At 51.3% G+C, this 50,220-nt stretch carries 46 protein-coding genes and 1 pseudogene (1 of these 47 cut by a window edge); 20 read left to right on the top strand and 27 right to left on the bottom strand.

What is annotated here, in order from left to right:
• From gltX to feoB, 6 genes are all read left to right on the top strand, one after another.
• Positions 1–909: the 3' portion of a glutamate--tRNA ligase gene (gene gltX, locus BUF15_RS17265; RefSeq protein ID WP_073614957.1), read on the top strand. 579 nt of this gene lie to the left of the window's left edge; only the last 909 of its 1,488 coding nucleotides appear in the window; its start codon lies off the left edge, out of view; its stop codon occupies positions 907–909.
• Between the two features lie 39 nt (positions 910–948).
• Complete coding sequence (locus BUF15_RS17270; RefSeq protein ID WP_073614958.1) at positions 949–2,652, top strand: glutamine--tRNA ligase/YqeY domain fusion protein; 1,704 nt, start codon at positions 949–951, stop codon at positions 2,650–2,652.
• A gap of 260 nt (positions 2,653–2,912) precedes the next feature.
• Positions 2,913–3,218: a FeoA family protein gene (locus BUF15_RS17275; protein ID WP_073614959.1), complete on the top strand. Its 306-nt coding sequence runs from the start codon at positions 2,913–2,915 to the stop codon at positions 3,216–3,218.
• 166 nt (positions 3,219–3,384) lie between these two features.
• Complete coding sequence (locus tag BUF15_RS17280; RefSeq protein ID WP_084554132.1) at positions 3,385–3,558, top strand: FeoB-associated Cys-rich membrane protein; 174 nt, start codon at positions 3,385–3,387, stop codon at positions 3,556–3,558.
• 98 nt (positions 3,559–3,656) lie between these two features.
• On the top strand, positions 3,657–3,890 hold the full coding sequence (locus tag BUF15_RS17285; protein WP_073614960.1) for a FeoA family protein: 234 nt from the start codon (positions 3,657–3,659) through the stop codon (positions 3,888–3,890).
• 57 nt (positions 3,891–3,947) lie between these two features.
• Entirely contained in the window at positions 3,948–6,164 is a 2,217-nt protein-coding gene (feoB, locus tag BUF15_RS17290) for a ferrous iron transport protein B (RefSeq protein ID WP_073614961.1), read from the top strand.
• Positions 6,165–7,311: 1,147 nt separating this feature from the next.
• On the opposite strand, the gene BUF15_RS17295 is transcribed toward feoB, so the two are convergent.
• The 14 genes from BUF15_RS17295 to argJ form a co-directional block, all read right to left on the bottom strand.
• The gene (locus tag BUF15_RS17295) at positions 7,312–8,025 is read right to left on the bottom strand and encodes an ABC transporter ATP-binding protein (RefSeq protein ID WP_073614962.1); all 714 of its coding nucleotides are present in this window, start codon (positions 8,023–8,025) and stop codon (positions 7,312–7,314) included.
• The gene (locus BUF15_RS17300; protein WP_073614963.1) at positions 8,022–8,819 is read right to left on the bottom strand and encodes an ABC transporter ATP-binding protein; all 798 of its coding nucleotides are present in this window, start codon (positions 8,817–8,819) and stop codon (positions 8,022–8,024) included. The genes BUF15_RS17295 and BUF15_RS17300 overlap by 4 nt, the downstream gene beginning before the upstream one ends.
• A 12-nt stretch (positions 8,820–8,831) precedes the next feature.
• Positions 8,832–10,172 carry an ABC transporter permease subunit gene (locus tag BUF15_RS17305; RefSeq protein ID WP_073614964.1) on the bottom strand — a complete coding sequence of 447 codons (1,341 nt, stop codon included), beginning with the start codon at positions 10,170–10,172 and terminating at the stop codon, positions 8,832–8,834.
• Positions 10,173–10,181: 9 nt separating this feature from the next.
• The gene (locus BUF15_RS17310) at positions 10,182–11,357 is read right to left on the bottom strand and encodes a branched-chain amino acid ABC transporter permease (RefSeq protein ID WP_084554134.1); all 1,176 of its coding nucleotides are present in this window, start codon (positions 11,355–11,357) and stop codon (positions 10,182–10,184) included.
• Between the two features lie 72 nt (positions 11,358–11,429).
• On the bottom strand, positions 11,430–12,623 hold the full coding sequence (locus BUF15_RS17315; protein WP_073614965.1) for a branched-chain amino acid ABC transporter substrate-binding protein: 1,194 nt from the start codon (positions 12,621–12,623) through the stop codon (positions 11,430–11,432).
• A gap of 726 nt (positions 12,624–13,349) precedes the next feature.
• Positions 13,350–13,808 carry a DUF4177 domain-containing protein gene (locus BUF15_RS17320; protein WP_073614966.1) on the bottom strand — a complete coding sequence of 153 codons (459 nt, stop codon included), beginning with the start codon at positions 13,806–13,808 and terminating at the stop codon, positions 13,350–13,352.
• 50 nt (positions 13,809–13,858) lie between these two features.
• Positions 13,859–15,571 (bottom strand): MORN repeat-containing protein, encoded by a 1,713-nt coding sequence (locus BUF15_RS17325; protein ID WP_159441323.1) that lies wholly within the window; start codon positions 15,569–15,571, stop codon positions 13,859–13,861.
• Positions 15,572–15,765: 194 nt separating this feature from the next.
• Positions 15,766–17,028, bottom strand: coding sequence for a valine--pyruvate transaminase (locus tag BUF15_RS17330; RefSeq protein ID WP_073615004.1), 1,263 nt, complete (start codon positions 17,026–17,028; stop codon positions 15,766–15,768).
• 239 nt (positions 17,029–17,267) lie between these two features.
• A complete protein-coding gene (locus tag BUF15_RS17335) occupies positions 17,268–18,218 on the bottom strand; it encodes a nucleoside recognition domain-containing protein (RefSeq protein WP_143170759.1) in 951 nt (316 codons plus the stop codon).
• A 29-nt stretch (positions 18,219–18,247) separates the two neighbouring features.
• A complete protein-coding gene (locus tag BUF15_RS17340) occupies positions 18,248–18,460 on the bottom strand; it encodes a hypothetical protein (RefSeq protein WP_084554140.1) in 213 nt (70 codons plus the stop codon).
• Positions 18,461–18,490: 30 nt separating this feature from the next.
• Entirely contained in the window at positions 18,491–19,000 is a 510-nt protein-coding gene (locus BUF15_RS17345) for a SixA phosphatase family protein (protein ID WP_073614968.1), read from the bottom strand.
• Positions 18,997–19,743: a ParA family protein gene (locus BUF15_RS17350; RefSeq protein WP_073614969.1), complete on the bottom strand. Its 747-nt coding sequence runs from the start codon at positions 19,741–19,743 to the stop codon at positions 18,997–18,999. Before BUF15_RS17350 ends, BUF15_RS17345 begins: the two co-directional genes overlap by 4 nt.
• 4 nt (positions 19,744–19,747) lie before the next feature.
• Positions 19,748–21,316, bottom strand: coding sequence for a CYTH and CHAD domain-containing protein (locus BUF15_RS17355; protein WP_073614970.1), 1,569 nt, complete (start codon positions 21,314–21,316; stop codon positions 19,748–19,750).
• Positions 21,317–21,326: 10 nt separating this feature from the next.
• Positions 21,327–22,514: a bifunctional glutamate N-acetyltransferase/amino-acid acetyltransferase ArgJ gene (gene argJ, locus BUF15_RS17360; protein WP_073614971.1), complete on the bottom strand. Its 1,188-nt coding sequence runs from the start codon at positions 22,512–22,514 to the stop codon at positions 21,327–21,329.
• A gap of 582 nt (positions 22,515–23,096) precedes the next feature.
• Here argJ and BUF15_RS17365 point away from each other — a divergent pair.
• On the top strand, positions 23,097–23,843 hold the full coding sequence (locus tag BUF15_RS17365) for a metallophosphoesterase family protein (protein WP_073614972.1): 747 nt from the start codon (positions 23,097–23,099) through the stop codon (positions 23,841–23,843).
• Positions 23,844–24,049: 206 nt separating this feature from the next.
• Positions 24,050–24,973, top strand: coding sequence for a polyphosphate kinase 2 (ppk2, locus tag BUF15_RS17370; RefSeq protein ID WP_073614973.1), 924 nt, complete (start codon positions 24,050–24,052; stop codon positions 24,971–24,973).
• Between the two features lie 69 nt (positions 24,974–25,042).
• Here ppk2 and secA read toward each other — a convergent pair whose 3' ends face one another.
• From secA to BUF15_RS17395, 5 genes are all read right to left on the bottom strand, one after another.
• A complete protein-coding gene (gene secA, locus BUF15_RS17375) occupies positions 25,043–27,598 on the bottom strand; it encodes a preprotein translocase subunit SecA (RefSeq protein ID WP_073614974.1) in 2,556 nt (851 codons plus the stop codon).
• A gap of 352 nt (positions 27,599–27,950) precedes the next feature.
• On the bottom strand, positions 27,951–28,211 hold the full coding sequence (locus tag BUF15_RS17380; RefSeq protein WP_073614975.1) for a hypothetical protein: 261 nt from the start codon (positions 28,209–28,211) through the stop codon (positions 27,951–27,953).
• A gap of 12 nt (positions 28,212–28,223) precedes the next feature.
• Entirely contained in the window at positions 28,224–29,882 is a 1,659-nt protein-coding gene (argS, locus tag BUF15_RS17385) for an arginine--tRNA ligase (protein WP_073614976.1), read from the bottom strand.
• A 193-nt stretch (positions 29,883–30,075) separates the two neighbouring features.
• Complete coding sequence (locus BUF15_RS17390; RefSeq protein ID WP_073614977.1) at positions 30,076–30,504, bottom strand: hypothetical protein; 429 nt, start codon at positions 30,502–30,504, stop codon at positions 30,076–30,078.
• A gap of 112 nt (positions 30,505–30,616) precedes the next feature.
• Positions 30,617–30,802, bottom strand: coding sequence for an indolepyruvate ferredoxin oxidoreductase subunit alpha (locus BUF15_RS17395; RefSeq protein ID WP_073614978.1), 186 nt, complete (start codon positions 30,800–30,802; stop codon positions 30,617–30,619).
• 503 nt (positions 30,803–31,305) lie between these two features.
• On the opposite strand from BUF15_RS17395, the gene BUF15_RS17400 reads away from it, so the two are divergent.
• Positions 31,306–31,650, top strand: a complete 345-nt coding sequence (locus tag BUF15_RS17400; protein ID WP_073614979.1) for a hypothetical protein — start codon at positions 31,306–31,308, stop codon at positions 31,648–31,650.
• Positions 31,651–31,680: 30 nt separating this feature from the next.
• On the opposite strand, the gene BUF15_RS17405 is transcribed toward BUF15_RS17400, so the two are convergent.
• From BUF15_RS17405 to BUF15_RS17425, 6 genes and pseudogenes are all read right to left on the bottom strand, one after another.
• Entirely contained in the window at positions 31,681–33,060 is a 1,380-nt protein-coding gene (locus BUF15_RS17405; RefSeq protein WP_073614980.1) for a cobyrinic acid a,c-diamide synthase CobB, read from the bottom strand.
• A gap of 268 nt (positions 33,061–33,328) precedes the next feature.
• Positions 33,329–34,000: a lysophospholipid acyltransferase family protein gene (locus BUF15_RS17410; RefSeq protein WP_073614981.1), complete on the bottom strand. Its 672-nt coding sequence runs from the start codon at positions 33,998–34,000 to the stop codon at positions 33,329–33,331.
• Positions 33,997–36,018 carry an excinuclease ABC subunit UvrB gene (gene uvrB, locus BUF15_RS17415; protein WP_073614982.1) on the bottom strand — a complete coding sequence of 674 codons (2,022 nt, stop codon included), beginning with the start codon at positions 36,016–36,018 and terminating at the stop codon, positions 33,997–33,999. Before uvrB ends, BUF15_RS17410 begins: the two co-directional genes overlap by 4 nt.
• Positions 36,019–36,119: 101 nt before the next feature.
• The gene (locus tag BUF15_RS28390; RefSeq protein WP_407642626.1) at positions 36,120–36,578 is read right to left on the bottom strand and encodes an RNase H family protein; all 459 of its coding nucleotides are present in this window, start codon (positions 36,576–36,578) and stop codon (positions 36,120–36,122) included.
• 6 nt (positions 36,579–36,584) lie between these two features.
• Positions 36,585–37,013 (bottom strand): annotated as a pseudogene (rnhA, locus tag BUF15_RS28395) (ribonuclease HI); the annotation flags it as partial.
• Positions 37,014–37,151: 138 nt separating this feature from the next.
• A complete protein-coding gene (locus tag BUF15_RS17425; protein ID WP_073614984.1) occupies positions 37,152–37,352 on the bottom strand; it encodes a ferredoxin in 201 nt (66 codons plus the stop codon).
• Between the two features lie 412 nt (positions 37,353–37,764).
• Between BUF15_RS17425 and BUF15_RS17430 the strand changes: the two genes are divergently transcribed.
• The 4 genes from BUF15_RS17430 to BUF15_RS17445 all read left to right on the top strand — a co-directional run bounded on the left by BUF15_RS17430 (position 37,765) and on the right by BUF15_RS17445 (position 41,687).
• Positions 37,765–38,964 carry an FprA family A-type flavoprotein gene (locus BUF15_RS17430; protein ID WP_073614985.1) on the top strand — a complete coding sequence of 400 codons (1,200 nt, stop codon included), beginning with the start codon at positions 37,765–37,767 and terminating at the stop codon, positions 38,962–38,964.
• A gap of 29 nt (positions 38,965–38,993) precedes the next feature.
• Complete coding sequence (locus BUF15_RS17435; protein ID WP_073614986.1) at positions 38,994–39,476, top strand: hypothetical protein; 483 nt, start codon at positions 38,994–38,996, stop codon at positions 39,474–39,476.
• Positions 39,477–39,527: 51 nt separating this feature from the next.
• Positions 39,528–40,337 carry a rhodanese-like domain-containing protein gene (locus BUF15_RS17440; RefSeq protein WP_073614987.1) on the top strand — a complete coding sequence of 270 codons (810 nt, stop codon included), beginning with the start codon at positions 39,528–39,530 and terminating at the stop codon, positions 40,335–40,337.
• Between the two features lie 198 nt (positions 40,338–40,535).
• Positions 40,536–41,687, top strand: coding sequence for an MBL fold metallo-hydrolase (locus BUF15_RS17445; RefSeq protein WP_073614988.1), 1,152 nt, complete (start codon positions 40,536–40,538; stop codon positions 41,685–41,687).
• A gap of 282 nt (positions 41,688–41,969) precedes the next feature.
• Here BUF15_RS17445 and BUF15_RS17450 read toward each other — a convergent pair whose 3' ends face one another.
• The gene (locus BUF15_RS17450) at positions 41,970–42,512 is read right to left on the bottom strand and encodes a ferritin family protein (protein ID WP_073614989.1); all 543 of its coding nucleotides are present in this window, start codon (positions 42,510–42,512) and stop codon (positions 41,970–41,972) included.
• 220 nt (positions 42,513–42,732) lie between these two features.
• Here BUF15_RS17450 and BUF15_RS17455 point away from each other — a divergent pair, with 220 nt between their 5' ends.
• The 4 genes from BUF15_RS17455 (at position 42,733) to BUF15_RS17470 (ending at position 47,197) form a co-directional block, all read left to right on the top strand.
• Positions 42,733–43,521 (top strand): class I SAM-dependent methyltransferase, encoded by a 789-nt coding sequence (locus tag BUF15_RS17455; protein ID WP_073614990.1) that lies wholly within the window; start codon positions 42,733–42,735, stop codon positions 43,519–43,521.
• Positions 43,522–43,716: 195 nt separating this feature from the next.
• Positions 43,717–45,351, top strand: coding sequence for a hydroxylamine reductase (gene hcp, locus BUF15_RS17460; RefSeq protein WP_073614991.1), 1,635 nt, complete (start codon positions 43,717–43,719; stop codon positions 45,349–45,351).
• A 90-nt stretch (positions 45,352–45,441) separates the two neighbouring features.
• Entirely contained in the window at positions 45,442–46,089 is a 648-nt protein-coding gene (locus BUF15_RS17465; RefSeq protein ID WP_073614992.1) for a nitrite/sulfite reductase domain-containing protein, read from the top strand.
• Positions 46,090–46,438: 349 nt separating this feature from the next.
• Positions 46,439–47,197, top strand: coding sequence for an ATP-binding protein (locus tag BUF15_RS17470; RefSeq protein ID WP_073614993.1), 759 nt, complete (start codon positions 46,439–46,441; stop codon positions 47,195–47,197).
• Positions 47,198–47,322: 125 nt separating this feature from the next.
• On the opposite strand, the gene BUF15_RS17475 is transcribed toward BUF15_RS17470, so the two are convergent.
• Positions 47,323–47,787 carry a CreA family protein gene (locus BUF15_RS17475; RefSeq protein ID WP_143170763.1) on the bottom strand — a complete coding sequence of 155 codons (465 nt, stop codon included), beginning with the start codon at positions 47,785–47,787 and terminating at the stop codon, positions 47,323–47,325.
• A 143-nt stretch (positions 47,788–47,930) separates the two neighbouring features.
• On the opposite strand from BUF15_RS17475, the gene BUF15_RS17480 reads away from it, so the two are divergent.
• From BUF15_RS17480 to BUF15_RS17490, 3 genes are all read left to right on the top strand, one after another.
• The gene (locus BUF15_RS17480) at positions 47,931–48,191 is read left to right on the top strand and encodes a glutaredoxin family protein (protein ID WP_073614994.1); all 261 of its coding nucleotides are present in this window, start codon (positions 47,931–47,933) and stop codon (positions 48,189–48,191) included.
• A 7-nt stretch (positions 48,192–48,198) separates the two neighbouring features.
• Complete coding sequence (locus BUF15_RS17485) at positions 48,199–49,041, top strand: sodium:proton exchanger (RefSeq protein ID WP_073614995.1); 843 nt, start codon at positions 48,199–48,201, stop codon at positions 49,039–49,041.
• Positions 49,042–49,254: 213 nt separating this feature from the next.
• Complete coding sequence (locus BUF15_RS17490; protein WP_073614996.1) at positions 49,255–49,860, top strand: methyl-accepting chemotaxis protein; 606 nt, start codon at positions 49,255–49,257, stop codon at positions 49,858–49,860.
• Positions 49,861–50,220 lie beyond the last annotated feature (360 nt).

Below are 50,220 nucleotides of genomic sequence, written 5' to 3' on the forward strand. Positions count from 1 at the left end.
GTGGATGATATCCGCGACCGGATTACCCACATCATCCGCGGCCAGGATCACATGACCAACACCATTCGCCAGGTGTTGCTCTACGAAGCCCTTGGAGCCCCGATTCCCGTTTTTGCCCATATGCCACTCACGCTGGACACCAAGAAAGCAAAAATATCGAAACGCAGCCATGGCGAGGTCGTTACGGTCCAATTCTACAAGGAGCACGGATTTCTGCCATGGGCTCTCAGCAACTTTCTGGTTCTGCTAGGCTGGTCTCCCGGCAATGATCAGGAGATCTTTTCACGAGAAGAACTTATCGAAGCCTTCACCCTGGAGCGCATCAATAAATCAAGCTCGATTTTCAACTTTACGAAGGGTGATGAAAAGTTTTTCACCGACCCAAAAGCCATCGCCATCAACGAGCATTACCTGCGCACCATGGATATTGTTGAGCTTGGTGAACTGGTGAAGGTTGAGCTGCAGCAAGATGGCCTCTGGGATGACGCCTATGAAGGAGAACGTCAAAAGTGGTATCACCATACCCTGAGCCTCATCCGGGACCGGTTCCATACTCTGAAGGATTTTACCACTCTTGGCCGTGCCTATTTCGCCGATGATTTTGCAGTGGAAGAAAAGCCCCTGAATAAAAATGTATTGAAGCATGAAGGATTGAAAGAGTGGTTCCCGATGTTAGCGGACCGTTATGCTGCACTTACCGATTTCTCGCTTGAGGAAACTGAGCGCGTTGCCCGAGAACTTGCTGAAGAACTCGACATCAAACCGGGTATTCTCATCAACGGAATGCGAACGGTCGTCACCGGTCAGTTGGCCGGCCCCTCGATGTTCGATATCCTGGTGACCATTGGCCGGGATAAAGTTGTCGAGCGGCTTCGTGATATCGACAAATTCTTTCCGGCGGCAGCATAAACCATCTTCATCAGAACAACCATAGGCACTATATAGATTATGGAACCTCAAGAACATCTCGAAGAAAAGCCCCTCGACTTTATCCGGCAGATTGTGGCTGAAGACCTGCAGAGCGGTAAACACAAGACCACCATCACCCGCTTCCCGCCCGAGCCGAACGGCTTTCTCCACATCGGTCACGCCAAGTCCATATGTCTCAATTTCGGCATCGCCGAAGAGAACAAGGCACGTAACGCTCGGTGCCATCTCCGCTTTGACGACACCAACCCTTCAAAAGAAGAGACGGTTTACGTTCAGTCAATCCAGAACGACGTCAAATGGCTTGGATATGACTGGGGGGAAAACCTCTTTTTCGCCTCCGATTATTTTGATCAGCTCCATGAGTTTGCCATCCAGCTGATCAAGATGGGCAAGGCCTACGTCTGCGACCTCTCTGCCGACGAGATCCGTAATTATCGTGGTACCCTGACCGAGCCCGGCAAAGAGAGTCCCTATCGCAACCGGAGCATCGAGGAGAACCTCGATCTCTTTCTCCGAATGACCAACGGTGAGTTCGCCGACGGATCCCGGGTCTTGCGGGCCAAGATCGACATGGCTTCGCCAAACCTCAACATGCGCGATCCGGTCATCTACCGGATCATGAAAACCGATCATCACCGCACCGGCGACAAGTGGTGCATCTATCCGATGTATGATTACACGCACTGCCTCTCGGATATGCTCGAAGGCATCACTCACTCGCTCTGCACCCTGGAGTTCGAAGACCACCGGCCGCTTTACGACTGGGTACTCGATGAACTCGAAACGCCCTGCCATCCGCGCCAGATTGAATTTGCCCGCCTCAACCTCACGTATACAGTGATGAGCAAACGGAAACTTCTGCAGCTGGTCAACGAAAAATACGTCGACGGCTGGGACGACCCACGCATGCTCACGATTTCCGGACTCAGGCGTCGAGGCTACACACCTGAGTCGATCCGCGATTTCTGTCAAACTATCGGGATGGGGAAAAAATCGAGCTGGATCGATATGGGTGTTCTGGAAAAAGCGATTCGTGACGACTTGGATCCCAAAGCGCCCCGCATGATGTGCGTGCTCAATCCGGTGAAGCTCATTATCGACAACTATCCTGAGGGTACTATTGAGATGATGGAGGCCCAGAACCATCCGAAAAACCCGGAAATGGGGTCCAGGCAACTGCCTTTTGGGAGAGAACTCTATATAGAACGGGATGACTTTATGGAGGATCCGCCCAAAAAATTCCATCGGCTCGGACCCGGTCGTGAGGTTCGTCTACGCTACGGCTATCTCGTCACCTGCGTTTCATATGACAAAGATGAAACAACCGGTGAAATCACTACTATTCACTGCACCTACGATCCGGCAACCAAAGGCGGCTCCGCCCCTGATGGACGGAAAGTCAAAGGTACTATCCACTGGGTGTCAGCTGAAAAGGGCATCGACTGCCCGGTTCGCCTCTACGATCGGCTCTTCACTGCCGAATTTCCAGATGCCGAAAAAGGCGTCGACTTCAAAGAATATCTCAACCCACAATCAAAAGTCGTTCTGGAACACGCCAAAGCCGAACCGGCCCTTGCCGAACTGGAGCCAGGCAAACAGGTCCAGTTTGAACGCACCGGCTATTTCTGCGCAGATTACGTGGAGTCTGAAACCGGCAAGCCGGTATTCAACCGTATCGTTACCCTGAGAGACTCCTGGGCAAAGGAGCAGGGAAAAAGCTGATACACTCCCTTCACACATCAACATTGCCCGCAGACTAACCCCCTAAGAGGTAAGTCTGCGGGCTTTTTTGTCCCGCCCCACCCCTATTCGTTATTCCAAATCTATTTGGTTCCTCGTTTTTATTCAAAACAACCACGCTCGACTGTTGGCCTGCGAGCTTTTAGGAATTCCTAATTATTTTTAGCTATCTTGATATATATGTTGATCTCCCTTAATGTTTGGTGTATCTAAACACGAACACAAAAAGAGGGGAGGAAATCATGAAAGACATGAGTATTACATTTCAGCACGTGACGAGAAAAATCCGTGACTATTTCCGCTCACAATACTCCCCACAGACACTGGTGCCGCTTTCCCGACTATGCAGGAGCGGCCGATTTACCATCTGCAAAGTGGCTGGAGACAGAAAACTCTGCGCACGCATCGGGGCACTCGGTATTTACCCAGGCGCCCAGGCAGAACTCATCTGCCCGCACAACGGCAGTCAGTGCATATTGCAATTGCATGGCAGCAGACTTTGCCTTGACCGGACAATTTCGGAAAATATTCTCGTGAGCGAATACTGATATTCAAACACACAATATTGTATTTTGAACCACATGGATTTTTAGAAAACTTCGAACTTCGCCTGTAGAGTACTTCAACTAACCAGAACCGAATCTGCCTTGAGCGGATTTTTTTTAGATTATCAAAGTTAGGGTCACATAAAACTATACAAAGGAATTAACAATTATGCTGGAAACACTCTTCATCTGGACAATCATCGGTGGTTGTGCCTTCTATGTCGGCCGCAAGTTTTATAAGCAATGGCGAAGGGCACTTGACCCGAAAGCTGGAGTATCCTGTGACTGTGGGTGCTCAGGCTGCAGTACAACATCCTGCGACAGCAGGAAAGAAGCATGTTGAATCCTGCCCATTACCACCTCAATATTTTCTAATACATTTTCATACAATTACCGCTATATAAACAAAGAATTCCAACTCAATCATCCAGGATTAATGCTATGGAAATCATTCCACTACGACAAATGAAAAAGGGACAAAGCGGCTCCATCTTCCAGGTAAAAGCCACAGGTGAGCTCGGCAGACGCATCAGAGAAATGGGTCTCATCCCCGGCGCCAGAGTAACCATATACGGCAGGGCTCCCCTCAAGGACCCCGTAGCAATCCGGGTGCTCAACACCACACTGACCCTCAGGAACAATGAAGCCGAATATATCCAGATAGAAATAGACTGATTTTTTTATCTTCCGGTAACACCTCACAATATCTCATCTTTCTCGTACAATATTATCATGACACCACCACTTACCATGGCCCTCGCGGGCAATCCGAATGCAGGCAAGACCACGCTTTTCAATCACATAACCGGTGCCCGACAGCATGTCGGCAACTATCCCGGCATCACTGTCGATCACAAAGAGGGGCGCCTTGTTCACCGATCTCAGCCGATTACCCTGACAGACCTTCCTGGGACCTATTCAATGACCGCCTATTCGGCGGAGGAACTCGTTGCCCGCGATTATCTCGTAAATGAACGACCACGAGTGGTCATCAATATCGTTGACGCTTCCAACCTTGAGCGGAATCTGTATCTGACCTGCCAGCTACTGGAACTCGGCGCACCACTGGTGATTGCACTGAACATGATGGATGTAGCCAAGGACAGGGGTATTGAAATACATGCGGATAAACTGGAAGAACTTCTCCAGGTGCCGGTCGTTCCAATTATCGCCCGCTCCGGCAAAGGAACTGAGAAACTGCTCGATACAGCCCTTCAGGTTGCTAACCAAGAGCATAAATGGCAATCACGCCACATTACTTACAGCGACGATATTGATGAAGCTATCGATGAAATGGTCTCCCTCATCGAGCAAGAAAATTTTCTGACCGACCTGTATCCCCCGAGATACACCGCCATCAAGTATCTCGAAAGCGACGAGCAGCTTCTGACCAAAGGCGGCAACAATGATCCAGCGAGTTCATCTCTGCTTACTGCCATTGTTGACAATATCTCCAACCACACACTGAAGACTCTGGAAGTATATCCCGAGTCGATCATTGCAGATCACCGATACGGCTATATCCGGTCCATCGTCCGCCAGGGGGTGATGAGCCAGAATCATGATAGCGACCGCCTCTACACCTCTGACAAGATCGACAAGGTCCTTACCCACAGGCTTATGGGGCCCCTGTTCATGTTCGCCATCATCTTCATCCTCTACCAGTTCACGTTCTCATGGAGTGAGCTGCCGGTTGGTTGGCTGGAAAATTTCTTTGGTTGGCTGGCCGAGGTTGCCGAGGCGACCTTACCCGATGGACTCATGAAATCTATGGTGATATCCGGTGTTATTGATGGGGTTGGTGGAGTCCTTGGCTTTGTTCCACTGATCATGTTCATGTTTTTCGGTATCGCCATCCTGGAAGACTCAGGCTATTTGGCCAGGGTCGCCTTCATGATGGATCGCATTTTCAGGATTTTTGGCCTGCATGGCTCTTCGGTCATGCCCTTTATCGTCTCCGGAGGCATTGCCGGCGGCTGCGCTGTGCCCGGGGTTATGGCCACTCGAACCCTTCGATCTCCCAAAGAGCGAATGGCAACCCTTTTAACCGTTCCATTCATGAACTGCGGGGCCAAGCTTCCGGTGCTCGCCTTACTCACCGGTGCCTTCTTCAGCGAACATCAGGCCCGCTATATGTTCTTTTTTACCATGCTGGCCTGGGTGGTGGCCATGCTGGCGGCAAAACTGCTTCGTTCTACTGTCTTACGTGGTGCACCGACCCCTTTTATCATGGAATTGCCCCCTTACCGTTTTCCAACCCTCCGCGGTTTACTTATCCACACATGGGAACGTACCTGGCAATACATCAAAAAAGCGGGCACTGTCATTCTCGCTATTTCCATCCTCCTGTGGGCCATGATGACCTTCCCGGAACTGCCGAAGGAACAATCTGCTGTTTTCAGCTCCGAGCGTGATACTGTTATAGCTGCCTATGGGGAAACAGTAGCTGCAGAAGTCCTTAATGCAGAAAAGGACAATCTCACCGGCAACGCAGAACAGCTTGCAGAAGAACTTGCAGAAATTGACAGTCGTGAAGCTGAAGCATCGCTAAAGAACTCTGTAGCCGGTCGTATCGGCACTGGACTTGTCGGAATTTCATGGCTAGCCGGCTTTGACTGGCGGACCAATATCGCCCTGGTTGGGGGGTTTGCCGCCAAGGAAGTTATCGTCTCTACCCTCGGTACAGCGTATTCCATGGGTGAAGTGGCTGTGGAAGAGTCAGAGTCGTTGGGAAAACGCCTCCAGAGCGATCCAAAATGGAACAAGGTCAGTGCTGTTGCAGCGTTGCTCTTTATTATGTTCTACGCGCCTTGCTTTGTGACAGTGGTCTGTATAGCCAAGGAAGCTTCTTGGGGATGGGCCGCTTTTTCCGTCACCTTTAACACCGTCTTTGCCTTTGGCCTAGCCACACTGGTCTACCAGATAGGGACCCTATTGCAGCTTGGTTGAACTCATTATTTCCGGTAAAAGGGCTAGCAACACAAAGGGCCAGGTCCCGAAGGATCCTGGCCCTTTGCATAGGGGGGGAAGGAGAAAATTAATTCTCACACCTCATCTATTACACATTTAATGCCAACCAAGATCAATTAAGACCTTCCTCTGAATATTTAGCTATTTACGCTAGATTAAAAAGAACATACCCAACGCTGTGAATGTTTTTCATGGGCACATTCTTCCCAACACCGGCAAAAAGTTGGAAATATTTGCCCACGCTTCCCGTTTGCTGTTCATATCCCTGCCTTGGCTTTACTACAAATTAAAATCAGATTACTTCACGTTCATGATTTTTTTGCACATTTTGAGCAAAATCCCAAACGCTGCTCTTCAAAAGGATGTTCAGCGTCTCAGATGGTGCGACAACAGTATGAGCAGAATAGGGAGATGGCCAGAACCCGATGGCCCAAAACACAAAGGGCCAGGTCCCGAAGGATCCTGGCCCTTTGCATAGGGGGGAAGGAGAAAATTAATTCTCACACCTCATCTATTACACATTTAATGCCAACCAAGATCAGATAATACCTTCCTTTGAATATTTAGCTAGTTACGCTAGATTAAAAAGAACATACCCAACGCTGTGAATGTTTTTTATGGGCACATTATTCCCAACACCGGCAAGAAGTTGGAAATATTTGCCCACGCTTCCCGTTTGCTGTTCATATCCCTGCCTTGGCTTTACTACACATTAAAACCAGATTACTTCACGTTCATGATGTTTTGCACATTTTGAGCAAAATCCCAAATGCTGCTCTTCAAAAAGATGTTCAGCGTCTCAGATGGTAGGACAATAGTATGAGCAGAATAGGGAGATGGCCAGAACCCGATAGCCCAAAACACAAAGAGCCAGGTCCCGAAGGATCCTGGCGCTTTGTATAGGGGGGGGAAGGAGAAAATTAATTCTCACGCCTTATCCCTTACACATTTAATGCCAATCTGACCGAATAATACTTTTTCTATTATTTTCAACATATTAAACAAATAACAAGAATCTTACTTTGCGAATCGATCACATTTCGTGTGCACATTCTTCCCACCAACGCGACAGAGTGGGAATTTTTTGCACACTCTTCCCATTTCTGCTCACTTCCAGGCTCATCATTTAATCCATGCCCAGATAGGCTTTTTGTACTTCCGTGTTGTTTTTCAGATTTGCTGCCGTATCACTGACAGTGATCTCACCGGTTTGCAGGACATAGCCACGATGGGCAATGGATAGTGCCATCAGGGCGTTCTGCTCGACCAGTAGAATGGTGGTTCCTTTGTCGTTAAGCGTTTTGATAATATCAAAGATCAACTCAACCAGAATCGGCGCCAATCCCATCGACGGCTCATCAAGCATTAACAAATCGGGATCCATCATCAGTGCCCGGGCAATAGCAAGCATCTGCTGCTCTCCACCCGAAAGAGTACCGCCATATTGTCCAAGTCGTTCTTTAAGACGGGGGAAAAGAGTACAACCGTATTCCATACGCTCTTCAGTCAGGCTCCTATCCCGAAGAGTAAACGCCCCCATTTCCAGGTTTTCTTTGACAGTCAGGGTCGGAAAAATCCCCCTGCCCTCCGGGACATGGACCATGCCAGACATCACGATATCATGAGGCGCTGTCTGAGAAATATTTTTCCCGTTATATTCAACGCTCCCTTTTTTCGGATGCATCATTCCGGAGATGGTCCGGAGAATAGTACTTTTACCGGCTCCGTTGGAACCGATAAGCGTTACGATCTCACCTTTGTTCACCTCGATGGAGATCCCTTTCAGGGCATGAATACGACCGTAGTAACTGTGGACATTTTCTAGTTTCAACAGGCTCATGCGATCTTCTCCTCATGCTGTCCGGCTACGGCACCGCGACCAAGATATGCCTCGATGACACTGGTATTTGATCGAATCTCTGCCGGTGTGCCTTCGGCGATCTTTTCGCCATAGTCCATAACACAGATATTCTCGGAGATATTCATGACCACCCGCATATCGTGCTCAATCAAAAGAATGGTGATACCCATCTCTTCACGAATACGCCTGAAGAGCCGCGTGATCTCTTCTGTCTCCTGCGGATTCATGCCTGCTGCGGGTTCATCGAGCAGCAGCAGCAGAGGGTCGGCCGCCAGTGCCCTGGCTATTTCCAGTCGCCGCTGTGCGCCATATGGTAAGTTCTTGGCAAGGTCATTGCCAACATCACCCTTTATGCCCACATACTTCATCAACCTGAGCGCTTTCTGCTCAGCTTCCTTTTCCTCTTTTTTAAAGGTGGGAAGCCTAAAGAGGGTATCAATGCCGGACTGCTTCATATGGACATGCATTCCGGTGAGGATATTTTCAATAACCGTCATCTCCTGAAAGAGCCGGATATTCTGAAATGTCCTCGAAATACCACGAGCGGCAATCTGATCGGGACGAAGCCCAACCAGCGACTTACCATTAAACTTTATGGATCCCTCGGTTGGTTTGTAGATACCTGTGAGGGTATTGAAGAACGTGGTCTTGCCAGCACCGTTTGGGCCAATGATTGAAACAATCATCCCCTTTTCAAGCGAAAAGCTCACGCCGCCGATGGCTCGCAGACCACCAAATGTCTTTGTTAGATTCTCTATTTCCAGTAATGCCATAGCAGCGCCCTCTTACTCCGTTTTTTCCAGTGCAAGCTTTCGCTCGCGCCGTTTTGCCGGGATCAACCCTTGCGGCCGGAAGATCATCATCAAAATGAGAATGAGACCAAAAAGCAACCGCTGATACTTGGCTGGATCTAGCTGCGTTGAAAGATCGCTCCAAGCAAAATTGATAATCGGGATAATCGCATCACTCTGTCGCAACTCATTGAGGTACAGTGAAAAACCCTGGAGCACCTGCAGGTTGAGAATGGTAATGGTCGCCGCACCGAGAATAACACCGGGGATACTGCCGGAACCGCCCAGAATAACCATGGACAGAACACCGATCGACTGCATGAAAGAAAACGATTCAGGGCTGATAAATGTCCTGCTTGCTGCCAGAAGTACACCCATGATACCAGCAAAAGATGCACCCACCGCAAAAGCGGAGAGTTTGGTCTTCACCAGGGGAATTCCCTGAGCAATAGCTGCCGTTTCGTCTTCACGAACAGCTGTCCAGGCGCGGCCCATGGCAGAGTCATCGAGTCGCTTGGTGACAAAGACAATGACCATAATCACCATCAGCGCCAGTATGTAGAACCAGAGGTTGTACATGTGTGAGGTGTTGACTTCATGCCCCACCAGTGGACCAAAAATGGTGTTGAACCAATCGACCACCCAGTCCGGCATAGAGGGTCGCTGAATCGGCGTTATCCCTTGTGGGCCATTGGTAAAGTTGAGCGGTTTATCGAGGTTGTTGGCCAAAACCCGGATCACTTCACCGAACCCGAGGGTGACGATGGCCAGATAGTCGCCGCGCACCCGCAGTACAGGCAGACCAAGCAATATTCCGGTCATGGCGGCAACAATGACACCCAACATCATGAAGAGATAAAAGAAATCTCCGGCAAGCAAAAAGGGCAGATCGGATGGCTGAGTGCCAGGAGCATACGGCAGCACGAAAAACTGCTGGGAACCAAAAAATGCCCAGAGATATGCACCAACAGCGTAAAAAGCAACATAACCAAGATCGAGCAAACCGGCAAAACCAACAACGATGTTGAGACCAAGGGCCAGAGCAGCAAATACGCTGATCTGAAAAATGACCTCGAGGTAGAAAATGTTTCTGACCCCGAGTATCGGCATTATCAGAAGCGTCATCACTACCGCAGCAGTAATTTTAAAGCGATTGCTGGTATTGAAGAAATAGAGCGAAAGAAACGAACTCATCAGGACCAGAAAGGCCAGATTCGATCGCGGCTGAAAATAGACCAGGAGAGTGCCTGTGACGATATGAGCGAAAACGATCAGATACGGCAGAGGACCCTGGTTCACTTTATCGAACGCATCCTTAAAAGAGAACGAACTCATGTGCGACTCCTATGCTTTCTGTCCGACGTTTTTACCCATCAGTCCCTGCGGCCTGAAAATGAGCACAAGAATGAGAATACTGAAGGCGAAGATGTCCTTGTATTCCGAACCGGCAGCTCCCATGGTGAAAATCCCCATGTAGGAACCGGCAAAAGTCTCGAGCATGCCGAGAACTATACCTCCGAGCAGCGCACCGGTAAGGTTGCCAATACCGCCTAAAACCGCGGCCGTAAATGCCTTAAGACCCGGGAAAAAACCAACGAACGGATCAATTCGGGTAAACTTCAAGGCATACAGGACACCCGCAGCACCACCAAGCATACCGCCAACCAGGAAGGTTGTTGAAATAATGCGATTGACATTAATCCCCATGAGGCTTGCGGTATTCCGATCCTGGGCAACCGCCCGGATTGCCTTGCCGATCCTGGTGGCGTTTACCAGATAATTGAGTGCAACCAGCATCAGTACTGCAGAAACGATGACCACAATTGATTTTACGGAGATGCCAAGTGTGATATTCGACGTACCCATGGCAAATTTTCCAAATACAATTCGCTGATCAAAGTTGCCGAAAGTCGGCATGATACGGTTGAACTGGCCGGTAGTGAGACTTTCCACCAAACGGATAACATCCTGCAGAAAGAACGACACACCGATAGCGGAAATCAGCGGTACGAGACGCGATGCCCCTCGAAGTGGCCGATAGGCGACACGCTCCACCGTCATGGCCAAGCCACCGGCAGCCAGCATGCCCATCAGGATGGCCAAGATGAGGTACGAGTACGCCATCCCCAGCGAAGCTCCTGCCAACATCCCGGATGAATCGAGGGCGATGAGCAGTTCAACCCCGACAAAAGCGCCGACAGCAAATATTTCGCTGTGGGCAAAGTTGATAAACTCTAACACCCCGTACACCATCGTATACCCTAGCGCGATAGCGGCATAGACAAAGCCGATGGTCAAGCCGTCAATGACGACCTGAGGCAGATTGATCATGGTGTAGGTGTACACAGAGACGTTATAGCGATCCAGCAGGTCCACACCGACAGCTGTCTTATCCAGCATCAGCGCAATGCCAATTGCAATCGCCGACATCACCACGGCACTGCCGCAGGAAAAGGCGAGCAGCTGACCGATCGGCCGCACGATCTCGGTCACATTCACGTATTTCAGGAATCCTTTCATATTTTCGCCCTAGATAAAAAAGAACCGGCCCTTTTAACAGCAAAGGGCCGGACTATCAAACTCAGTGATTTCTCACTTGGGCGGAGCGATCTCAAGGGTCTGTACGACCTCGTTCATGCTCCACTTCGCGGCATCAGCATCTTTTACCTGAATAACAAAATAGAGAGCTTTCTCAGGATCGCCGATTTCATTGAAAGTAAAGGATCCGGTAATACCCTGGAAATCCTTCAGTTCGCGAACAGCCTTGGTAACTGCTTCGCGGGAAGGTACTTCGTTGTTGTTGGCTTTGGCTGCATTTTCAATAGCTTTCAGACTAATGGCCATTGAGTCAAAACCTTGTGCGGCAAACGGCTGAGGATCTGCGTTGTATTTGGCTTTGAAATCCTCAATGAATTTCTTCGTGCCGGCATAGACAGAGGCAGGACCGGAAACGGTTGAATAAAAGGTCCCGCCGCCGGAGATAAGGGTGCCGCCGGCAATTTTGGCAGCATCGGAAGAATCGAAGCCGTCATCACTCATGAAGATACCTTCGTATCCGCGCTCACGAGCCTGCTTGAACAGAACGGCTGCCTGAAAGGCCATGCCGCCGAAATAGACCATGTCCGGGTTACCGGCAACAACCGGGGAAAGCAGCGCGTCAAAGTTAGCTTTTTCCTCAGTACCTTCAAAGCCGAAAACCTTGATGCCATTCTCCTCGGCCTTCTTTCGGAAAAACTCGGCAATACCCTGGCCATATGCGGTTTTGTCATGAACAACAAAAACAGTCTTCACGCCCTTCATCTTGGCAAAATCTGCACCTACCACACCCTGAACGTCATCACGTCCAACTATACGGTTCACTTCCATATAGCCACGGGTGGTTACCTTCGGATTGGTGTTTGCCGGAGAAACGTTGGCTAACTGGGAGGTATGATAGACCTCGGAAGATGGGATCTGGACACCTGAGTTATAGTGTCCGACCACAGCCAGAATTGCAGGATCAGCAACAATACGCTTGGCGTTGGCGACACCAGTGTCCGGGTTGGCCATATCATCAAAAGGAGCAAGATCAACCTTGAATCCCATTTCAGCCAAGGGTCCGCCCAGCTGCTCAAGAGCCAGTTCGGCTCCGCGTTTGATATCCACACCGACCACTGACTGATCACCGGACAACGGCGACTGAGTGGCAATTTTGATGGCCTTGTCAGCTGCACCGGCAGAACCTACAACCGCCAGGCCAAAACCAGCTGCAACCATCAGTGAAAACAGTGAAAATCTTCTCTTCATACTTTTTTTCCTCCTCTGAATTGAACTCCCTTTCTTTATCGGTCATTTCCACAGCAGGATGCCAACACCATTGGTTGGCGACAGCCGGGGCAATGACACTCCTCCCAACTCAAATCAGCAGGTTCCTCTCGCCTCCGGCCATTGCACATGGTCCCAGAAGGTTGAGGAATCAAAAGTGAATCTTCACTTTGTACTATTACCACAAGGTGACAAGCAACCTTTTAAGCACAGATCACATAAAAAAAACTGCAACCCCAGGAGATACTAGGAAACCAGGTTTCATCAAAATAATTGTCGCCAGACAATACAGATTTTTCTCTCGCCAAACACATCACGTCGCAATCGTAATAAGTTGACAGAAAAACAGCAACACTCTTTATTCTCACCCAGCACGTCCATATCCCTTATGCTTTGCTGATTTCGTAAAAAAACTTCCAAAATCTTTACATTCACCGAGATAACTGCCTATACAGAAGCCAAAGATGCAACTCTTTCTACATTTATGTAGCATTCTGACATGTTCTACATTTTTGCAGTTATCCGTTCAGAAAACAAATAGCGGAAGTATAGAATCTTATCTTACGCCACCATCTTCTGCTGAAAAGTATTGCAGGGCTTGTGCCACCTGTGCCGTTCGTGCTGTTTTTTATTTTTCCTCTTCTTTCTGTAGTCCTGAGAACCTTTCTTTTTCCTCGAATACTGTAATGCTGCCAAATCAGAGGAGAGCTACTCGATTCTGATCGAACCTATCCCGGAATCGGAATCATCTTCGTCGTCATTGTCATCGACCAACCCCACTTCCGGCTCTTCGCGTTCGTCATCGTAAACCGGTTCTTGATCATCATTAGGCTCATCACGATAATCGGCTTCAAGCTCCGGTTCATTGTCTAACTCATCAGCTGCCTCATATTGCGGCTTGACAGCTACAGCGGGAGCCACAGAAGAAACGGCTCGCCTCTGTTCATCCCGGTGCACAGGCGCAGCCTGCCTTGTGGAGGGAAAATCCAAAGACTGCTTGAACACGGCCAGCACACCGTCCCGGGTCTCAAGCATCGAAACCAGTTCCCATCCTCCCTGCCCATACTCATTTAATGTCTCTTCTATTTCCGCATCATCAAGAAAAGAGCTGCCCAGCAGCCCGTCCTTTTTCAAACCAAAATGTATGGTCTTATAACTCCAACGCACCGCTTCTCTCCAGGTAATAACCAGTTACCGCATCCGGACTGACAGTCCCCTTATCTCTTCTCCACCAGCCGGTCCTCTTCAAACAACCCCTTATAGACTGTACCATCACTCTGCTGCAGCACCCCTTCGCCATTGCGCCGCCCTTCCCGGAACTCACCCTCAAACCGACTGCCATCGCTGCCACTGAGTATCCCTTTGCCATGGGGCAGATCGTTGGCGAATTCGCCATCATATACTGATTTATCACTATAGGTCAGGGTTCCGTGCCCCTGGAACTTACCCTCGGCAAAATCGCCGACATAGACACTGCCGTCAGCAAAATGGTAGGTCCCTTTTCCTGAGAACTGATCGTCCGCAAATGAGCCGGTATAGCTGGTGAAATCCGGATAGAGCAGCACCCCTTCACCAGCCTTTTTGCCATGCAGGAACATACCCTCATACTGCCGCTGGTCGCTGAAAATGTACTTGCCAGTCCCATGCATCTCGCCGGCGACAAACTCCCCCTCATAACTGTCACCGCTCGGATAGAGCAGCTTCCCCTTGCCTTCCAGACGGCCTTCTACCAGCTTGCCGCTGTAGATGCTGCCATCCGGCAGCAGCAGCTCCTCAACCATCCCGTTTACCGGCTCAAGTCCCGGGGTATCTGCACAGATTCTGTCATCGCGAACGATATAACTAGCGGCCTTCCCCGTCACAGGTGTGCCGATCGCTTCCTCTTTGGCGTTTTGCTCCAGGTGTTCTATAACCTTGCTCTTTTCTTCATCCGTCAGCACAGGTTGCCCATCGGCAAACATTCCGGTAAATACCGCCCCATTGGCCTCAACCAGCTTACCCTTTCCCACAATGACATCGTCAACGAACGCCCCAGTGTATACTGCGCCGTCAGCAAAAAACATTGTACCCTGACCATGTCTCTTACCATTGACAAACAGCCCCTCATATCGACCACCGTCAGCATACTCCAGCACACCTTTACCTTGGCGCCGGTCGTTTACAAAAGCACCTTTATAGATGCTGTTATCGATATTCACAAACGAACCCTGGCCGTGACGCCTGTTGTCGACAAATTCACCGATATAATGTCCACCGTCGGGATAGCGCAGGTCACCCTGACCATTGAATTTTCCTCCGGCAAAAAAACCCTCATAGCGGCTGCCATCAGCTCTATCGAGCACTCCATAGCCATTCCATTCGCCAGATGTAAAATTGCCGGAATAACGGCTACCGTCTTTGTAAAGCCGAGTCCCTTCACCATCGGGCCGACCGTGGGAAAGTCTCCCCTCATACCAGGTCTTATCGGGATAGGTGACTTTCCCGGTTCCGTAAATGATATTATTTCGGAATTGCCCTTCATACTTCCGGCCGTCAGGATACTGGAGCACACCGGTACCGTGATATTTTCCCAAACTGAACTCACCAACATAGTGCATTCCATCCGGGGTCAGCAAATCCCCTTTACCGTTGATGACATTCTCGGAAAACTGCCCCTCATACCGCCTCCCATCACTGCCGATCAGCACCCCGAAGCCCTGAAGTCGGCCTCGGACAAAATCGCCTTGATACTGAGTTCCGTCGGGATATTTCAAAGTTCCGGTGCCGCTACTCATTCCGTTCTTGAATTCACCGTCGTACACCCTGCCGTCCGGATGCTGGAAAATCCCGTGACCATTCTGACAATCGCCCTCAAGGCAGGCCGCGCTGACTGACCATGCACAACCCAAGAGAATTGAGCCTATCGCCCCCAGCTGAAATAATCGTCTCACTCTCACCGCGCTTTCTCCTGTCTCTTGCCTTTAGCTTGTTATCACGAATGATCTCGTAAAAAATATCCCCAGATAGATGCACTCTGGAGAAAATTCGAAAGACAACAACGCATCCGCAATGACCATTTGACATTACCTATGGCATTATCGTCGTTTACGATCCGCAACACAGCAGATCGGACGCTACGCGTCCATCATCGTTCCAGCCCGTAAGCTTTTTTAACCTCTTCGGCGATAATCGCCAACCCTCTTGCAACATCATCATCGTTTTGCGAATAGGTCGCTCGAATGCATTCATCCCTATGACGCCATTCGTCTTGAATTCCCGGATAGAAGTAATGTCCGGAAACAACCAGCACGCCCCGCCGCTTCAGCCGTTCATACAGCTCATGACTGGTAATTGGCATCTCCTCAAACCAGAGCCACAGAAACATCGCCCCCTCCGGTTTATGCACCCGCCAGGGCACACCCGCAAATTCTCTGCGTACCACAGCCAGCGCCCGTTCCATTTTCTGCTGATAGAACGGCCTGATCAACCGGCGACTTATCTCTATTATATCGCCGCTCTTCACCAGACCTTCGGCCAGGACCGCCCCGAAACTGCCTGGGGAAAGGGACATGATCGCGTTCATGCTGGCCAGGGCCCTGGTAATCTCCGGCCTGGCAACGATAATGCCAGTGCGCACTGCGGGAAGCCCTAGTTTACTTAAGGAAAAACAGACAACCATATTCTCGTTCCAGATGGGAGTTGCCTCTCCATACACCATCGACGGGAAAGGTACTCCGTAGGCATTATCAACAATGAGCGGGATGCTATGCTTTTTGGCAAGATTGTCGAGCCGCGCCAGCTCTTCATCGGTTACCACGTTGCCAGTGGGGTTGGTCGGCCGGGAGACACATATCGCCCCGATATCGGGCCCAATGCTCAGTTTATCAAAGTCCACATGGTACTTGAAGAGATTGTCTTCCAGCTTCTCGATGACAGGTCGGGTGGAAACAAAGAAATCATCGGTTATCCCTAAGTCAGCATAACCGATATATTCCGGTGCCAGCGGCAGACAGATCTTTTTCTTCGTACCATCGCCATACCTGCCAGCAAAGAGGTTGAACAGCATGAAAAATGCCGTCTGGCTCCCATTCGTCAAACAGATATTTTCCGGGCCGAGCTGCCAGCCGAGCTCCTGCCTGAGCATCCTGGCAAGTCCCGCAACAAAGGCGGATTCCCCCTGAGGCGGATCATAGGCACCGATCAGCCGATGGAACTGGCATGGATCATCACATATATCACGAAGTCTTTTCCTGAGCAGGTCCTGAAACTCCGGCACAACACCGGGATTACCACCGCCCATCATGATCATATTGTCGCCGCCAGTCGCCTTGGCCTCGCCAAGATCGTCCATCAACGAAAGGATGCCTGCATTGCAGGTCAACTGCTGGCCAAATTCAGAAAATTTCATATTCAATGTTGAGAAGTAGAATAAACGGCAGCAACCTGCCATCTGTGACAGGTTTGCCTTATTATGATCCTGTTCTTTTCCGGCTAAAATGGCTCAGGATACTGTATTGATCAGCGTCTGAACCAGCTACGACCTCACACAGCCAAGCCAATCAAAGCTCATAAAAACCTCAAATTTACAGCAACAAAGCAGGTAAGCGAGCGTTACAAGACTCCGGATGGAGAGTCTTTACGGCGCCATCAGCCTGGATATTTTACCTTTTGCGGCAGAATACTCAACATCCGAACCAGCAGGAAGACCACAATGAGGGAAAAGAGTATTCTACCCCAGAGAATTCCACCCAACCGACCGCCAAGCGCAACCATCAGCAGCGTATCCTCAATCAAACCGTGACAGAGCCCCATAAGCGCCATGGAATAAACAATTTCCTTCCGATTCATGGTACCTTTTGCAGTCTCGCGAATGATCAACGCTCCTCCGTACCCCAACCCCATGATCATACCCACTACGGTGAGAGGTGCGGCATTACGACTCATGCCAACAAACGGCAGCAGCGGGGCAAGCATCTTTTCCAGCAGACCAAGTGCTCCGATATAACGCAAGATACGCATAATCTGCAATATGCAGAAAATCACGAAAATGATAAGCCCGAGATTCAGGAGTTGCTGAAGCGTCCACTGGGCAAGAGTAGGATGAGCGGAAGGAGTGAAGAAAAGCAGCTCTGCGGGTTGTTGCCAGATCCCCATACCACGGTAGAATCTGTCCAGCAGAAAGCAGTACACCAAAGCCCCGAAAAAACGTAGCAACCCGATAGGCCACAGCGGAGCCCCGGCTTTTTTACTGATACTGAGCTCGATCGGCAAGGCATGGGCGATCAACATCGCAGAACAGAGCACAGTGACCTGGGCAACCGTCAGGTCAAGGGTGGAGGCGAGTGTTGCAAACACCGCCATCCCTCCGTAAATAGTGGTGAACATTGCGGTAGCCCAGACCAAACCGAGAGAACCGGGCAAACCGATAACGCTCATAACCGGCTCGAGCAACGCACTGAGGAAGGTGATGGCCCCGATTTCTGTCAGCACCTTCACCACAATCATCACCGGAACCATAATCCGGATCAGCTCCCAGCTGGTACTCCAGGTTTCCATGGCGATGCGAAAGAGCCATGCCCATTTCGTTCCACTGGTCATATTATTCGTATCATCCGCTCTGCCGCAAATCAGGCGACCCATGAACTTGAAGAACCGGCTTTGCCGCCCGGTACCGGTTTGGGAACAAACAGCTGGCATGCAATGCCGGAGCTCTCAAAGACCACCCGAGACGGCAATCGCTGGCTTTTAAAACCCAACGCCCTGCAACCATGCGGCTTGGCCCGGTCATAGGTGATGAAATAATTCTTGCAGTTTCTGCACTGCGGTTGAGTTTCCACCATTTCGTCAACGTGAAAAAAAGATGTTTCGTGTCATGGTTCCTCATGCCGCAGGTGTTTTTTAGGATAATCAAAGAAGAGCATCTCGCCCCTGCCACCCGTCACCTCGCTCCAGGAAGCGACATTGAAAGCGATAGAGACGATCCCGCAGGTGGGGATGTTACCCAGCACCTCTGAGGTCAGGGATTCGGCAAGATCGGTCAACACATAATTGTGCCCGACCAGAAACAGGTTAGCAACCGTGTCCTCGATTTGCTGAACTACCTGAAGTAACAGATTCAGATCAGAGGTGTAAATATCATCCAGCAGACGGATATCCTGGGTAGGAAAACCGATGGACTCAGCAATGATTTTAGCGGTCTGTTTTGCACGTTTGGCGGGACTGGCACAGATCAGGTCAGGCATAATCCCTTGTTCTTTTAGCAGTTTCCCCATAAACGGCGCATCGCGCTTACCACGTTTGTTCAGTGGGCGTTCGGCATCGGTGAGTCCAGGATTATCCCAGCTCGATTTTGCATGACGGATAAGATAGAGATGTTTCATCCACCTATACTCCTGTTCCATATTTCCAGCCAGAGGCTGGTGTACTGCTTCGCGGCAATCGAAGCTGGCGAAACAGCCGCCACCGGTTGCCGGTGCAATCCCATCTTTTCCACTTCCGCCAGATAAGGTATCTGCACCTTGCGGAAGATGGCATACTGCTCATATTGCGCGATCATATCCCTGTGCATCACCTTACGTGGCTCCACCATGGAGAAATACGCATTGATACGCTTCTCCTTTGCTCCAACCTTTCGAAACAGCTTCAACAGCTGCTTAAGTGCCACCAGGGATAAGGTGGTGGGGATGACCGGTGTCACCACACTGTCGGCAGCCAGGATAATATTTTCCGAAAGCAGGGTCAGGTTAGGGGGACAATCCATGATCAGGACATCATATTCATCCGCCAGGGGCTTGAAAAGCTTTTGCAATGCAAGGCGTCGTCGCTCTTCTTCCAGCTTGGCCAACACCAGGTCCAGATTACGAAAAGAGAAGTGGGCCGGCAGCAGGTCAAGGCGTTCGTAATCCGAAGCACGGATAAACTTTTTCAAGCCACCCTGCAACAGCTTTTTACCATTAAATTTTTTGCCCGGTCGAACCCGGAAATAAAAGGATGCCGCCCCTTGAGCGTCCAGATCGCAGAGCAACACTCGATGGCCGCACTGGGCTGCACTGTAGGAGAGATTGACCGCACCGGCGGTTTTACCTACTCCGCCCTTGCTGCTGTAAATTGCAAATATTTTCATCAGCTCAATTCTCCACGGAAGATTCTTCGTCAATTCCAGCAAGAATCTTTTCCATCAGCTGCACATTCTCTTCGGATGCAAACGCGTTAAAGGTTTCTTCGAACCGGCCACGCACCTGTCGCTGATGGGTATGCAACTGGACGATCAAGCCGCCCAACGCTGCAGCGGTGGCAAGACGTGTCCTGGTTATCGGCTCCAGGTTCTGCAGCTGCCGACTCAGCATATCCTTCTGGACTGCAAGATCGTTAAAATCACCGAGGGTATTCTGGAGTTTTTTCATATGCTTCAGGTACTCATCCACCGCATCCCGCTCAAACAGGGAGCGAAAAAACTCCAGCAGATAACGAAACTTTTTCCCTTCGATGCGCAGTTCATGCAACATCTCATCGGGTGTCTCGGCAGTAATAGCCTGGCCCTGACGCAATATCCTGTTCATCCGCTTGCTGATAATCGCATCAGCCACTGAACGGCAACGACGTTTGCCCTGGGGGTAATCCGGTTGCTCCGGCAATCCTCGCAAAAACACTTCCCAGTTTTGCAGCAGCTTAATAAACCGAGCCGACCGGAGATGCACACGCAATTTTTTCAAGGCTCGCTTGCGACGCCGGGAAAGGTCCTTGAAAAAAAGTGTCAGGCCGGCCTGCAGTTCTTCCGGCAACAAATCCCGGTATTCCTGCTCTTTTAATAGATAAACATCCAGGTCCCGCACAGGTCCGGTTACATTGCCCAGCCATTTAAATTCGGCCTGGAAATGTTTGACCCCTTCGACCGGCAGCTGTTTTTTCATCAGGGAGAGAAGAGATCTGGTCCGACGCACACTCACCCGCAGATCATGAAGGAATTCGGAATCGATATCTTCCAGTGTGCCGGAAACGTTGAGCAGCATTGTCGACCGCAGATGCAGGCATATATCTCGCACCGCTTCTGCAACCGTCTCGCCGTAGGCCAGCTCCACAGAAAACTTTGAGCTCGTATCTCTGGGATCGATTGAGAGGGCCGTTTGAGCCATGGCTACGGGGTCGTAGCCATCTGTTATTTCAGAAAGCCCAGCATCTTCCAGCAGTCGGCGCACCTGTTGGAGCTGCTTTTCATATCCCCTCAACGGTTCAACCAGCACGATCGGCTCCAGGATGAACCGCTGCTCTTGGGCCTGCCCTGTTATTTCCTGAAAAACCAGCCGAACGACTGTCTTCTCATCCTTGTTTAAAAGATTTACCCGCCGCATCCTGCCGGCAAGAGTAAACTGTGGCAAGAGGGCCCGCTGTTCGACCACTGGTAGCAGCAGATTCCGTAATTCACCTTCCGGAAAATCCCACCAGAACAGTTTCTTTCTGCGGGGACCGACTCCGGCCTCGACCAGACTGTCCCCCAGGCGGTTCTGCAAAAAATAGAGTCTCCCCCGGCGGGAAAAACGGAGATCCGCGGCAAAGAGCCGCCAGTCAAAGGTGTCGTAGTAGATCCCTTTGAAAGATTCTTCACCACTCTCCTGTACGGTAAAGAGCTCACCGGTTGATGCCAGCAGATCAGCTACATCCAGCTGCCGTGGGATCAAAAACGGCTGTCCCCCGTTCATGTCTTCCCCCTTACGATCGGTAATCGGCGTTAATTTTCACGTAATCAATGGAAAAATCACAGGTATAAACCTCTTCACAGCCGTTGCCTTCCTTGAGGTCGATACAGACGTTAAAATTTCGCTCTTTCAAAACTTTTGAGGCCTCGTCTTCCGCCTCTTTGCCAACGGCCAGACCGTTGCGGACGATAACCACATCATTAAAGGCAATGTCGACCCGATCCGGATTAAACTTCACCCCGGAACGACCCATGGCGGCGATGATCCGGCCCCAGTTGGCGTCTTCACCAAAAAAGGCAGTCTTCACCAGGTTGGAGTTGGCAACGGTTCGTGCCACCTGCTCGGCTTCATCATCCTCACGGGCTCCACATACCCGAATGGTGATACATTTAGAAGCGCCCTCACCATCCGCCACAATCATCAACGCCAGTTCTTTTAACACCGATTCAAGGGTATCCTGGAACAGCTCAAGCTCAGCTTTTGAATCTTCGTCAATCCAATCGTTTTTGGCCTCACCGCTGGCCATCACCAGAACCATATCGTTGGTACTGGTATCGCCGTCGACGGTAATGCGGTTGAAGGTCCTCTCCACACCGGCCAGCAACGCTTTCTGCAACTCCGGAAAACCGATCTGCACATCAGTCAAGACAAAGGATAACATGGTGGCCATATTGGGCATAATCATCCCTGCCCCCTTGGCCATGCCCATCAGGGTCACTTCGGTATCACCGATCATCACGGTCTTCCTGACGGTCTTTTTCACCGTGTCGGTGGTCATGATCGCCTGGGCAACTGCCTCGAAATTATCCGGTCCAAGTCCAGCCACCAGCTTTGGGATAGCCGCGGTTATGGCCTCCATATTCAGCTGAGCGCCGATCACACCGGTGGAAGAAAGCTGAACCATATTTTCGGGAATATCCAGCTCTTTGGCCACCAGGCTACTGGACTGCAGAGCATCGGCCATCCCCTGCTTGCCGGTACAGGCATTGGCGCAACCACTGTTAACCAGCACCGCCTGGGCCCGGCCTTCATGTTTGAGCCGCTCCATATCGATAACCACTGGTGCAGCCTTTACCTGATTGGTGGTAAACGCTCCGGCAGTGACTGCCGGGTTTGTGCTGTAGATCAGGCCCAGATCAAGCCTATCCTGATATTTAATACCTGCAGCTACCGCTGAAGTGAGAAATCCCTTTACGCCCATGTTACGTCTTTATCCTGTAAATAAGTGTTGATAGGCTCATTCAAAATCTCACAAACCCAATGACATACACTGCAAATCAACGTACTGCTACGCAATGTCACTAGCGTAAAGAAATTGAACAAAATCGGCAAAATACCTTTGAAACAACAGCATTTCAGCCGAATGCTACTCTTGATGATATTCCCTGTCGGCAATCCACAGCCAGCGGTAAAGAACGGAATCCCCGTTGTATCTGCCAGCCTGGTACTTCAATGTGGACACAAGCCTCTGGAAGATTGAATAATCATCATCTAACCGATATTCCAGAGATACTATTTTTCCACCCGCACCTGACATCGTTTCCCAAGGCAGGTATCGGATAGGGTCTCACCTCCGAAGCAAGGAGAATATCTCTTGTAATCTAGCATTATTCCATGTCAATATGCTACCTGAAAATGTAGTTAATCCCCCTTATCGTGTTGTTCCTGCCGGCCAAATCGTGCGATCACAAATTCCATGCCGGGTACATACTTACCATTGGACATTCTTATGGCCACTCGGGATGCTCAAACTTCCCATACATACGTTGAGGTAAAAACAGCAATGCAGATACTGCTTCTGGCTGACATACATGGAAACTACCCCGCCCTGAGGGCAATCGACGCATTTTTTTCTCAGACCTCGTTTGACGCTATTGTTAATTGTGGAGATTCGGTGGTCTTTGCCCCTTTTTCCAATGAGGTGATCAACTGGCTCATCGCCCGCAAAACGATCTCCATTCTTGGCAATACCGATAAAAAGGTGATCAAGCTCCTGCAGGGGCAGACATTTGCCAAACCCTCAAAGGAAGAGAAGCGGATCATGTATTTCCATGCCGCCAGACAGCTCAGCAGACAGTGCGGCGACTATCTGCAGTCGCTGGGAATTTCGGCAGAACTCCCCCTCACCCCCATTGATCATGACCCAGAAAAACATAAAGGGAACCAGCTCGGTATTTTCCACGGTAGCCCGGCCAAGCCCCATGAATTTCTCTTTGACACCACGCCACGCGACCGATTTGCCGAACTGGCCCGTGACTACCCTTACAAAGCCATCGTCACCGGTCATTCGCACACCCCCTATCATTTTGAAGTCAACGGCACCCACTTCATCAATCCCGGCTCAGCAGGCCGGATGTTCGACGGCAACCCGGCTGTCGGCTGCGCTGTTCTCACCTGCAAGGAGTCTCAGGTGGAGGTCCAGCATTATCGTATCGACTATGACGTGCCCCAGGTTGTAGCTGAGCTCGCGAGGCAGCAGCTTCCTCAGATCTACCAAGCCATGTACCTTGAAGGAAAAAAGCTCAACTGACATTGTCTCCTTTGCATTTTCTATAATATTCCTGATATGCTGGTAGGTATACAGAGACACTGAGCATACGATCAGGCGCACAGATAACTGGTCAGGACGCCCCTGCCCGACACCGATGCAATACAAGGTGCGAAAACAAAAGCACTGGCTTGACGCTTTTCACCCCGCTCGTACCAGTACCCAATCATTACACATCAGGAGAGCCCATGGCGAAAAAAGAGAAAAAAGCTAGCAAGGCCGAACAAGACAAAAGTCCTAACCTTGCAGACATCAGGCTGATCGAAGGCACCGCCATGAAGAATATGGACGGCAAGGAAGGGGATGACAAAACTGCGATCTGGATAAAAAACGAAGTATTGCTTTATGAGATCGAACTGAAAAAACTCCAGATCGAGTTGATGAAACTGCAGATCCAGATGAAGACGACCGGACAGCGGGTACTGGCTATCTTCGAGGGACGAGACGCGGCCGGCAAAGGCGGCACCATCAAGCGGATCATCGCTCACCTCAACCCCAGAAACACCCGGGTCGTGGCCCTGACGAAACCCAATGAAACGGAAATGACACAGTGGTATTTCCAGCGCTACGTCTCCCACCTGCCGGCAGCAGGCGAGTTCGTCATATTTGATCGAAGCTGGTACAACCGGGCAATGGTCGAACCGGTGATGGGGTTCTGTACTGACGAGCAGAACAAACGGTTTTTAAAAGACGTTTCGATGCTTGAAGAGATGCTGGTGAAAGACGGCATCCGCCTCTTCAAGTTCTACTTTTCGGTTTCAAAAGCTGTGCAGAAGGAGCGTTTCGATTCCCGCAAGGCCGACCCACTGAAGCAGTACAAGCTCTCACCGGTGGACAACCTGGCTCAGGACTACTGGGACCAGTATTCCATCCGAAAGTTCCAGATGCTTACCGAGTCGAACCGGACCTTGACACCATGGACTATCATCCGCTCCGACAACAAGAAAAAGGCGCGCATCAACTGCATGAAGCACATTCTCAGCTCGATGGAATATGAGAAAAAATTACCCGAGGAGGAGCTCAATCCTGACCCGGAGATCGTCGTCTCCGGCATTGATGAGATCCGGCATATGGAAGAGATGTTGATGAACCCCAAAAAGCTGCATGGGTAGAAAGGTAAGGAGATAGGAGTAAGGTGTTAGGAGTTTTTCCCCTAACACCTCTCACCTTACCCCTTACACTCAGTTCGCTCTACCGCAACACTTCTTGTATTTCTGGCCCGAGCCGCATGGGCACATGGCATTACGGCCGATCTTGTCGCTATCGCGTTTGATGGTTTTATCATCTTCATCAGTGGTGTTGCCGCCACCGGCGATCCTCGCCATCTGCATTTCCTGCTCTTTCTTCAGGCGGCGCTCTTCTTCAAGGCGATCCACATCCTCCTGACGCATTACCCTAACCCGCATCAAGTGAGAGATGACCTGGGAACGAATCGCATCCATCAGCCGGTTGAACAGTTCAAAACCTTCCCGCTTATACTCATTGAGCGGATTCTTCTGTCCGTAACCGCGAAGACCAATACCCTCTTTTAAATGGTCCATGGAAAGGAGATGATCTTTCCAGGCAGCATCGACAATCTGCAGCAGCAGAATTTTCTCAAGCTGGCGCATATTTTCCGGGCTGTTGGCCTCTTCCTGGGCGGCATAGGCCTTCTGCACCACTTCCATGGTCTTTTCGTACAATTTGTCTTTATTCAGATCGACGCGTTCCTCTTCACTCCACTGGTACCCGATGTTAAACATCTCCAGCATCCGCTCATGGTAGCCCTGCCAATCCCACTCAGTGGAATCCTTCCGCTCCACTGCAAATTCTTCGACCACGCCATCCACCAGCTCGGCAAGCATGTCCTGGATAAGTGACGAAACGTCCTCGCCCTCCAGCACCTCACGGCGCTGGCGATAGATGATCTCGCGCTGCTTGTTCATGACATCGTCATACTCAAGCAAGTGCTTTCTAATCTCGAAGTTATGCCCTTCCACCTTGCGCTGGGCGCCTTCGATGGCCCTGCTGATCATGCGGTGTTCGATGGGCTCGTCCTCTTCCATGCCGAGTTTATCCATGATTCCGGTGATCCGGTCAGAACCGAAGATACGCAGCAGATCATCTTCAAGTGAAAGAAAGAACCGTGAAGAGCCGGGATCGCCCTGACGACCGGCTCGACCACGCAACTGGTTGTCGATACGCCGTGATTCATGACGGGAAGTGCCAAGGATATGAAGACCACCGGCCTCGACAACCCCTTCCCCCAGCTTGATGTCGGTACCGCGACCGGCCATGTTGGTGGCAATGGTCACCTTGCCGTACTGGCCGGCGTGGGCAATAATTTCCGCCTCGCGGGCATGATGCTTGGCGTTCAAGACCTCATGCGCAATTTTCTCTTTTTTCAGCATGTTGGAGATCTTTTCGGACACATCGATGGAAATAGTGCCCACCAGTACCGGTCGACCTGCTTCATGCATCTTCCGGATTTCCTCGACCACCGCCCGGTATTTGGCTTTTTCATTTTTGTAGATGACATCGGCGTAGTCATCACGAACCATCGGCATGTTGGTCGGCATCACCACCACGTCGAGGTTATATATCTTCTTGAATTCCGGGGCTTCGGTGTCGGCAGTACCGGTCATGCCGGCCAACTTGTCGTACATCCTGAAATAGTTCTGAAAGGTGATCGAGGCGAGCGTCTGGTTCTCCCGCTCAATCTTGACCCCTTCCTTGGCTTCCAACGCCTGATGCAGTCCGTCACTGTACCGCCGACCTTCCATGGTGCGGCCGGTGAATTCATCAACAATAACCACCTGGCCATTATTGACGATATAGTCGACATCGCGCTTAAAGAGGATATGGGCCTTGAGGGACTGATTGAGGTGATGCAGAAATTCGATATTGGCAGGATCATACAGATTTTCAAGCTTCAGCAGATCCTCGCCAAGAGCAATACCCTCTTCCGTGAGTGAAACCTGCCTCGCCTTCTCGTCAACGACGTAATGCTCATCCTTTTTAAATCTCGGGATAATGCGATTGACGTTGCCGTAGAGTTCAGTAGAAATCTCAGCCGGTCCGGAAATGATAAGCGGAGTCCTGGCCTCGTCGATCAAAATTGAGTCGACCTCATCGACGATGGCAAAGTTGAAGCCGCGCTGGCAGAAATCAGCGAGCTCAAACTTCATATTGTCACGCAGATAGTCAAAACCAAGCTCGTTGTTGGTGGCGTAGGTAACATCGGCACCGTAAGCCTCTTTGCGCTCGGCATCGTTCATGCCGTGGACGATACGTCCGACGGTCATGCCAAGAAAGGTATACACTTTCCCCATCCATTCGGCGTCACGGGCAGCGAGGTAATCGTTGACGGTGACCACATGGACACCTTTGCCGGACAGGGCGTTGAGATAGACGGCAAGTGTCGAAGTGAGCGTCTTACCCTCACCGGTTTTCATCTCAGCTATCTTACCATGGTGGAGAATGACGCCACCGACCAGCTGCACATCGTAATGCCGCTCACCAAGGACCCGTCGCGCTCCTTCACGTACTACAGCAAACGCCTCACAGAGCAGATCGTCAAGGGTTTCACCTTGTGCCAACCGCTCCCTGAATTCAACGGTCTTGGCCGCCAAAGCTGCGTCATCCAGAGGCTGGATAGTAGCCTCCAGCTCATTGATTCTCTTCACCAGCGGCTTGATCTTTTTTAAGACCCTGTCGTTCTCGCTGCCAAACACCTTGGTTAGTATTTTTCCAATCATAATATGTGGTCACTCTGTAGCTGATATTGTCACAGTGGGGTTGTCTTCCAAGGCCAACCGAACTACGTTCACCGCCACCGCAAATAGACGCAGACACGCCCATCGCGGCAACACGACCGGCCACGCGATCTTGTTGGCCTCGCCAAAGTCCCCAGACCTGCAGGACGAACTATTTTATGCAACGTATTGCCGTTTTCAAACCGTCGATCGGCCGCTCTCAATGGGGGCCGACAAACCATGTACAATTACACATAACGACGCAAATATCAAAGAAAAGCCAACTTCGCGCCGAAGAAACAGGGAACCTGACAAACGTACGCATAAAGCGACCGAGAGAGAAATACCGGTCCCCTTACTCCTTCACCACCTTTTTCTCCCGCACAGGTTCGATATGCAGTAGATCATCGACCTCGGTCGCAGCAGGTAGCGGCGTGTTGCCAGCCACTTTGACCGAAGTCTCAATAGAAGGCAGCAGCAATGTCTGCCCGGTCCAGACTCCCAGGAGAAACATCCACAAAAAAATGCAGAAACAGACGATGCCGATCCCGGCAATACCGCTGTAGGTCAGCTCGAATTTGACTTTTTTCACCGGTGGCTTGCGCCGTGCTGCCATATCCCGCTCCGCTTACATCTTTTCCGGCGCATTCAAGCCGACAATGGCCAGGCTGTTTCTGAACACCTGTCGAAGAGAGGTAACAAGACAGAGACGCGCCTGGCTGAGGGCTATATCCTCGCCGATCACTTTGTGTTTGTTGTAGTAGCTGTGAAACTGTCCAGCCAGCTCCATCAGATAAAATATCACCTTATGCGGGGCCAGCTCGAGCGCGGCATTTTCGATCATCGCCGGGAACTGGGACATAGTTCGAAGAATCTCCATCTCCTCGGGTTCCTGCAAGAGCGTCAAGTCGACATCTCCGACTTCAGCCAATGCCACACCCTTTCCAGCCGCCTGATCGAGGATGGAACACATACGGGCATGGCCATATTGCACATAATATACCGGATTCTCCTGACTCTCTTTGGTGGCCAGCTCAAGGTCGAACTCCAGCTGGCTGTCGGCTTTGCGCATCATGAAGAAGAAGCGGACCACATCATGACCAACCATGTCGATCAGCTCATCAACCGTGACAAAGTTGGCCTTACGGGTGGACATCTTCACCTGTTTGCCGTCACGGGTCAGGGTGACGAACTGGTGCAGCACCACCGTCACCTTTGACTCGTCATACCCCAGAGCCTTCAAGCCGGCCTTTACATCCGGGATGGTCGCAATGTGATCGGAGCCGAAGATATCGACCATCCAATCGAAATTTCGGCGATACTTCTCCCGGTGATAGGCAATATCCGGCAGCCGGTAGGTGGGCTCGCCTGAACTCTTGATGATAACCCGATCCTGGTCATGCCCGAACTCTGTGGTCTTAAACCAGGTGGCGTCGTCCTTTTCATAAACATAGCCGAGATCACGCAGTTTCTTTACCACGTCATCAATATGGCCATCCTCATAAAGGGAATGTTCGTTAAAATAGTTGTCAAAAACGATACCCATGCGGGAAAGCGTCCCGGAGATATCCTTGAAGATATAGCGTTCGGCCCGTTCCTTGAACGGCTTGACATCCGGTTCGTCTTTTAAGCTGTCGCCATGGTCGTCGATCAGCTCCTGGGCGATATCCATTATATATTCGCCCTGATATCCGTCTTCCGGGAACTCAAACGGCAACCCCAGTTTTTCCAGATACCTGGCTCTGGTGGACTCTCCAAGAACCCGCATCTGCCGCCCGGCATCGTTGTAATAGTATTCGCGGAACACATCATGGCCGGTGGCTTCGAGCAGACGGGCTATGGAGTCACCCAGAATCGCCTGTCGACCATGGCCAATCGAAAGCGGCCCGGTGGGATTGGCACTGACAAATTCCACCATGACCTTGCGGTTCTCGCCGACTGTGCTGCGGCCAAAGGATTCGCCGGCCGTATAAACGGTCTGAACCACTTGCTGCCAGACAGCAGGCTGAATGAATATGTTGACAAAGCCCGGCCCTGCGATCTCCACCCGCTCAACCAGCTCTGTTTCAGCAGCCAGCATCCCGCTTATAATGGTCGCTATGTCCCGAGGCTTCTTTTTTTCTATTCCGGCCAGTACCAAGGCGATATTCGTGGCAAAATCGCCCTGCCCCTTATGTTTGGGCAGCTCAACGGCAAACTTGCCCGCACCGGCCTCAGACCATTTGCCCTCGGCAACACCCTGCATAAAGCATCTGTCAACAACCTCTTTCAGTCGTGCACGAATCATTCTAACCCCTTCAAATCCTTATCCCGTAAGGTTGTCTACATTATACGCTAACATCGGCAAAACAGCCGCTACGCGTATTGCGTTCCTATTTACGACACATAAACTGCGGGAATTGTAAGCACTGTACAGGAAATCGCAATAGCTATCGGCCTGAAGATATCTTTTCGTTCAAACGGCCGGACGCCAGTTTCTTTCAGACGGCCAAACGCCAGGCGCGCCAGCCTTTACGGCTCGACCAGAACAGCGCCCAGCCCACCATAATATACACTGTCGCCAGAATGGGTCTGGGGAACGATGAGTTCCGCAACACAACGCCCATGCTCATCATGCCCATTACCAGCAACCAGGTCAACTTTGAATAGACCGCGCCAAGGCAGGTTCCATCCTGCAGCAACAAGATCCGGTCAATGCTTCTTGTCGCAGTTTTATCCAGGATAAAGTGTGACTTGAGAAACCCGAGCAAAACGGCAGGCACGGCAAGATAGATGAGGTCGGCTGCAATCAGCCAGCCCATACCCCGAACCATCAGCATAATGCCGATGCAGGTCCAGAGGATGGCAGCCGCCAGAAGGTGGGTCTTTCTCTGCACGCCAGGCTTAAATCTGGCAAATCGTGATAACATCTGGCACTACTTCCCAGCCGGCATAACGGGAACAGTTGATGCCGACAAATGCGACAAGCCCATCCCCCGTAAGGAGATGGGCTTGTCAGGTCACACTGTGCGTAACGGGATATTACATCTCGTTTACAGTGATAGCACCCTCAGGACAAACCTCAACGCAGGTCTCACAACCAAGGCACTCGTCAGCCTCAACCGGATCTGCTTTGCCGTCTACCATCTCGAAAACCTGTGCCGGGCAAGCTGCTACACATTCCTCGTCGCCGGTACACTTGTCTTTATCAACGATTACTTCGAACATAATACACCTCCATGAAAGGATAAATTAAAGAAGTATCTTTCTTACATTCTACATGTAATCCAAATACCTTCACGAACCTGTATTTTCGTGTACTCATCCGTTTAATGTACGTCCAGTTTTTTGTCAAGAAAAAACACTTACGCGGGCCAACCAATATATTTTCGTGCATTTTCATAATGTTAAGCACCAGTATTGGTTCTTTAGGCACCACAAACCCTACACTATCGGTGTGTGATTCCTCACCGTTACAACTGCTTACAGAAGCAGAAAACCACCTGATCGAGACGAATGACCAGACTGTTTATTTACCTTTCTTTTCTCTTCAGGCATCAACTTACCGGATAAACAAACCAGGTGTCCGGAGTAAATATAATGGTTGACCCTACCCAGGCTTTGTATTTATGTTGCACTCTCTCGTAATAATCGCGGGAGCAACCTGGTAATTTTCTCACAGCAATCAACGCAGACTCTCTGCGATTCACCGACAATAACGGCGACAGGTCATGACCAAAAAGAAAGAACAAAGACAAAAGGTAACGGCAGAAAAGCGCGAACTGGCAATGATCGAGGGTATCCTGGAAGGCAGCCCTGATGGTATCGGCGTTGTGGTAGTACGGCTCGACTGCGGCTGTCGCAAGATGGCGGCAGTGGACAAAACCGGTGAGCCGGCCTCGAAAATCATCATGTACCGCGACATGGCCGAATCAATCTGTTCCAAATGCAAACAGGACAACGGCGCCTTCATGCGCGTCACTGAATCGTTCATCCATTGGACCGATCCGGAACCAAGCGAAGACGATCAGCTCATGATCTACGGAAAGGTTTTCGGCAACACCCCTTCCCAGTAATTGGCGTTGTTTCGCTATAAGGCCGGACGCTTATCTTCGTTCGGCCTTATAGCGACGGCACCGCTCCACCAGACCTGTGGCCCATTCCGGGGTGCCGTCTGCGTGAATATGGGTGTACATGGCCAGCACATTCCGATAGAGCAGCCCGTCACGCTGCTCGGCAAAGCCTTTGCCCCGCCCCATTTTCAGCACCATATCGTCAGTATCCCCGCCCCAGTCCAGAACCGTCGAATAGCGGAACTCATGCCCTTTTACCGCAAGTCCAACAGGATAAAAGGGATTCGCCTTCTCCACGGTGAACGCAGTATAGCCATGGGCCTGGGGTTTATTCGACATACCGAATCGTGACGGGAAGATACCTGCCAACGGATACTCAACCCCTTCCAGCAAAATCGATTCGCCAAGATAGATCAACCCGCCACATTCGGCATAGATGGGCAGGCCGCCATCCGCCGCTTCCCTGATTGACCGACGAAAACTCTCATTAGCCGCCAGTCCACGAGCACTTGTCTCGGGAAAACCACCACCGATATAAAGACCGTCCAGTTCCGGCAGCGCCGGCTCCGTCAACGCATTGATTGCTATCAGCTCGGCACCCGCCCGCTCCAGGGCCTCAAGATTTTCAGAATAATAGAACTGGAAGGCAGCGTCCCGAAGAAAACCGATACGGACATCCCTCGGCCCCGCCGCAGGCAATTCCAGTGCAGGCGCAGCCATTGGAGTAAAGGGCGCCATCACCGTTTCGATACGGTCCAGATCGAGATTGGCGGTAACAGTGTCAATCAGAAACTGCAGCGCCCCGCTGCTGTCCGTATACTCCTGATAGGGCACCATGCCGAGATGCCGCATGGGGAAAATGTCGCGCCCCATACGCGGTATCGAGCCCAGTACCGGCAACCCCGTATATTTCTCTACCGCCTCAGTGACGAGACGCCGCTGCCGTTCCGTGGCGACCTGGTTCAACACCACCCCCCGGATATCGACCCGCTCATCAAGATGCATGCAGCCTAGTACCATAGCGGCCACCGTGCGTGTGGTCTTGGTGCAGTTGACGACCAGCAATACCGGCATATTCAGGGTAACAGCCAGATCCGCGGTGGAATACCCGCCATCTGCGGTAACCCCGTCATAGAGCCCGCGATTGCCTTCCAACAGCGCAATATCAGTCCCTTGCGAATGGTGGAGAAACGATTCCCGCAACTTCTCCTCGGCCACCAGAAAGGGATCGAGGTTGTAGCATTTCCGGCCTGCGGCCAGCTGCAACCAGCCGGCATCGATATAATCCGGCCCCTTCTTGAACGGCACCACCGTTTTGCCCCGAGCCGCGAAGGCGGCAGTAAGACCGACGGAAACCACACTCTTTCCCGAACCGCCGGCCAACCCAGCCACCATAATTCCTTTACTCTGCATATCCGCTACGTTTCTGTTGTATCTTTATAATGTTGCGGCAGAAGCAGGAAAACCCGTCCGCCGCGGATGTCTATGTTGATGATCTCGTAAAAAGTCAGCTTTGCAATGCAGATGGACTCTGGAAAAGCCCATCAATTTTGAAGATGGCTAAGTAAGAAGCTCCATATGCGAGGTGCGCAATTTTTCTATTGTTTCGGCGTACTAAGCGTACGTCGAAACAATAGAAAAATTGCAGCAACGAAGCAGATGGAGAGTTTTTACGACGCCATCAATGTTCTTGTTTATTTTGGAATGCCCACACCTGCCTGTACATATCATTCATCCGTTGGTCCAGCAACAGCCGGTACTGCTCAATACCCTCGCCATCCAGGCCGGCCGGAACCTCGATCGGCTCACCATACAAAACATCAATCCGGGAAAATGGCCATGGAATAGCAGTCCTGTCCCATGAACGAAAGGCCAGATAACGCGATGCGGACCAGAGCATCGGTAAAATCGGGTTGCCGGTGCGTGAAGCGAGCAGGATTGATCCCGGCTGGGCCACACGGGCCGGCCCCTGGGAACCGTCGGCCACCAGGGCAGCGTTCTTTCCTGACTTGCAATGCCTGAGCAGCTCCTTCAACGCCTGGGTACCCTGCCTGTTCCGCGATCCGCGAACTGCGGAAATACCGAAGCATTTGAGAAAACGGGCAATATATTCACCATCCTTGCTGGAACTGACCATCGCTACCCCGCCGTAACGCCCGATAAAGTGGGCAATCGGCACCAGCGAATAGTGCCAGAACGTCACAATACCCGGCCTGTCAGCGACGAGCACTCCCTGCAGATGCTCACCGCCATGTACCTTCACCCGGCAAGTGCCGAACCAAAGTCGGGTAATGAACCAGGCGATACCAGGTACGACCTTGATGGCCAGTGAATCGAGCACCTTACTTTTCATCCCAGTTCGATCTCCAGTTTTCTGAGCGTTTTAATCCTGTCCCTCAGCTGCGCCGCCTCCTCAAAGGCCAGTTCCCGCGCCGCCTTGTGCATTGCCTCCTCGAGCTTTTTGATCTCCCGTTCCAACTCCTTCATCGAATGGTAGATCGGCAGCTCCTCAGCCGCCTCCAACAGCGCCGCCTGTTTTTTGTCACTCATGACATAACCGGAGGCCTGCAGATGCTGCTGCATGGTGTCTTTTACCTTTGAGATAATGGTGGCCGGTACGATGTCGTGCTGCAGGTTATGCTCTTCCTGGAGTTTACGTCGCCTCTCGGTTTCCTCAATAGTGTAGCGCATGGAGCCGGTAATCTCATCACCATACATGATCACCTTGCCACCGGCATTTCTTGCAGCCCGTCCACACGTCTGAATAAGCGAGCGTTCTGAACGCAGAAAGCCTTCTTTGTCTGCATCAAGGATAGCCACCAGCGACACCTCGGGGATATCGAGCCCCTCTCGCAAAAGGTTGATACCCACCAGCACATCGAACTCGCCATTACGCAGATCGCGGATCAGCTCAATGCGCTCCAGCGTCTTGATATCCGAATGAAGATAGCGCACCCTGATGCCGAGCTTTTCGTAATAGTCGGTCAAATCCTCGGCCATCCGCTTGGTGAGGGTGGTAACCAGTACCGCCTCTTTTTTAGCGGTACGGACACGAATTTCCTCAAGCAGGTCGTCCACCTGGTTGCTGGCGGGCCGCACCTCCACCACAGGATCAAGCAGACCGGTTGGCCGAATCACCTGTTCCACCACCCGTCCTTCGGCTTTTTCCAGTTCATAGTTACCGGGCGTGGCAGAAACATAAATAGCCTGGTGGATACGCTTTTGAAATTCATCGAACCGGAGAGGCCGGTTATCGAGCGCCGACGGCAGCCGAAAACCAAAATTGACCAGCGTGGTCTTACGCGAGCGATCGCCGTTGTACATACCGTTCAGCTGACCGATGCCGATATGGCTCTCGTCGATGAAGAGCAGAAAATCTTCGGGAAAGTAATCGAGCAGGGTTGGCGGCGGCTCCCCCACCGGTTTACCGGTGAGGTGACGGCTATAGTTTTCAATACCGTTGCAGTAGCCCAGTTCCTGGATCATCTCCAGATCAAACATGGTACGCTGCTCGAGGCGTTGGGCCTCCAGCAGCCGGTTTTCCCGATGCAGCAGATCAAGCCGTTCAACCAGCTCTTCCTTAATAGTACGTGTGGCGATCTGCAGCCGATCTTTGGAGGTGACAAAGTGACTTCCCGGAAAAACAGTGTACTCCTCCAGCTTCTCCAGCACCACACCGCGCAAGGGATCAATCATGGTGATGGATTCAAGGGTATCGCCGAAAAACTCCAGACGAATGGCCCGCTCCTCCTCATGCACCGGAAAGATATCGATAACGTCACCGCGCACCCGGAAGGTGCCGCGATGAAATGAAATATCATTGCGTTCAAAGAGCATGTAGACCAGTCGCCGCTGCACATCCTCCATGGGGTGCTCTTCACCGGCCTGCACAAAGAGGTGCATGTTCCGGTACTCTTCCGGCGAGCCGAGACCATAGATACAGGAGACCGAGGCGACAATCAGGACATCCCGTCTGGTGAGCAGCGAGCGGGTAGCCGAGTGGCGCATCTTGTCGATGGCGTCATTGATGGATGAGTCTTTCTCTATATAGGTATCGGATTGGGGAATGTACGCTTCCGGCTGGTAATAATCGTAATAGGAGACAAAATATTCCACGGCGTTTTCGGGAAACAGCTCCTTGAACTCGGTAAAGAGCTGAGCCGCAAGGGTCTTGTTGGGAGCGATAACCAGAGTCGGCCGCTGCACCTTCTCCACCACGGATGCCATGGTAAAGGTTTTGCCGGAGCCGGTGACACCCAGCAGTACCTGGTGCTTCACCCCCTGGTTCACCCCGTTGGCCAACAGTTCGATGGCCTGTGGCTGATCGCCGGACGGCGTGAAAGAGGAAACAAGTTGAAAGGGAATATCCATGCTTTTGCTCAAACCCTGAGAAATTGACGTCAATAGCGACCGGTTGATGGTAACAGACTGCCGGCACGATTGCCACCTTCCCTGGCGGCCCGTACGCTTTTTTAGTCAACCGATTCTGCCACCAGCAAATCCTTCACCATCTCCTTGGCGGCGGCAAGATGACAGGGAGGCTCTGCCTTATCAATTACATGAAAGGTGACCGGCACCCGATCAAGCACCCCGGCCAGAGCCTGCCACTCGGCCCGATTGCTGACCTCCGCGCCTTCGCGGGTCTGCCAGTCGCGACCACGCCACTGGTTCAGCCAACTGCTCGCCCCCTCCTTCAGATAACCGGAAGTGGTATAGATATGCACAGGTATACGCCGTTTCAACTCACTAAGCGACTCAACGGCTGAAACAATATGCAGACTGTTGCCCGAACCTTCACGGCGAACATTGCCCACCACCCGGTAATGATTGCGATATCGCATAACTCCCGTCCAGGCACCGGCACCAATCTTCTGCCGCCAGGTGATTGCCAGAAAGATATGTATACTGTCCTCATCGCCAAGAGGCAGCAACGTCTTCTGCCGGGCTCCTCCGGCAAGCTCATCGGCCAGGATATTCCAACGCTCGGTGCCATGCCCCTTCACCCAGCTCCACTCAATTGAATGACGACTGATTTCTGCTGCCAACTGCTGCCAAAGGTCGCGGTTCCGCACGTCTTCGCCGGTAATGGTGGTCCAACCGCGTGCAAGCCAGTTTTTCATCCACAGGTTAATACCGTCTTTTACATAGCGGGAGTCGGTATACAACTCAACCTGATGCGGCTCGGACAGCTGCTGAAGACCGCGCAAAGCTGCAGTCAGCTCCATCCGGTTATTGGTAGTATCTTCCTCGCTACCGGAAAAAGTCGCGGCCTGCTCATCCCGATCAATGATAACAACACCCCACCCACCCGGCCCGGGATTCGGCCTGCAGGACCCATCTGTGTATATCCTTACCCTGGGCAGCATATCGACCCCAGTAATCTCCTCACCCCTCACCCCTCACTCCTCGCTCCTATCACCTCACCCCTCACTCCTTACCCCTCACCCCTATCACCTCACCCCTCACTCCTCACTCCTCACACCTCACACCTCACACCTCACACCTTACTCTACATCTTCCCAATAAATACAATCTTTTGGGCAGTTCTTTATCGCCTCCCAGACGATTTCGCCAGGATACTCCTGCAGATCGATCACTTCCATACGACCTGTGGCCTCATTATAGTGAAAAATATCAGGAGCTATCTCAACGCAGCCCATGCACTCTGTACAGCGACCAATGTCTATAATAAGTATTCGCTTCATTCCCCTCCTGATTCGCAGATATTTATCCATACAGCATTATCCTGAATCCAAGGAGGATTATTTCATCGAGGATAATGAACATTTGTCATTTTCATGGCACACTTCCGCAACCAACACAAATTCCATTTGACACTATTGATAATTATTACTATTTAAATACAGGTGTCAACGAGAGCTCCATACTCTGATCTGTTCTTGTAATCGGTTGCGCTCTCCATTAATATAGATTGGTAAAGATTTCAAAGGTTGAGAGACAAACTCGACAACTACTACAAATTACCGGATGTGCACGGTGCATCTGCAATCCGTTCACATTTCTATTATCCGTCATATCCTCTCAGCGTTCCGTCACTGACGAAACGTCTGAAAACACATAAATGCTTTCTGCAGTAAGCAGCACATTGGAGTCATCATGAACAACATTGAACTGGCAAAAGGAATTTACTGGGTCGGCGCGGTAGACTGGGATGTCCGCGACTTTCATGGCTATTCCACCAATCGGGGAACAACCTACAACGCCTTTCTCATTATCGACGAAAAGGTCACGCTGTTTGACACCGTCAAGCGTTCTCATCTCGACGATCTGCTGCGGCATGTCCGCAACATTATCGACCCTGAAAAAATTGACTATCTTGTCGTCAACCATGTGGAGATGGATCACTCCGGCTCCCTGCCGGAACTGATGGAGATCATCAAGCCGGAAAAACTGTTCTGCTCACCCATGGGCCACAAGGCGATCCTCGACCACTTTCATCGGGAAGACTGGCCGTTCGAGATCGTCAAGTCTGGCACCGAGCTGAGCCTCGGCAAGCGTACCATCCAGTTCATCGAAACCCGGATGCTGCACTGGCCCGACTCGATGTTTTCGTTCATCAAGGAAGACGGTATCCTCTTCTCCAGTGACGCCTTCGGTCAGCACTACGCCACCAGCGAGCGATTCGACGACGAAGTGCCTCTTTCCGAGGTGATGGAAGAGAGCGCCAAGTATTATGCCAACATCCTCTATCTCTTCTCACCGCTTGTGAAAAAGCTCCTTGAAGCGGTGGCGGGCATGAATCTCGACATTAAGATGATCGCTCCCGACCATGGCGTCATCTGGCGCAAGAACATGGACGTCATCCTTGAGGCATACCGTAAATGGAGCACCGGCGAATGCCGTGAAAAAGCCCTGGTTATCTACGAATCCATGTGGCACTCCACCGAAAAAATGGCCCATGCTATCGCCGCCGGCTTAGAGGAAACCGGGGTCTCCACCGACCTGATCAACCTCAAGGTCAATCACCGCAGCGATATCATGACCAAGGTGCTGAGCGCTAAGGCCATTGTCGTCGGCAGCCCGACCCTCAATAATGGTCTACTGCCGAACATTGCCGGTTTCCTCATGTACATGCGCGGACTGAAGCCGATTAATAAGGTCGGTGCGTCGTTTGGTTCCTTTGGCTGGAGCGGTGAATCGGTCAAACTGCTCAATCAATCCCTTGAGGACATGAAGATTGAACTGATCGAGGATGGTATAAAGCATAAATATGTCCCCAGTACTGACATTCTGGCCGAATGTACGGAAATGGGCCGGCGAATTGGTGCAACTGTCAAGGCTCGCACCACTGCCTGAACCATACATGAACCCGACGGGAGTGTGAGATGGAAAAGATAGCCCAGCATAAGGTCCTGGTGGCAGGAGAATCATTCGCCAACTGCTGTGACCAGGTGCACCGCTTTTTCGATCTCACCTCCCTGGTAATGTACGACTGCATCCAGGTTATCGATGAGAAGTGCGTCAATGGCCTGGATGCGAATTTTTTTGAAACGGTGGCCGCGGCAGAAGGAAGAAACCGCGCAACGGTCAACGGCTTGATAGATGAGCTGCAGCAGACCGGTGCAACATCCATATCCGACCTTCGCCATCTAAAACACGGTTATCCCAGCAAAATACTGCATGTCATCAGCCACCTGCTTGATGGTTTCATTGGCATAGATTCACATTTTTACAATCTGCCCGCCGATAGCCACTGGCTGGCGGAAGAAGGACTCGCCGCAGTCAAGGATGATCCTGGCGGCTACTGGCTCATCCATATCGACTGTTATTCAGCCACACCCGAGGAAGCGGGCCTCCTGCGCATGTAAGTGTATCTCTCCCCCCTCTTGCTCGATCACCCATAGCTGGAGTTGCCCTTTATGAACTGGATGTCGCTCTTTGCTAAAAGCGAAAACATCAGCCCGGAAGAAACCAGAAACCTCCGGGATAAATATCCACCGGATTCCTTTCAACTGCTCGACGTCCGACAGCCCAAGGAATATGAACAGGCCCATATCCCCGGTGCCAGGCTTATCCCACTTGGGGAGTTACCTCAACGGCTTGATGAACTTGACCGCGACAGGGAAATAATTGTCTATTGCCGCAGTGGAGTTCGCAGCAAATCCGGCTACCAGATCCTCAATTCGGCAGGATTCTCCCGTGTGCTCAATATGACTGGCGGCATCAATGGCTGGCAAGGCCATAAAGCCATTGGCTCTGAAGAGCTTGGGCTCGATTTCTTTACGTCGGGAGATTTTTCCTCGGCGGTGTCGATGGCACTCACTATGGAGATGGGGCTCCGCCGGTTCTACCAGCTTTTAGCCGACAGTGCCGACGATGACAGCAACCGAGAGCTGCTTGAATACATGGCCAGACTTGAAGACGGCCATATGGCAAAACTCAAGACGCTCCTGCCCTCTACCGATGACAGTGTCCCTGACACCTCATCCGTTGCCGAGGGCGGCTTCAATGTCACCGAATTTCTTGCCACTTACGGCGACCAGCTCAAGACCATCGAGACCATTCTCCATACAGGCATGAGGTTCGAGGCCCAGGCCTACGATATGTATTCCCGACTGGCAACCAAGGAACAGCACGCCGACCTGCGCGAATTCTATCTACAGATGGCAGCGGAAGAACAGACACACTTAAAACGGCTGGCGCGGGAACTAGATCAGCGGTTAGGATAAATTGTGATCTGAGAAAAACACATTCACCAGGAGAAGTAGGCATGAGGAGGTAGGTTGGGCAAAGGCGGCTTTTGCCGTGCCCAACATCGGTATAGCAGCGACAGACTGAGGCTGTTGGGCACGCTACGCTTTGCCCAACCTCCAGACCCCATTTTCCCCAATGTATTCATATAAACACATTCACTAAGAGGAGAAGGTATGAGTATTTTCCCTTATGCCGCAAAAGATCTGTATGACTGGCTGACCACCAGGCAGGACATGGTGCTGCTCGACGTCCGTAACTCCAAGGATTTTGCACGATTTCCAGTGGAAGGTCCGTATCCGTTTGAAATGAAGAATATATCCTACTTCGATTTCATGGAGATTGAAGAGGAATCAGTAGCAAAGCTTCCGAAAGGAAAACCGATACGGGTTGTCTGTGCCAGTGAAGGTTCGGCCCAGTTTGTCGCCGATATCCTCGCCAATAATGGATTCACCGATGTCGGATATCTCGTGGGTGGCATCAAATCCTGGGGCAACGTCCTGGCGCCAGTACTGCTGAACGAGGGGGAGGAATTCCAACTCTATCAGTTTATCCGGCCCGGTAAAGCTGCCTGCAGTTATGGACTCGCTTTTGGCGGGGAATTGATGCTCTTTGATCCTTCCCGTGCCATCGATTTTTATCAGGACTTTGCCAAGGAAAAAGGGTTGAAGATCATTCGAACCTGCGAAACCCACCTCCAGGCCGACTACATCGCCGGCAGCCGACTGCTGAGAGAGGCAACAGGTGTTGAGATTATCGCCAATGAAAATGATTTTTCCGGAGCACAATTCAGCTACACCAAGGCCCAGGACGGCCAGCTCCTCAGCTTTTCCAAAGGCGGACCTGAAGTGAAGGTGATGTTCACCCCCGGCCATACCCCAGGCTCCACCTCCTATATCATCGACAACCGTTTCTTCATATCCGGTGATACGGTGTTTCTCCAGTCTGTCGGCCGACCGGATCTCGGTGGCAAGGTGGACGAGTGGTCAGATATCCTTTTCAGCACCCTCAAGAAAGTCCAGCAGCTCGCCCCCAACCTGATCGTACTGCCAGGGCACTATATCAGCTGGCAGGAGGCAAACGCAGGTCTCGCTTTCGCCGCTCCACTCAGCCAGGCCATCGAACACAACAAATCCATCTACGCCATCGACAACGAGAAGGATTTCCTCGCCTTCATCAAGGATAACATGCGGGAGCAACCCAAGGAATACGCAACCATCCGCAAGATCAACGCCAACCTCGAACAGGTTGAAGACGACAAGGCAGAAGAGCTGGATTTAGGTAAGAATGAGTGCGCGGCTTCAGCGCATAAGAAGGCGATGGGGTGAGGAGTTAGGAGTTAGGAGTTAGGAGTTAGGAGTTAGGAGTTAGGAGTTAGGAGTTAGGAGTTAGGAGTTAGGAGTTAGGAGTTAGGAAATTGAACTTCATGAAATATTAATGTCAATAAAAAAGGTGAGTTGGACGGATCCAACTCACCTTTTTCTCGTTTCCCCTACCCCGAAGTAAGCGGTTTCAGACGGCCTGAGATCCGAGGACTTGACATATCCGCTATATTTAAGATATGCGGATATGTCACGTGACGAAGGAGATCAGGCCGTATCAAACCGCGATTACTTAAAATACCTATTGAGGAGCCCTGCAAAAGCCTGCCCATGACGAGCCTCATCCTTGCACATCTCGTGAACGGTGTCGTGGATGGCGTCAAGATTGAGCTGCTTGGCGCGGGTGGCCAGCTCTTTTTTACCGGCGCAGGCACCATGCTCTGCAGCAACGCGGGCCTCAAGATTGGCTTTGGTATCGCCAACAACAACTTCGCCAAGCAGTTCGGCAAATTTGGCAGCGTGCTCTGCCTCTTCCCAGGCAATGCGCTTGTACGCTTCGGCAACTTCCGGGTAACCTTCACGATCCGCCTGACGGGCCATGGCCAGATACATGCCAACCTCAGTGCACTCACCGGTGAAGTTCATTTTCAGCCCTTCAACGATCTCTGCATCGACATCCTTGGCAACACCTATGACATGCTCATCGGCCCAGGCCATGACACCATCGCCCTGAAGTTTGAATTTTGCTGCACTGGCACCACACTGAGGACAGATTGCAGGAGCGGAACCATCATGAGTATAACCACACACTGTACATACATATTTCTGCATTGGAACACCTCCGTAAGAGTTATTATTTGCTATTGAGAATCATTACTGCTTGATTGAATGCCACAATACCGAGTCTCGATTATCTTTGCAACATTTTTTTTCTCTTTGTATAAAGAAGCCCGCATCATACGCACGAATTGCGATGCTTTTTCTGCACGTTTTCGCCCTTCGCGACGTGAGAATCAACAATGAATTGGGAACATAGAATCGTGGGACCTTCATGAAAATATATGCTGATTACGACGAAGAACCCCGCGAAGAATTTCTGGCGCTGCCGGCAGCACTCTACCGGCAGCTGTATGATCTTGAGTTACATGACTTCAGCGATGATTTTCCCTTCTATCAAGAACATTTGCCCCCCTGCTCCGAGATCCTCGAACTCGGCTGCGGCAGTGGCAGATTGACCCGCCTTCTCACGAACGCCGGTCACTGTATCACCGGGATAGATCTCTCTCCCCCCATGCTCCTGGCAGCACAAACGCGGGCACCTGGCAGCCGCCTCGTCTGTATGGATATGCGAAAGATCGCTTTTCGCACTACCTTTGCCGCAATCATCATCCCCTACAATACTCTGAATCTGCTGGCCGATAACGATGATGTCGTACGCTGCCTCACGTGCTGCAGGGAGCATTTGCAACCCGAGGGGCAGTTGCTCATCCAGCTGTACATTCCCAACACAAACCCTAGCCCTGAAGACTCAACCTCTTTTCAATTCCAAATCTTCGATCGCCCGGAAGGTGGAAGAGTCGTTAAAGAAACACTCCGCACCTTCCACCCCGCCACCACAACCATCACCATGGAAGAGCGCTACAAAATTCGACCAATGAACGGAGTAGAACCAAACTGCAATTACAAGCACACCATGACGCTGAACGCCAATTCCCGAGAAACATGGCTCAATATCATCAACTCAGCAGGCTTCACCATCACATCTGCTTCCTCATCCTACACTCCGACAAGCCCAACCGCCCCCACCCTCCTCCTCATTAAAGCCTCCACTCCCCTCTAACCCCTAACCCCTAACCCCTCACACCTAACTTTTTTCCAATCTCTTGACCTAGATCAAAGTTTCTGAGACAATTTCCAGGTACTCTCTTTCTAAACGATGAGAGAGCAACAACCCGCCTCCATCCTTGCTTGATGTTCATTCAACGCACTTCAAACAGTCCGCCCCGGCGGACCAATACCTTCTCAGGAGGACACCATGTTTTGTAATCAATGCGAACAGACCGCTCAAGGAACCGGCTGCACCAAAGTTGGCGTATGCGGAAAAAAGGAAGAAGTAGCCAGCCTGCAGGATCTTCTTACCTATGCAGTACAGGGCCTTTCTCTTGTGGCCGTGGAAGGTAGAAAGGTAGGCGTGGTCGACAAGGCTGTTGACCGCTTCACCGCTGAGGCAATTTTTGCCTGCCTGACCAACGTTGACTTCGATCCGATCCGCTTTCAGAACTGGATCGCCACCGCCGTCAGCCTCCGTGAAAGCTTGAAGACAACAGTCAAAGCCGCCGGCGGCAACGTCGACTTTGCCGAACCCCAGGCCGCATTCACCCCGGCCGCAACCATCGCTGGCCTTGAAGATCAGGGTGCCAAGCTCGATTTCATCAACAGCCTCGATGCCAATGAAGATCTTCGTTCACTCAAGCAGATCACCGTCTATGGCGTGCGGGGTCTCGCTGCGTATGCCGATCATGCCGCCATCCTTGGCCAGGAAGACGAAAGCGTTTTCACCTATATTCATGAGACAATGGCTGAGTTGACCCGACAGGGTCAGGACCTGAATACCCTCGTCGGCATGGCACTGAAATGCGGGGAAGTAAACCTCAAAGCCATGGAACTGCTCGACGCAGGCAACACTGGTACCTACGGTCATCCTGTTCCAACCCCGGTTCCCCTTGGCCAGAAAAAAGGCAAGGCCATTCTCGTCTCCGGCCACGACCTGCACGACCTCGAACTGCTGCTCAAGCAAACCGAGGGTAAAGGAATTAATATCTATACCCACGGCGAGATGCTGCCCTGCCACTCCTATCCGGAGTTGAAGAAATACAGCCACTTCTACGGCCACTATGGTACCGCCTGGCAGAACCAGGCCAAAGAGTTCCCGCTCTTCCCGGGTGCCATTCTGTTCACCACCAACTGCATTCAGAAGCCTGCCGAGTCTTACAAGGCCAATGTTTTCACCACCGGCCTGGTTGGCTGGCCTGATGTTACCCATATCGGTGCCGAGAAAGATTTCACTCCGGTGATCAATCGTGCCCTCGCCCTCGAAGGCTTCACCTCGGATACCGACAAAGGTACTGTACTTACCGGATTTGGCCGCAACACCGTACTTGGCGTAGCCGATAAAGTCATTGACGCGGTGAAAGCAAAAGCGATCCGCCACTTCTTCCTGGTTGGTGGTTGCGACGGTGCCAAACCCGGCCGTAACTACTATACCGAGTTCGTTGAGCAGGTTCCGGCCGACTGCATGATTCTCACCCTGGCCTGCGGAAAATTCCGTTTCTTTGACAAGCAGCTGGGCGACATCGGCGGCATTCCTCGCCTCCTCGATGTCGGACAATGCAACGATGCATACTCTGCCATCCAGATCGCAGTTGCATTGGCCGGTGCGTTTGAATGCGGAGTCAACGATCTTCCGCTGTCGATGATACTCTCCTGGTATGAGCAAAAAGCTGTTGTTATTCTGCTCACCCTGTTGAGCCTCGGCATCAAAGACATCCGTCTCGGACCCTCCTTGCCGGCCTTTATTACCCCGAACGTGCTGAACGTACTGGTGGAGAATTTTGCCATCAAACCGATTGCCGCAACCCCGGCTGAAGATCTGAAGACAATTCTCGGCTGATAGTTTATAGTAGCTTCCGCTGAAATGAAGGCAGGGCGCCCCACGGCACCCTGCCTTTTTTTATACCTGCCGGGTTATTCAACAGACATTATGAACCACACGACATTTCTGCTCGTTCCCAATTTCCGTGTCGAGACCTTCACCATTGAGCAACTCGAACTGCTTACACACGTTCTGCAAGACCATCATGTCAATGGGGTCAAGTTCACCGCCGCCGGGCGTTTGCGTGTTGCCGGGATCGACCGGCAGCAACTTGATGTCATCGCCGAAGCGCTGCAACCGCTGGCAAACGGTCCGGTAACCGATTGGATCACAACCATTCAGTCCTGCCCTGGTAAGGAAGGCTGCCGGTATGGTACCCGCAACGGCGAGGAGCTGGCAGCCAGGATTGAGGCTATAATCTTACCTGTACCACCTCCGGCCAAGATCAAGATCGGTATCGCCGGCTGCAGTATGTGCTGCACCGAACCCTATGTCAGGGATATTGGCCTTCTCGCTGAACAAAAAGGCTGGAAATTGATCTTCGGCGGCAACGCCGCGGGCAGACCACGGATCGGCGACACCATTGCCGAAGGCCTGAGGGACGATGAAGTTATTGAATTGGTCCAACGATGCCTTACTGTATATGTGCATCATGCAAAACCAAAAATGCGCACAGCGAGGTTTATGGAATATTTTGGAGTCGAGGCCTTTCACCGAAAACTTTTCGATGAAGACATCGGGGATACAAATGCGTAGCAGTTTTTTTTCTGATTACCCCGAAAGTTCAGCTACATGAAGTGAGGAGAGAGGAGTGAGAAGCGCCTGCATGAAATGGTAGTGCCCGTTCCAACAATATGAAAATAGGAGAAATTCTGTTGAGTGATCACTTTCCAATATGTCACGCCTTACACCTCACACCTCTCACCTAACCTTATCAGGCTGAGAGTGAGGGGGAGTTAAATATTTTTTTTCGAAAAATAAACGTTCTTGACCCAGATCAAATCATTTCCGCTCTATTCTGTTACCATAGAATCATGATCACAACGGGCAGCACAGGCCGCCCCTCAACAATCCGCCCAATGATGACGAGCCACGGAGGTTCACTATGAAGAATGTACGCAAGATTATCAAAATTGACGAAGAACTCTGTGACGGCTGCGGGCTCTGTGTTCCCGACTGCGCTGAAGGTTCCCTGAAGATTATCGATGGTAAAGCCCGACTAGTGGCTGACAAACTCTGTGACGGCCTGGGCGCCTGCCTCGGTGCCTGCCCCCAGGGCGCCCTGCAGATCATTGAACGGGAAGCGGACGAATTCGATGAGGAGGCCGTTGAAGAATATCTGGCCGCAGAAAAGAAAAAAGCAGCACCTGCAACAGCTCCGAAAGCCATGGACTGCGGCTGTGCCTCAACCCATATCCAGAGCTTTGCACCGATCAGTTCCTGCCAGGCCGCCAATGTACCCAAAAACCTCGGCGACGGTGCAGCTTCCGCCCTGAACCACTGGCCTATCCAGATTCGCCTGGTACCGCCCACCGCACCCTTTTTGCAGAACGCCAACCTGCTGATCGCCGCCGACTGTACGGCCGTTGCTGCCCGCAGCTTTCAGGAAAAATACCTGGACGGTAAGGCTGTGATGATGGGCTGCCCCAAATTTGATGATGCAGAGATGTATGTCGACCGGTTCGCCGAGATCCTGAAGAATTGCAACCTCAACTCCATCACCGTGCTGATCATGGAAGTGCCCTGCTGCTCTTCAATGAACGTCATCGTCCGCCGGGCCATTGAAAAATCGAAGGTCACCATCCCGGTAGAACAGGTAACGCTCTCCGTCCGTGGCGAAGAGATTGAACGGAAAAAATGGTAATAAAAAACCAGGACTGAGGACTAAGTGCTAAGTCCTTAGTCCTCACCACCCAGCACCCAGAACTTAGCACTTAGCACTTAGCACTTAATACTCAGCACTCAGCACTCAGCACTCAGTCCTTATCCTTAGTCCCATGGCAGAATGGGTATCGCCGAAATGCTGTTTTTCGGCGATCCTTCAATGACTCTATTCGAATAGGTAAGATACACCAGGCAATTACGTTTTTTATCGTAAAACCGCACCACCTGCAGGGTTTTAAAAAGCAGAGACGTCGACTTCTGAAAAACCTGCTTACCGTCATCCTTACCCGACTTGATGCGCTCAGACAGCTCGATTTTACCAGTCTGCCGACAGGCCAGCGAGGCATCCGAAGTATCTTCCGCCAGTCCCATCGATCCACTGATACCACCGGTCTTTGCCCGACTCAGGTAACAGGTCGCACCCGCAATATCAGGATCATCAAAAGCCTCGACCACGATCTTGTCATTGGCACCCAACACCTTGAACTTGGTGCGAACCTCCCCAATCTCCTCCGCCATCGCCGAACCGGCAAAGATCCCACCGGCAACAACCACCAATCCCAATATCATCCATCTTTTTACAAATTTTTTTCCTGATAACACACTGGTCTCCATTTTTAACATCAACTGTCGGTTGATCTCTTAACGTGTATGGTATACTTTTTCCATTCCGCGAAAAACATAAGTCTTTAATAACAAAATGCCATCACGACATGAACGTTACCTTATACAAATCGAGCTTATGCCCCCGCTGCCACCTTGCACGCAAGTATCTGGAGCAGCTCAAAGCCGATCAGCCCGATCTGGAAATCGAATACGTCGATATTCTCGTCTCTCCCCGGCGGACGCTCAGTGATGGGGTCCGGATGATCCCCGCCATCAAATCAGGCCAGGACATACTGAGCGGAATTTTTCTCGACAAAAAAACACTCGCCGCGTTCCTCGACAAAATTCGGCAGAATTCAACACGCTGACCTCATTGTGAAAAAACTCCTTTTCGACTCAATTGGCCATCTTGACCTGCTGGTCTGGACGCTGGTCATTCTCTTCTTCTGCGGCAGCGCCCTGCTCTTTGGCGGAAACCTGCAATACTCCTTCATCGGAGCCGGCGGTGTCATCCTTGAAATGCTGCTGATCGGCATCGCAATCGAGCTGATCATTGAATGTCTGAAAAACACTAAGGGCATTGGCACGATTACCGGTTTTATCACCAACGGTCCTGAGGCGCTCTGCCTGCTTGTCGGCCTTCTGGTCGGGGATATTATCTTTGCCGCCTCAACCCCGCTCGGCTCCAATTTCATGAACCCGATTCTGCTCTTTTTCGCGGCCCTCGTCTGCCGCCAAATCGGGGTAACAGCGAAAACCAACCCAGGGTATACCGTATCCACCGTATTGGGGACTGCCATTTTTGCAGGTTCGTTCTTCTTTATCGATGAGAAATACTATATCTATTGGGTCATCGGCGCAACCGCCTACGGCTTGATAACGTTCTTCAAACGCCCGCAGGAAGCCCATTCAGAGGAAATCGAAGAACATCATATCAACCCCAGGGTCTGGCTGCTCCCCGCTGTCATCATTCTCACCGTCACCGGTTATTTTCTCGACAGTGTCGTCACCTTCGCCGCCACCCATTCCCATGCCCCCAAAGGCGTCATCGGCTTCCTCGTGCTTGCCACCCTGACCAGCTGGCCCGAATTCAAATCCTGCATATCTCTTCTGGCCCGCCGCAAACACCTCGCCGCCATCCTGAACATCGCCGTCTCCAACATCACCAATATCTGGCTTGCCGCCGCAGGCGTCGCCACCTATCTCGTCACCAGATAAAAAAAGGCGGAGTCTATAGAACTGGCAATCGTTCAATTCACTCCGCCTTCATTTTTTCAAATTGTTATCCTTGCAATTCAGCTGGTATTCGCGATATTGTAATTTAGTGCTTTTATCAGTTGAAAGGAATAGTTGCGCCCACTAGTCCAACCGCGTCATCTGTCTTATGCCCCATTATTCCAATGAGATTCATACTACATGTAACGGAAAAATATGCTCATGGCTGACGGCTACAAACGCAAAACCATCTTCATCAAGAGGGGGTATCAAAGCAAACTGGTGCTGGCCACCTTCCTGTTCTTCTCCGGAGGATGCCTGCTCTTTATTACGTTGCTTGCGCTCTTTTCGGCAGATACGCTGACCCTCTCTTTTTCCGGCGCCGATATTACACTCGGCTCGACTCCGCTGATGATTGTCAAAGAGTTGCTGACCGCCAACTGGATGCTCCTTGCCTTTGGTGGCGTGATGCTGCTGATAAGCTCAGTTTTTCTCACCCATAGAGTTGCCGGCCCTCTCTATCGCTTTGAACGAACGCTCGACAGTATGAATAGCGGCAATCTTGGTGCTCAGATCCGCTTACGGGAAAAAGATGAAGGAATGGAGCTTGCGGGCAAGATCAATCAATTCAACGATTCATTGTCGCAGTCCATGCGTGTGCTGAAAAACAGCACGGCAGCTCTCGACACCCTGCTTGAACAGGCAGACTCATTCAACCTGCCCGAAGAAGAAAAAGATGAACTCGCCAGCCTCTGCTGGTCGATGCGGGAACATAACCGGAAAATTAAGACGGCTTTCGCGACCTACCTTGAAAATGAATAAATATGAGCATAATGGCAGGCAATATCTAACACGTATCGTTCGATTCATTCTCAAAGAACTCTTTGAGCCACATCCATAAAAACGGTGGTGAAGTGTACTTTCATCGCAGATGATCTTAGACCAATAACGTGTTTTCCAGCTGGCGAATGAGAAATGCCAGTCTTCCCTTAATCTTTTAACTTTTGAGCCTCTTGCAAAAAGACGTGCAATAACAGAATCAGGGAGTATTTTGATTTAACATACTGAAATAATAGAGCTTCATGGCATTTCCTGGTATAGTTTTGTATCCAGCAAAACCAATCCAAGGAGAATGCCATGAAGCTCATAGACACGATATCATGGTTGATGGGACGTGTCCAA

Origin of the sequence: Desulfopila aestuarii DSM 18488 (genome assembly GCF_900143695.1) — a bacterium.
In the GTDB taxonomy this organism is placed as follows: Bacteria; Desulfobacterota; Desulfobulbia; order Desulfobulbales; family Desulfocapsaceae; genus Desulfopila; species Desulfopila aestuarii.

Excerpts from the sequence above, each read along its gene's own strand:
- BUF15_RS17465 (WP_073614992.1), top strand. The coding sequence starts at position 45,442 with ATGAACCACACGACATTTCTGCTCGTTCCCAATTTCCGTGTCGAGACC.
- argS (WP_073614976.1), bottom strand. The coding sequence starts at position 29,882 with ATGATTCGTGCACGACTGAAAGAGGTTGTTGACAGATGCTTTATGCAG.
- ppk2 (WP_073614973.1), top strand. The coding sequence starts at position 24,050 with ATGGCGAAAAAAGAGAAAAAAGCTAGCAAGGCCGAACAAGACAAAAGT.
- BUF15_RS17390 (WP_073614977.1), bottom strand. The coding sequence starts at position 30,504 with ATGTTATCACGATTTGCCAGATTTAAGCCTGGCGTGCAGAGAAAGACC.
- BUF15_RS17275 (WP_073614959.1), top strand. The coding sequence starts at position 2,913 with ATGAAAGACATGAGTATTACATTTCAGCACGTGACGAGAAAAATCCGT.
- uvrB (WP_073614982.1), bottom strand. The coding sequence starts at position 36,018 with ATGGATATTCCCTTTCAACTTGTTTCCTCTTTCACGCCGTCCGGCGAT.
- BUF15_RS17365 (WP_073614972.1), top strand. The coding sequence starts at position 23,097 with ATGCAGATACTGCTTCTGGCTGACATACATGGAAACTACCCCGCCCTG.
- feoB (WP_073614961.1), top strand. The coding sequence starts at position 3,948 with ATGACACCACCACTTACCATGGCCCTCGCGGGCAATCCGAATGCAGGC.
- hcp (WP_073614991.1), top strand. The coding sequence starts at position 43,717 with ATGTTTTGTAATCAATGCGAACAGACCGCTCAAGGAACCGGCTGCACC.
- BUF15_RS17410 (WP_073614981.1), bottom strand. The coding sequence starts at position 34,000 with ATGAAAAGTAAGGTGCTCGATTCACTGGCCATCAAGGTCGTACCTGGT.
- secA (WP_073614974.1), bottom strand. The coding sequence starts at position 27,598 with ATGATTGGAAAAATACTAACCAAGGTGTTTGGCAGCGAGAACGACAGG.
- BUF15_RS17395 (WP_073614978.1), bottom strand. The coding sequence starts at position 30,802 with ATGTTCGAAGTAATCGTTGATAAAGACAAGTGTACCGGCGACGAGGAA.
- BUF15_RS17300 (WP_073614963.1), bottom strand. The coding sequence starts at position 8,819 with ATGGCATTACTGGAAATAGAGAATCTAACAAAGACATTTGGTGGTCTG.
- BUF15_RS17285 (WP_073614960.1), top strand. The coding sequence starts at position 3,657 with ATGGAAATCATTCCACTACGACAAATGAAAAAGGGACAAAGCGGCTCC.
- BUF15_RS17380 (WP_073614975.1), bottom strand. The coding sequence starts at position 28,211 with ATGGCAGCACGGCGCAAGCCACCGGTGAAAAAAGTCAAATTCGAGCTG.
- BUF15_RS17445 (WP_073614988.1), top strand. The coding sequence starts at position 40,536 with ATGAGTATTTTCCCTTATGCCGCAAAAGATCTGTATGACTGGCTGACC.
- BUF15_RS17270 (WP_073614958.1), top strand. The coding sequence starts at position 949 with ATGGAACCTCAAGAACATCTCGAAGAAAAGCCCCTCGACTTTATCCGG.
- BUF15_RS17400 (WP_073614979.1), top strand. The coding sequence starts at position 31,306 with ATGACCAAAAAGAAAGAACAAAGACAAAAGGTAACGGCAGAAAAGCGC.
- BUF15_RS17470 (WP_073614993.1), top strand. The coding sequence starts at position 46,439 with ATGAAGAATGTACGCAAGATTATCAAAATTGACGAAGAACTCTGTGAC.
- BUF15_RS17350 (WP_073614969.1), bottom strand. The coding sequence starts at position 19,743 with ATGAAAATATTTGCAATTTACAGCAGCAAGGGCGGAGTAGGTAAAACC.
- BUF15_RS17425 (WP_073614984.1), bottom strand. The coding sequence starts at position 37,352 with ATGAAGCGAATACTTATTATAGACATTGGTCGCTGTACAGAGTGCATG.
- BUF15_RS17450 (WP_073614989.1), bottom strand. The coding sequence starts at position 42,512 with ATGCAGAAATATGTATGTACAGTGTGTGGTTATACTCATGATGGTTCC.
- BUF15_RS17355 (WP_073614970.1), bottom strand. The coding sequence starts at position 21,316 with ATGAACGGGGGACAGCCGTTTTTGATCCCACGGCAGCTGGATGTAGCT.
- BUF15_RS17340 (WP_084554140.1), bottom strand. The coding sequence starts at position 18,460 with ATGGTGGAAACTCAACCGCAGTGCAGAAACTGCAAGAATTATTTCATC.
- argJ (WP_073614971.1), bottom strand. The coding sequence starts at position 22,514 with ATGGGCGTAAAGGGATTTCTCACTTCAGCGGTAGCTGCAGGTATTAAA.
- BUF15_RS17310 (WP_084554134.1), bottom strand. The coding sequence starts at position 11,357 with ATGAAAGGATTCCTGAAATACGTGAATGTGACCGAGATCGTGCGGCCG.
- BUF15_RS17315 (WP_073614965.1), bottom strand. The coding sequence starts at position 12,623 with ATGAAGAGAAGATTTTCACTGTTTTCACTGATGGTTGCAGCTGGTTTT.
- BUF15_RS17280 (WP_084554132.1), top strand. The coding sequence starts at position 3,385 with ATGCTGGAAACACTCTTCATCTGGACAATCATCGGTGGTTGTGCCTTC.
- BUF15_RS17330 (WP_073615004.1), bottom strand. The coding sequence starts at position 17,028 with ATGAAATTTTCTGAATTTGGCCAGCAGTTGACCTGCAATGCAGGCATC.
- BUF15_RS17440 (WP_073614987.1), top strand. The coding sequence starts at position 39,528 with ATGAACTGGATGTCGCTCTTTGCTAAAAGCGAAAACATCAGCCCGGAA.
- BUF15_RS17295 (WP_073614962.1), bottom strand. The coding sequence starts at position 8,025 with ATGAGCCTGTTGAAACTAGAAAATGTCCACAGTTACTACGGTCGTATT.
- BUF15_RS17305 (WP_073614964.1), bottom strand. The coding sequence starts at position 10,172 with ATGAGTTCGTTCTCTTTTAAGGATGCGTTCGATAAAGTGAACCAGGGT.
- BUF15_RS17490 (WP_073614996.1), top strand. The coding sequence starts at position 49,255 with ATGCTCATGGCTGACGGCTACAAACGCAAAACCATCTTCATCAAGAGG.
- BUF15_RS17345 (WP_073614968.1), bottom strand. The coding sequence starts at position 19,000 with ATGAAACATCTCTATCTTATCCGTCATGCAAAATCGAGCTGGGATAAT.
- BUF15_RS17475 (WP_143170763.1), bottom strand. The coding sequence starts at position 47,787 with ATGATATTGGGATTGGTGGTTGTTGCCGGTGGGATCTTTGCCGGTTCG.
- BUF15_RS17405 (WP_073614980.1), bottom strand. The coding sequence starts at position 33,060 with ATGCAGAGTAAAGGAATTATGGTGGCTGGGTTGGCCGGCGGTTCGGGA.
- BUF15_RS17430 (WP_073614985.1), top strand. The coding sequence starts at position 37,765 with ATGAACAACATTGAACTGGCAAAAGGAATTTACTGGGTCGGCGCGGTA.
- BUF15_RS17455 (WP_073614990.1), top strand. The coding sequence starts at position 42,733 with ATGAAAATATATGCTGATTACGACGAAGAACCCCGCGAAGAATTTCTG.
- BUF15_RS17335 (WP_143170759.1), bottom strand. The coding sequence starts at position 18,218 with ATGACCAGTGGAACGAAATGGGCATGGCTCTTTCGCATCGCCATGGAA.
- BUF15_RS17435 (WP_073614986.1), top strand. The coding sequence starts at position 38,994 with ATGGAAAAGATAGCCCAGCATAAGGTCCTGGTGGCAGGAGAATCATTC.
- BUF15_RS17480 (WP_073614994.1), top strand. The coding sequence starts at position 47,931 with ATGAACGTTACCTTATACAAATCGAGCTTATGCCCCCGCTGCCACCTT.